48 protein-coding genes and 1 pseudogene (1 of these 49 only partly in view) are annotated in these 57671 nt (G+C 44.5%); 15 read left to right on the top strand and 34 right to left on the bottom strand.

All coding sequences use genetic code 11. The features are described 5' to 3' along the window. Positions 1-598: pseudogene (locus R7E00_RS07495) on the top strand (TonB-dependent siderophore receptor) (it extends 1618 nt beyond the left edge of the window). A 42-nt stretch (positions 599-640) separates the two neighbouring features. On the opposite strand, the gene R7E00_RS07490 reads toward R7E00_RS07495, so the two are convergent. From R7E00_RS07490 to R7E00_RS07465, 6 genes are all read right to left on the bottom strand, one after another. Continuing rightward, positions 641-1189: a hypothetical protein gene (locus tag R7E00_RS07490; RefSeq protein WP_005377712.1), complete on the bottom strand. Its 549-nt coding sequence runs from the start codon at positions 1187-1189 to the stop codon at positions 641-643. Between the two features lie 250 nt (positions 1190-1439). Continuing rightward, a complete protein-coding gene (locus R7E00_RS07485) occupies positions 1440-3215 on the bottom strand; it encodes an ABC transporter transmembrane domain-containing protein (RefSeq protein WP_054729984.1) in 1776 nt (591 codons plus the stop codon). A 3-nt stretch (positions 3216-3218) separates the two neighbouring features. Continuing rightward, positions 3219-4958, bottom strand: coding sequence for an ABC transporter transmembrane domain-containing protein (locus tag R7E00_RS07480; protein WP_025998567.1), 1740 nt, complete (start codon positions 4956-4958; stop codon positions 3219-3221). Positions 4959-5229: 271 nt separating this feature from the next. Further along, positions 5230-5721 (bottom strand): type II secretion system protein, encoded by a 492-nt coding sequence (locus R7E00_RS07475; protein ID WP_005377704.1) that lies wholly within the window; start codon positions 5719-5721, stop codon positions 5230-5232. Between the two features lie 204 nt (positions 5722-5925). Continuing rightward, positions 5926-7269: a sodium/glutamate symporter gene (locus tag R7E00_RS07470; RefSeq protein ID WP_262606089.1), complete on the bottom strand. Its 1344-nt coding sequence runs from the start codon at positions 7267-7269 to the stop codon at positions 5926-5928. 427 nt (positions 7270-7696) lie between these two features. Then, positions 7697-8575: a LysR family transcriptional regulator gene (locus tag R7E00_RS07465; protein WP_262606088.1), complete on the bottom strand. Its 879-nt coding sequence runs from the start codon at positions 8573-8575 to the stop codon at positions 7697-7699. Positions 8576-8678: 103 nt separating this feature from the next. Between R7E00_RS07465 and R7E00_RS07460 the strand changes: the two genes are divergently transcribed. Then, positions 8679-8966, top strand: a complete 288-nt coding sequence (locus tag R7E00_RS07460) for a putative quinol monooxygenase (protein WP_017634033.1) — start codon at positions 8679-8681, stop codon at positions 8964-8966. Positions 8967-8977: 11 nt separating this feature from the next. Beyond that, positions 8978-9955 carry a Gfo/Idh/MocA family protein gene (locus R7E00_RS07455; RefSeq protein WP_258494252.1) on the top strand — a complete coding sequence of 326 codons (978 nt, stop codon included), beginning with the start codon at positions 8978-8980 and terminating at the stop codon, positions 9953-9955. 83 nt (positions 9956-10038) lie between these two features. On the opposite strand, the gene R7E00_RS07450 is transcribed toward R7E00_RS07455, so the two are convergent. Next, on the bottom strand, positions 10039-10725 hold the full coding sequence (locus R7E00_RS07450) for a DNA-3-methyladenine glycosylase I (RefSeq protein ID WP_005377694.1): 687 nt from the start codon (positions 10723-10725) through the stop codon (positions 10039-10041). Positions 10726-10811: 86 nt separating this feature from the next. On the opposite strand from R7E00_RS07450, the gene R7E00_RS07445 reads away from it, so the two are divergent. Beyond that, positions 10812-11006 (top strand): hypothetical protein, encoded by a 195-nt coding sequence (locus R7E00_RS07445; protein WP_170890614.1) that lies wholly within the window; start codon positions 10812-10814, stop codon positions 11004-11006. Between the two features lie 85 nt (positions 11007-11091). Here R7E00_RS07445 and R7E00_RS07440 read toward each other — a convergent pair whose 3' ends face one another. Genes R7E00_RS07440 through R7E00_RS07430 form a run of 3 tightly spaced genes read right to left on the bottom strand, consistent with a single transcriptional unit; the run spans position 11092 to position 16554 of the window. Continuing rightward, on the bottom strand, positions 11092-13902 hold the full coding sequence (locus tag R7E00_RS07440) for an Hsp70 family protein (protein WP_213962566.1): 2811 nt from the start codon (positions 13900-13902) through the stop codon (positions 11092-11094). A gap of 55 nt (positions 13903-13957) precedes the next feature. Beyond that, positions 13958-15922 (bottom strand): Hsp70 family protein, encoded by a 1965-nt coding sequence (locus R7E00_RS07435; protein WP_054576906.1) that lies wholly within the window; start codon positions 15920-15922, stop codon positions 13958-13960. Continuing rightward, positions 15922-16554, bottom strand: a complete 633-nt coding sequence (locus R7E00_RS07430) for a DUF2760 domain-containing protein (RefSeq protein ID WP_005389474.1) — start codon at positions 16552-16554, stop codon at positions 15922-15924. The genes R7E00_RS07435 and R7E00_RS07430 overlap by 1 nt, the downstream gene beginning before the upstream one ends. A gap of 291 nt (positions 16555-16845) precedes the next feature. On the opposite strand from R7E00_RS07430, the gene R7E00_RS07425 reads away from it, so the two are divergent. Beyond that, entirely contained in the window at positions 16846-18387 is a 1542-nt protein-coding gene (locus R7E00_RS07425; protein WP_005377686.1) for a sensor domain-containing diguanylate cyclase, read from the top strand. Between the two features lie 83 nt (positions 18388-18470). Then, a complete protein-coding gene (locus tag R7E00_RS07420; protein WP_005377684.1) occupies positions 18471-19001 on the top strand; it encodes a 3'-5' exonuclease in 531 nt (176 codons plus the stop codon). Positions 19002-19242: 241 nt separating this feature from the next. Here the strand turns inward: R7E00_RS07420 and R7E00_RS07415 are convergent, their stop codons facing one another. The 3 genes from R7E00_RS07415 to R7E00_RS07405 all read right to left on the bottom strand — a co-directional run bounded on the left by R7E00_RS07415 (position 19243) and on the right by R7E00_RS07405 (position 22174). Then, complete coding sequence (locus R7E00_RS07415) at positions 19243-19683, bottom strand: TerB family tellurite resistance protein (protein WP_017820644.1); 441 nt, start codon at positions 19681-19683, stop codon at positions 19243-19245. A 190-nt stretch (positions 19684-19873) separates the two neighbouring features. After that, complete coding sequence (locus tag R7E00_RS07410; protein ID WP_054576905.1) at positions 19874-21814, bottom strand: alkaline phosphatase D family protein; 1941 nt, start codon at positions 21812-21814, stop codon at positions 19874-19876. Positions 21815-21823: 9 nt separating this feature from the next. Continuing rightward, positions 21824-22174 carry a hypothetical protein gene (locus R7E00_RS07405; RefSeq protein WP_005377676.1) on the bottom strand — a complete coding sequence of 117 codons (351 nt, stop codon included), beginning with the start codon at positions 22172-22174 and terminating at the stop codon, positions 21824-21826. Between the two features lie 234 nt (positions 22175-22408). Here R7E00_RS07405 and R7E00_RS07400 point away from each other — a divergent pair, with 234 nt between their 5' ends. Further along, complete coding sequence (locus tag R7E00_RS07400) at positions 22409-23713, top strand: MipA/OmpV family protein (RefSeq protein ID WP_054576927.1); 1305 nt, start codon at positions 22409-22411, stop codon at positions 23711-23713. A 62-nt stretch (positions 23714-23775) separates the two neighbouring features. Next, entirely contained in the window at positions 23776-24165 is a 390-nt protein-coding gene (locus tag R7E00_RS07395) for a hypothetical protein (RefSeq protein ID WP_262606087.1), read from the top strand. A 94-nt stretch (positions 24166-24259) separates the two neighbouring features. On the opposite strand, the gene R7E00_RS07390 is transcribed toward R7E00_RS07395, so the two are convergent. Further along, on the bottom strand, positions 24260-24844 hold the full coding sequence (locus R7E00_RS07390) for an FMN-dependent NADH-azoreductase (protein WP_213973197.1): 585 nt from the start codon (positions 24842-24844) through the stop codon (positions 24260-24262). A gap of 185 nt (positions 24845-25029) precedes the next feature. Here R7E00_RS07390 and hrpA point away from each other — a divergent pair, with 185 nt between their 5' ends. The 5 genes from hrpA to R7E00_RS07365 all read left to right on the top strand — a co-directional run bounded on the left by hrpA (position 25030) and on the right by R7E00_RS07365 (position 32857). Further along, positions 25030-29016 carry an ATP-dependent RNA helicase HrpA gene (hrpA, locus tag R7E00_RS07385; RefSeq protein WP_262606086.1) on the top strand — a complete coding sequence of 1329 codons (3987 nt, stop codon included), beginning with the start codon at positions 25030-25032 and terminating at the stop codon, positions 29014-29016. A 182-nt stretch (positions 29017-29198) separates the two neighbouring features. Then, complete coding sequence (locus tag R7E00_RS07380; protein ID WP_021033871.1) at positions 29199-29678, top strand: outer membrane beta-barrel protein; 480 nt, start codon at positions 29199-29201, stop codon at positions 29676-29678. 199 nt (positions 29679-29877) lie between these two features. Further along, positions 29878-30393, top strand: coding sequence for a porin family protein (locus tag R7E00_RS07375; RefSeq protein WP_262606085.1), 516 nt, complete (start codon positions 29878-29880; stop codon positions 30391-30393). A gap of 372 nt (positions 30394-30765) precedes the next feature. Next, positions 30766-32346: a BCCT family transporter gene (locus tag R7E00_RS07370; protein WP_005394224.1), complete on the top strand. Its 1581-nt coding sequence runs from the start codon at positions 30766-30768 to the stop codon at positions 32344-32346. A 121-nt stretch (positions 32347-32467) separates the two neighbouring features. After that, the gene (locus R7E00_RS07365) at positions 32468-32857 is read left to right on the top strand and encodes an ATP-binding protein (RefSeq protein ID WP_065646747.1); all 390 of its coding nucleotides are present in this window, start codon (positions 32468-32470) and stop codon (positions 32855-32857) included. Positions 32858-32876: 19 nt separating this feature from the next. Here R7E00_RS07365 and R7E00_RS07360 read toward each other — a convergent pair whose 3' ends face one another. The 16 genes from R7E00_RS07360 to R7E00_RS07285 all read right to left on the bottom strand — a co-directional run bounded on the left by R7E00_RS07360 (position 32877) and on the right by R7E00_RS07285 (position 51282). Next, positions 32877-33515, bottom strand: a complete 639-nt coding sequence (locus R7E00_RS07360) for a sugar transferase (protein ID WP_005394228.1) — start codon at positions 33513-33515, stop codon at positions 32877-32879. A 10-nt stretch (positions 33516-33525) separates the two neighbouring features. Continuing rightward, the gene (locus R7E00_RS07355; RefSeq protein WP_006742949.1) at positions 33526-34713 is read right to left on the bottom strand and encodes a glycosyltransferase family 2 protein; all 1188 of its coding nucleotides are present in this window, start codon (positions 34711-34713) and stop codon (positions 33526-33528) included. Then, positions 34706-35824, bottom strand: coding sequence for a glycosyltransferase (locus tag R7E00_RS07350; RefSeq protein ID WP_258681050.1), 1119 nt, complete (start codon positions 35822-35824; stop codon positions 34706-34708). The genes R7E00_RS07355 and R7E00_RS07350 overlap by 8 nt, the downstream gene beginning before the upstream one ends. A gap of 220 nt (positions 35825-36044) precedes the next feature. Further along, a complete protein-coding gene (locus R7E00_RS07345; protein ID WP_006742947.1) occupies positions 36045-37478 on the bottom strand; it encodes a GumC family protein in 1434 nt (477 codons plus the stop codon). Then, positions 37475-38599: a glycosyltransferase gene (locus R7E00_RS07340; RefSeq protein ID WP_262606084.1), complete on the bottom strand. Its 1125-nt coding sequence runs from the start codon at positions 38597-38599 to the stop codon at positions 37475-37477. Before R7E00_RS07340 ends, R7E00_RS07345 begins: the two co-directional genes overlap by 4 nt. Positions 38600-38714: 115 nt before the next feature. Beyond that, positions 38715-40079 carry an O-antigen ligase family protein gene (locus R7E00_RS07335; protein ID WP_262606083.1) on the bottom strand — a complete coding sequence of 455 codons (1365 nt, stop codon included), beginning with the start codon at positions 40077-40079 and terminating at the stop codon, positions 38715-38717. Then, positions 40076-41506: a lipopolysaccharide biosynthesis protein gene (locus tag R7E00_RS07330; protein WP_318124419.1), complete on the bottom strand. Its 1431-nt coding sequence runs from the start codon at positions 41504-41506 to the stop codon at positions 40076-40078. Before R7E00_RS07330 ends, R7E00_RS07335 begins: the two co-directional genes overlap by 4 nt. Then, positions 41499-42671: a glycosyltransferase family 4 protein gene (locus R7E00_RS07325; RefSeq protein WP_262606081.1), complete on the bottom strand. Its 1173-nt coding sequence runs from the start codon at positions 42669-42671 to the stop codon at positions 41499-41501. Before R7E00_RS07325 ends, R7E00_RS07330 begins: the two co-directional genes overlap by 8 nt. An 11-nt stretch (positions 42672-42682) precedes the next feature. Continuing rightward, complete coding sequence (locus R7E00_RS07320; RefSeq protein ID WP_262606080.1) at positions 42683-43867, bottom strand: glycosyltransferase; 1185 nt, start codon at positions 43865-43867, stop codon at positions 42683-42685. A 144-nt stretch (positions 43868-44011) separates the two neighbouring features. Further along, positions 44012-45082, bottom strand: coding sequence for a glycosyltransferase family 4 protein (locus tag R7E00_RS07315; RefSeq protein WP_025766675.1), 1071 nt, complete (start codon positions 45080-45082; stop codon positions 44012-44014). Next, positions 45057-46583, bottom strand: a complete 1527-nt coding sequence (locus tag R7E00_RS07310) for a sigma-54-dependent transcriptional regulator (RefSeq protein WP_262606079.1) — start codon at positions 46581-46583, stop codon at positions 45057-45059. Before R7E00_RS07310 ends, R7E00_RS07315 begins: the two co-directional genes overlap by 26 nt. Positions 46584-46891: 308 nt before the next feature. Next, positions 46892-47272, bottom strand: a complete 381-nt coding sequence (locus tag R7E00_RS07305; protein WP_005377636.1) for an Hpt domain-containing protein — start codon at positions 47270-47272, stop codon at positions 46892-46894. 11 nt (positions 47273-47283) lie between these two features. Further along, a complete protein-coding gene (locus R7E00_RS07300) occupies positions 47284-47970 on the bottom strand; it encodes an AAA family ATPase (RefSeq protein WP_054730238.1) in 687 nt (228 codons plus the stop codon). Further along, complete coding sequence (locus tag R7E00_RS07295) at positions 47970-50072, bottom strand: SLBB domain-containing protein (RefSeq protein ID WP_065274523.1); 2103 nt, start codon at positions 50070-50072, stop codon at positions 47970-47972. Before R7E00_RS07295 ends, R7E00_RS07300 begins: the two co-directional genes overlap by 1 nt. Continuing rightward, entirely contained in the window at positions 50069-50935 is an 867-nt protein-coding gene (locus R7E00_RS07290) for an OmpA family protein (RefSeq protein WP_191116135.1), read from the bottom strand. Before R7E00_RS07290 ends, R7E00_RS07295 begins: the two co-directional genes overlap by 4 nt. 26 nt (positions 50936-50961) lie before the next feature. Then, positions 50962-51282 carry an STAS domain-containing protein gene (locus R7E00_RS07285; protein WP_017634929.1) on the bottom strand — a complete coding sequence of 107 codons (321 nt, stop codon included), beginning with the start codon at positions 51280-51282 and terminating at the stop codon, positions 50962-50964. Positions 51283-51702: 420 nt separating this feature from the next. Here R7E00_RS07285 and R7E00_RS07280 point away from each other — a divergent pair, with 420 nt between their 5' ends. Further along, entirely contained in the window at positions 51703-52548 is an 846-nt protein-coding gene (locus tag R7E00_RS07280) for a DNA ligase (protein WP_191116136.1), read from the top strand. A 15-nt stretch (positions 52549-52563) separates the two neighbouring features. Here R7E00_RS07280 and R7E00_RS07275 read toward each other — a convergent pair whose 3' ends face one another. Beyond that, positions 52564-53562, bottom strand: coding sequence for a DUF3080 domain-containing protein (locus R7E00_RS07275; RefSeq protein WP_042522941.1), 999 nt, complete (start codon positions 53560-53562; stop codon positions 52564-52566). Between the two features lie 134 nt (positions 53563-53696). Next, positions 53697-55067 (bottom strand): MATE family efflux transporter, encoded by a 1371-nt coding sequence (locus R7E00_RS07270; RefSeq protein ID WP_005377626.1) that lies wholly within the window; start codon positions 55065-55067, stop codon positions 53697-53699. Positions 55068-55459: 392 nt separating this feature from the next. Here R7E00_RS07270 and R7E00_RS07265 point away from each other — a divergent pair, with 392 nt between their 5' ends. Continuing rightward, a complete protein-coding gene (locus tag R7E00_RS07265; protein WP_262606078.1) occupies positions 55460-56071 on the top strand; it encodes a riboflavin synthase subunit alpha in 612 nt (203 codons plus the stop codon). A gap of 75 nt (positions 56072-56146) precedes the next feature. Here the strand turns inward: R7E00_RS07265 and R7E00_RS07260 are convergent, their stop codons facing one another. Together R7E00_RS07260 and R7E00_RS07255 are read right to left on the bottom strand one after the other, a co-directional pair. Continuing rightward, positions 56147-56341 carry a CPXCG motif-containing cysteine-rich protein gene (locus R7E00_RS07260; protein WP_262606077.1) on the bottom strand — a complete coding sequence of 65 codons (195 nt, stop codon included), beginning with the start codon at positions 56339-56341 and terminating at the stop codon, positions 56147-56149. Between the two features lie 253 nt (positions 56342-56594). Next, on the bottom strand, positions 56595-57461 hold the full coding sequence (locus tag R7E00_RS07255; protein WP_005377623.1) for a fructosamine kinase family protein: 867 nt from the start codon (positions 57459-57461) through the stop codon (positions 56595-56597). Positions 57462-57671 lie beyond the last annotated feature (210 nt).

Raw genomic sequence — 57671 nt, 5'->3', positions numbered from 1 at the left:
AAGACAGCAATGGTAAGTCAGCGAAGCCTGAAAGCGGTGATCAATTTGAAATCGGTATGAAATACCAACCGGATTCATTTGATGGTTATTTCAATATTGCAACGTATCGGGCAACAAAAGAAAACTTGGCTCGTATCTACTTGAGTGAATTAACGCAAATAGGAAAAATAGAAAATAACGGCGTTGAGTTTGAAGCTGTAGCTAATGTGACACCATCCTTAACATTGATCGGGAACATTGCGTACGTTGATGCAGAGATAAAACAAGACATCAATAAGGCATGGGTTGGCAAAACGCCTTCCCAAGTGGCGAATACCGTATCATCAGCTTGGGCACATTATCGTTTCTTTGATGGACCTCTTGATGGCTTTGCTGTTGGCTTAGGCGCGCGCTATACAGGTGAGTCATACGGAGACAATGAAGAGAGACTACAAGTTATTTCTTAATGGATGCGACGGTCAGTTATCGAATCGGCGATTACAAGTTACAAGTCGCAGCTAAAAACATCGCGGATAAAAAGTACATAGCGACATGTGATGGCTTTTGTTGGTATGGCGACCGACAAAATGTTATTGCAAGTTTAACTTACGACTGGTGAGTTAACGTATAAATAAACACCCCTAACTTTAGGGGTGTTTATTTAGAAATCGGCTTTACGGACAAAGTGCGGGTTTTTGTACTTTTTCTGCGGACCAAACGATGATACGACAAGTTTGTTCCATAATGTTTTGTCAAACTCACCCTTTGGAATCGAAGGGTAGAGGGTTTCCTCTTCTTCTCTTGCAAAGTTCATATATTGTTTCTTTTTAATTTGATTGTACTTTTTGGCGATCTGGTTATGTTTTCTTACCCACTCCAGCTTGTAATTGTGGAGCACTTTTTCACCATCTTCGAGACTCATTCGAGATAGGAACAGTCGCTTGTATGAGACCTTTCTGTCCAGCATTGTGCGCATAACGGTTTGGATATATTTACCGTGATGCGTAATGGTAATGTCGTTTTCATCAATAGGAGTGACACACCAGCCTTTAGGTAAAAAGTCTGGCTTCTTAAATTGCTTATTACGCTCCATTAGCGCCTGATGTAAAACTAAATCAGAGGTGCCGCGGAACGTCTTTTGCCATTTACCGATACGAATTTGAATCGAACCAGGCAAGCGATAGATGTTAGTAAACTTATCTTTGTCCATGGACTTGTGTCATGAGATTAATGTGCATAATTAGAAAGCGGAATTCAGCCCAATGCCACAGGCAGTAGACTTAAGTACCGTACGATTTTACAACGACCTTGCGTGATATAGCGAGGGGTTATGTCAATAATAGGTAAGAAATAGAAAATTAGTTCACATTATGAAGAAATTGGAAGCTTACAAGGCTAAATTTTGAAGTTACACCAATTATGCCCATGCCGACTAAATAAAAGAAGGCACGGGCATAAAATCACACCGCTTCTTCGAGTTGCTTGGTGTCTTCTTCAATCTGTTGTAGGTGTCGGTTTGCTTGCTGTAACTGATACATTTGAGCATAACGACCATTTTGCGTTAAGAGTGCTTTGTGTGTACCTTTCTCGACTAACTCCCCATGATGAAGAACAATGATTTGGTCTGCATCTAGGATAGTTGACAGCCGATGAGCAATAACAACGAGCGTCATGTCTTGTCTGAGTACCGCCAAGCTCTTTTGGATTAAAGCCTCTGTTCCTGAGTCAATATTTGCGGTTGCTTCATCTAATATCAATACCTTAGGTTTTACCACAAGCACACGTGCTAACGCCAAAAGCTGTTTCTGACCTGCAGATAAATTAGTTTCGCCTTGACCTAACTGCGTGTCTAGCCCGTTAGGGTAACGATGAATTTGTTCTGCCAAACCTACCTTGTCTAACGCATCCCATATTTGATTGTCATCAACCGCCCGACTGAGAGAGATGTTTTCTCTGACTGAAGCAGGGAGAATATGTGGATCTTGTTGAACCATTGCCACATCTTTGCGAAGTACGTCTTTCCCTAATGTTTTAAGTGGACGACCATCTATGAGCAGTTCACCACATTGCGTTGGATAAAAGCCCATTAACAGTGACGCTAATGTGCTTTTACCGCTTCCTGTATGCCCGACAAGCGCGATAAAGTCTTGGTGGTTGGCCTTCAACGAAATGTCTTTTAGGACGTCCTGTTTACCATCGTAGCTAAATGTGAGGTCTTTAAGTTCGATAGCACCTGACCTTAATGGTTGATGATCGCCCCCGTAAGTTTGTTCTTTCGCATCAATCAATTCAAAAACACGTTCGCTTGATACTAACGCCTGCTGAAGTAGAGCAAGTTGCTGAGTCATCTCAATTAGTGGTTCAGTAACTCGCGCAAGATAACTGATAAATGCATACAGTACCCCCACACCAATCAACTCAATACCATTAAAACCAAAGATCGCAACCAAGCAAAGCAACGCAAGACCAGCGAGTAAGTCCATTAATGGTCTTAGCAGATAGCCGTTTAGCCGAATCACTCGTTTAGATGCCAACAGATGCTCTGCGGTTAGCTCGTTGAACTGTTTATTAAAACGCTCTTCTTGTTGCATTAATTGAATGACACTCATCCCTTGAATGGATTCACTCAGATTCGCATTTATATCGGTCAATAGGTCACGCATCTTTCGGTAGCTTTCTGTACTTAGCTGCTTAAACAAGTACATAAAGCCGATGACGATCGGCAGCAATACAAGCACAACGAGTGTGAGCTGCCAACTCATGAAAAACATAACGCCAAGCATTACGACAATCATGACCACGTTTTTCACTACGGTCGCGATCAAAAGCTCATAAAATTGCTGTAAAGATTCCGTATCGTTGGTGATTCGCGACACCAATTTTCCTGCAGGAGTGTAATCAAACGCAGATAACGGCTGCTTAATCACGCCAGAAAATACTTGCTTACGAATCGCTTTGATCGTGTTAGCCGCGACAATGCTAAATTGCAATGACTGAAAATACTGGAATGTTGCCGATACGATCTGAAGAGCGATATAACCTACTGTTAGCGAAATCAGAACATTTTGTGAATAGTCACCTTTAGCGATGTGCTCATCAATGAAATATTGAATCAACCAAGGGCCGCCGGCGCTGGCTAACGCAGCAATAAAAAGCAAGGCGAGTCCTTTAATCATTGGCTTTGGTTGAGATAATGGGTAAGACATTAACCGTTTAAACGTGCTGGTCTGGTTCATTCATTATTCCTCCATCGCCTGCTCTAGTTTCTGATACTCGAACATCTCGGCGTACCAGCCTTTATGCGCTAATAAAGCGCTATGTTGCCCACGTTCAGTAATGTGTCCGTGATTCAATACAATGATCTCGTCTGCTGCTTCCAAAGCGGTGAGGCGGTGCGCAATAACGATTAGGGCTTGATTACGGTAGTATGTTTCCAGATTCTTAAGGATTTGATGTTCGGTCCGTCCATCAACAGCGGAAAGTGCATCGTCCAAAACCAACACTTGGGCATTCAGCAGCATAGCGCGTGCTATCGCAATACGTTGTTTTTGCCCGCCGGAGAGTGTAATGCCTTTTTCACCAACTTCTGTTTGGTAGCCTTCAGGAAACTTCTCAATATCGTCATGTATACAGGCTAACTTTGCTGCTCTATAGACTTCTTCTTTCTCTGCATTAGGGTTGCCTAAGGCAATATTGTCGAAGATAGATTTGGAGAATAGAAACGGACTTTGGTTAACTACAGCAAAGCGGTTTCGCCACTGTGGAAGTAGGGCATCCTTGATCTCGACATCACCGAATTTAATTGAGCCGTTTTCTAAATCATGTTGACGCAAAAGTAGTGTTAACAGGGTCGATTTTCCGCTTCCTACAGGCCCTGCAACTCCCAACATTTTTCCGGGTTCAAGTTCGATGTTTACTTCCGTCAAAGCGGGCGGTAAATCACTAGACCAATGGAAATCGTCGATATCAATTTTCAACGGAAGTGGTTTATTTTCTATTGGCTTATTGCCACTGATAATTTCTGGCTTTTCATCAAAGATCTCTTGTAATCGGTTCCATGCAGCAGAGCCTCTTTCTAAAATGTTAAATAGGAATGCGAATGCCAGCATCGGCCATATCATCAACCCTAAATACATCGTAAATGCGGTCAGATCACCAAGCGTGATCTCACCTTTATCAACAAGGTAAGCACCAGCAGCGACACTAAGAAGGAAAGAAAGACCGATGGTTAACTGAATTGCCGGGTCAAATCTAGCATCGACTCTTGCGACAGCGATGTTCTTTTCGCCAGTATCATCCACAACCTCTTCAAAACGTTGCTGCTCTTGGTTTTCTAATCCGAAAGCACGCAGCATTCGCACGCCATTAAGTGACTCTTGTGTCATGTCTGACATGGTAGAAAAGGCTTCCTGAGCGACACGAAAGCGTTGATGTAGGATACGCACAATAAAGAAGATGATGATGGCAAGAAATGGCATTGGAAGAAGCGCCATTACGGTGAGCTTCCAGCTTACTTGCGTTACCATAATGATTAAAACCGCAATACCAGTGATCAAAGAGTCTGCGGCGGTTAAAACCCCTTCGCCGGCTGTCATAACGATATTACGCACATCATTAGTGCCACGAGCCATCAGATCCCCCGTCTTGTAACGTTCAAAAAAACGAGGTGGCTGTGTCGATAAATGCCTATATAGACGGTTACGTAGAATGGTCCCGAGCTCCCAGCTTGCGCCGAAAAGCCAAATTCGCCATAAGATGCGACACCCATAAATAGTAAAGATCAGTACAGTTAACCCTGAGAGCCATAGAATCAGCGTATTTGTATCTAAAGTGTTGTCTACGACGCCATCAACTATGATGCCAACTGCTTTGGGCGGAACAAGCTGTAGTGCTGATATCACAGCGAAAAGCAGAATGGATCCGACATAGTGCCTCCACTTTTGTTGGAAATACCAACGTAGCTGCCAGAATATTCTCATTACGCCTCCCGCTTTAAATTATTGAATTTGTTATAGAACTATTATTGAGCGAAATGATGAGTTTACAAGCACAAGTTATAGGCGGGTTTAAAAACGATAGATTGTTTCAATTATAACCATGTGTCGGCGCAAATTACTGGTTTTATCTCTATGAGCTAACTGTGCGACGACATTATGTGAAATAGTTGTTAATGGTGGTTTTGGAGCCATGACCTTGCAATAACGATGAAGACACCAAAAGTAAAAGTGTTACTGCCACTCTCTATGGGAATTAGCAATCGTCAGTTTGTATTTTGTATTTCACTTGGCCACCAGGAGTTTCTGGGTAGTAAACTTCGACATAACACATATGTTCTGGACCAACAGGCTTGTTTGCAAAACCAATAAGGAAGTAGGGCTCGTCTGGGCTATCTACCCCATACCAAGTGTTGATAGTGAGTTGCGGATCAAAGCCTGCTAGCTCTTTTGCTGGAATAACATTTTTGATAAATCCAAAGTAACCAATTAGGTCGTTATGGCCGTCATTATCTAGATCAATGTTATATTGTATGCCGCCATCTACTGTCTCTTGAGATTGAATCACTGCTTTGGTGTAGACAAAGTTGTTGGCGGTCATGAGTGCTTCTCTGGCTCCATATAGAACCGCCACTCTGGCATCTTTTTGTAAGCCAAGAAATTTAGGAAATGCAACGACGCTTACAATACCAAGAATGATGATGCACACAATGAGTTCAATAAGAGTAAATCCTTGAGAGCGACGCACAGCCTTTCTCCATGTTTTAGAAACGAATAGGCGGCTATTCTGATATAGAAACTTTCAGGTCAAGTATTAAAAAAGAATGATAGTAAGAGATCGGGATTGCAAATCTCAAATATAAAACAAGTTGCTTATTTTCGAGATGAGGAGTGATTTTGATAAAAACCAAGGAATGAACTCGAGAGGATAAAATCCTCCCGAGTAAAGCGACTAAGATTCGTGTGTCAGAGCACTGCTGTTACGTTTAAAAATGAATCGCCAAATAAATAAGACAATTGCGATGTAACCTAATCCTACACCAAGCGCTTGCCAGTGCATGCCGTTATACATCGCGATTGGCATCAAAGAGATGATGAAGATGTCAGTGATTGAGCCAGGGACATAAGCTATGGCGTAATCATCAAGTACTTTGCTACGCATTTTGGGATCAACAATACGAAGTAACGCAATACCCATGGCAACCGTACCGGTTAACCAACCCCAAGAGAAAATGCCTTTCTCGAACCAATCTTCGCCCATGATACGTGGGGCAACCCAGAAGATTAGCCATAGTGTGAAGGCGATACCGCCGATTGCAAGTACTACCATAGGCATTAAGTACTGGGCTAAGACGGTAATCTTGATGGCTGAGATACCAAAGATAATCAAATAATCGGTACTGATGCCCGCAGCGTGTTTGAATGCACCGTCACAAAGATAGCGTGAAGCTTTCGTTTGTTTCGCGATGATTCGCACAAGCATGCCGCCAAGGAAGCCAGTTACAAACGTCGGGATCTGCACCTTATCGTGGAAAGAAGACAAGTAGTTGGCGGCGACATAAGAGAAAGCGGTTACGACAACCACTAGCGCAGCGTGAATCGCGAAAGAATCAACCGACAGGGAAGACATGGTGTCTTTCATTACCGGTTCTTGATCATCAGGCTTAACAAGGCCTTTGCGTTCGTGTTCGTCCATGCTGTCGAATGTCGTAAAGCTGCGAATCCAACCCATCTTCAATGCGAATTGCAGCATGAGCATGCCAACAGAAATTGAGATGAAAATACCTACTGTTGCGAAGGTTAAGCCAAGTGTGAAGCCATCTTCCCAGCCAAGTCCCGTGAAGATTTCACCAACAACAGAGGCTGAACCGTGACCGCCCATAAAGCCCGCAGACATTGTCACACCAAAGCCGGGATTAATCTCTGGCCAGAAGAAGGTAGTGATCGCGAGACCAAACATTGCTGCAAATAACCACTGAGAAACAGAAGCGATTTGGTTGAATGCCCACAATGAGCCAGCGCGCTGTGCGACGGTTTTAGGTGATGGAACATCCGTTGCCAGACCTAACGCAGAAAAAAGTGCAGCAGTTAACAGGCTTGCGTTAGCGGTAAAGGTATCGGTCCAAGGCAGTACGTCTAGCAGGGCTGGTCCAAAAATTAGACCGAATAATCCCGCGAGAACCGCCGATGGAATGTACATACGTTGCAGTAATGGCGTGTGAACGCGAATGACTTTTGCCAAAATCAATAGTAAGCCAGCAATGGCTAAGTCAGTCAGCATTAGACCTTTAGGCATTTTATCCTCCAGTAAATGCAGTCAAGGGGTAGCGTCCTTGTGACCAACCTTGATTGAAAAATCACTCCCAACGAAAAAAGTCACATACGTGACCAAAAGTGTTGAGAAATCAATGTCGTTTTCATAAGCAAAGGAATGTGCTTATGCAGTTTGAAATGAGTGCAAATGTCGTGATTGCGCACGAACTTGAAGAGAAATTAGATTAAATTTCTCGATGTTATTTTGATAGTTCACTCAGGAAAGGCGGCAATCCTAGTCACTTTGTCAGAGCAATGCAATTGATGGGAATCAACAAATGATGTTCACTAAATGAGCGTTCTTTACTAACGGCATGAAAAATAAAGATAATTAGCAAGAAATAATATTTGTTGTATCGACAACAAAAGTTGATTGGGTGGTTAAATTGTCGCCGATTTATGGTGTGGCGTTACGGATTCACATGCGAAAGAACAAAATCAACCAAGGTGCGGTTTTTAAGGGAAAGCTGTTTTGAACGGTAAAGCAGGTGGATCGGTTTTGGCTTGGGAGCATGTTGCTGGAGAATTTCTACCAAGGCACCAGATTGGATTTCCTGCTCAACTAAGATCTTTGGTTGCAGAAGAACACCAGAGCCTTTTAACGCGGGAAACTTAAGTACATCGCCATTATTAGACGTTAATCGGGTGTTGCTGTTTCCAAAGGTATTAGATGGCATGTTCACCACTTGTTGGCTTTCTCCTTGGTGATACTGAAACCCCAAACAATGATGATGTTCAAGGTCATCAAGCGATTGGATAGGGGCATGTTGCTCAAGGTAAGAGGGTGAGGCGCAGTAAGTCATGTGGTATTCACCCAATTTTCTCGCGACTAACGAGGAATCGACCAATTCACCAATTCGAATAATCACGTCAGCTTCGCTTCGATATGGGTCAATCAAATTGTTATCCAACATCAGCTCAACGTTCAAATCGGGAAATTTAGCTAAGAAGTCAGCCACGATAGGAGCAATGACCTTTTTGCCATACGTGACAGGGCAGTTAACTTTTACTGTTCCGGTTGGACGGTTGATCAGCGTCTGGATTAAGTTCTCTGCGTTAGTGATGTCTTCAATAATTCGGTGGCACTCTTGGTAGTAGAGTCTGCCGGCTTCGGTCAGGGACTGTTTACGCGTGGTGCGATGAATCAGCTGTGTACCTAAGCTTTGCTCAAGAAAGCTCACGTGCTTGCCAACCATAGTCGGTGAAATATCAAAGTGGTGTGCAGCATTACGAAAGCTGCCGTGTTCGACCACGTAAGCGAAAACTTTCATGCTTGTTAATTTATCCATTGCACACCCAGAGCTGATAAAGAAATAACTAAAGCAGAGTTTATCAATCAAACGAGGTTAATTACAGTGGGCGTATGATTAAGAATGGAGAAAGAGATCCATCATGAATGAGACGATTTTTGTTACCGCCGAACTGAAAATGAATGCCGATAAGCCAAGACAACAAGTAGTTGAAGCCATTGAACAATTTTGCCTTGATATGCAAAGCGAAGCGGGGTGCTTGCAAGCGAATGCGACCTACGATTCTAAAGATCCACAACGTGTGATTCTTTGGGAGCGATATGAAAACCGCACCGCGATTGAAGCGCATTTTGCTATGCCGCATACACAAGCGTTTATTGCGGCTGAAATGGCAGAGTTAGTTCAAGCATTCGAAACCCAAGCTCAATAGGAGACGTGAACATGAAATGGGGCATTTTAGGCACAAGCTTTATCTCAGGAGTCATGGCTGAGGCAATCCAAGGCGATGACAAGAGTGAACTGTACGCGGTTGCTGGGCGTTCGGAGCAGAACTTACAGGCATTCGCTGAGCAATATGGCATCGAGAATACGTTCAACGATTACGATGCGTTGATTGCTGATGAGCAAGTCGACATTATTTATATCGCATTGCCAAATCACCTTCATCATGACTTTATCGTCAAAGCGGCTGAGCAGGGCAAAGCGATCCTGTGTGAAAAGTCACTTTCGGTAGATATGGAAAAAACCGAGCTGGCACTTCAAGCCGTAGAAGCGCACAAGGTATTCTTTGCTGAAGGCTTAATGTACTTGCATCACTCATTGATCAGTGAGTTGGTTTCGGTGCTTAAATCGGGAGAGATTGGTGAACTTCGCTCCATCCATACGTCTTATATTGCGTCGATTGCGCAGTTTGTTAATCCAGACAGCAAAGGTGCTTTGTATAACTTAGGTTGCTATCCAATGTCATTAGTGCATTTGGTGGTTAAAACCATGTTGGGTGAACAAACCTTTGAGAACCGTTCAATGAAAGCGATTGGCCGACGAGGTAATGATGGGAATATCTGCGAGTCGAGCTTGATGATGCAATTTGGTGAGCAACAAACGGCGAGCGTACACACCGCCGAAGATCATGGATTGAAACACCAATTCACTATTCTGGGTAGTAAAGGCAGTATTACGTTAGACTCAAATCCATGGCTACCAACGCAAGACAACCAGTTTAGTGTGGAAATTTACGAGACGTCGAAGCGCGAGGTGTCTGTATCGGCAGCTGGAGACGCTTTCTTCTATCAAGTGCGCAATATTCGCCAAGCGGTTGAAGCAGGGCGTACATCGTTAGAGAACCCTTGTGCAACATGGGAAGACTCTCACCGTATTATGCAGCTACTGACTGAGTGGGAATCACTGGCTTCAAAGTAAGTCTGTACTTGAACCAATGAACATAAAAACGGCGCACTAAATCCAATATTTGGTGCGCCGTTTTGTTTTGGGTTCAGTGTCTGTTAAATGCGATTATCGCCGGTGCTGAACGCAATGATTTGGCTGATTTCAGACAGGCTTCTGCCACTTTCTTGCTGCCATTGAACAAACGCTTTGTTGGTTGCATCGAGCGATTTTTTCGTATCTTTGCCACCTTCAATGATCTTGCAATTACGTAGGTAAGCTTCAACGTCGCTAGACAAGATGAAGGTATCAACACCCATTTGACGCAGTGTGTAAGGGCCAGTATTTCCGCCTAGGCGATTGCCGCGTTTCTTCAAATACGCCCATAGGTCGGTGATTTTCTCTTGCGGCCAATCGGCAACCATTTTGCCAAACGAGCCGTATTCGATTTTTGCTTCGTGGATCATACGAGCATTAGCAGGAATCGACATGACTTTAGTGAGATGGCGAATGATGCGTTTGTCGGTTGCTTTGGTTTCCCATTGCTCGTCTGACAGCATCAACAGCGGCTCAATCTTAAATCCGAAGAACACTTCTTCGAAGTTCGGCCATTTGTTGCGAACCACGCTCCATGAAATCCCACTTTGGAATACCTTCATCGAAAAAGCGGCTAGCCAACGGTCATCGGGAATCGCAGCCAGTTCCTCTTTGCTTAGTGGATGAGACAAAAGCGCTTCAAGTTGATCTTCACCACCTTTACGCTCTGCAGCACGCTGATAAATCGCGTCAAATTTTTCGATACTCATAAAAGAAGTTAGTCCTAGTTTATGTCGATATTTGCGAAACATACTACGCTTAAGTGGCTGAATCGTAAATTGATGGAGTGTCACAAATGAAGAAGGTCACATTAACGTTTGTCGGAGAAGGTTCGGATCGTATTGCGGAAAAATTCTATGCGTGGATGACGGAGGGTGGGTTGGAAGACAGCATGATTGAGAATTTATCTGACCGTGAAATCTCAGTTGTTGGCATCAGTGATATGGATAATGAAACGCGTGATGTGGTAATCAATACGGAAATGAACTAACGAGTCGTTTTTCGTCAGCTATTAGAATCAGATAAAACAAAGCCCTTCACGAGAAGGGCTTTGTTGCGTTTATGAGCATGGGAGCTTAGTTATTTACCAGCGTCAGGCCGCTTGGGAGTGCATCACCAAAGATACGCTTCGATTCACTCTCCGATAGCTCTTTGACTTCTTCAACCAGCGATACCCAAGATTCAGGTACCTTACTTTGCTTCAACTTAGCCAGCACCTGCTCACGGTAATCGTCTGAGATATCGAATAGGCGGTCGCCTGTCTTACGACAAATCATCACGGCTGCGAAAGCGATCATTGGCTCTTTCTGCCAGTTCTGCTCTAACAGCTTAGGCAACCATTGTTCCGCTTGTTCACGAGGAACGACGTTATGCTGGCTGCCATACAAAGGCGTACGCGATGCCAAACGACCCATTGCCCACCAGTGCGCTTGTTCGAACTGGTTATGGTTGATGGCTTTGCTCAAGAACCACGTTGCCAATAGAACTTTGTCTTCGACTTCTAGGTGCTCAAGCGACGCCGCTAATCGAACCATGGATTCATAACCCATGTCTTGCGCCGCTTTGGCTGATTGTGGGTTTTTCATCGCACCAGGATGTAGGTATTTCGCGATGTCCGCCAAGATGGTCTCTTGTTGCTCTTGGCTCAAACCACCTGCGATACGACGCCAGAACACCCACCAGTCGGTCCAACCTTGATGGTTCTTAAACTGAATGTTTTGTTGGTAGAGACCCCAAACTTGCTCAATGCGCCATGAGTCGGTTGGATCGCCAAAGCCCGGACGCAACGCAAAGCCCGCCAAACGAAGCCAGTTTTTCTCGTGTTGTTCAGAACGACGGCGACGCTTACGACCTTGCGCAAAGGTATCAAAAAGTTGACGTAGGGTAGTGAAATCCCACTCGTCACGTTTGCCCAGTTTCTTCTCAAGATCTTTGGCTAAGGTTTTGATCTCTTTGCTTTCCGCGCTTTTTTTATTACCGCTGTAAAGGCGAGCGATCAGCTCCTTACATTCGTTCAGTTTAGGGTGAAGCTTAACTTGCTCGCTGTCGTCGGTTTGCTTGTTACGAACTTCGAATTCCAGCTCCCAACGTTTGTTATCGTCTTCTGCGCTGACACATTCCATCTTAAGCGTGCCGACTTCGGTCAACTGACACGCCAGTTGTACTTCTACGCGCTCTTTTTGGTTGGCTTGCAGTTTGGCACCTTCACCTTCAAGGGTGGTGATATAAGGCGGCAAAGGAGCAAATAAGTCAGGATCAACGTCCACCATCACACCGTTTTGAATGGCAGTGTTATTGGTTAAGGTGTCGTGGGTAGAAGTCAGCAGATTAAAGCGAACGGGTTCACCTAGGGTAAGCGAGAAACGACGACCACTTAAGCGGATCTCGTGTCCTTCTTCTGTCCCTTTTGCAAGCAAACAGAGCGCTTTGCCCATCTTGTTCTTCTCTTGAAGGTGCAAGAAGTAAGAACGCGCTGCACCACCACCAATTTTTAGCTGTGCACCACGACGTGCTTTACCAAACGCAACAGCACCTAGCGCAACAGACCAATCTGGATGTGGGTTATCTAATACCGTAACCGGAGCGCCTCGCCAATCGGACAGTAGGGTAGTGACTCGCTCAGTCACAAGTTCACTATTGAACACACCACCGTTAAGTAGCAAACCTACCGGAATTGCATTTTGTTTGTCGTCTTCAATGCTAAGAGCGGCACGAGCAACTTGTTGGTGCTGAGTTAAGAACTCGGCTACGTGTTTGCTCACCGCTGGGTCAGCAACGTATGGAAGACCAAACTCGACAACGGCGCTGCGACGTTTGTCTGGTACTTCACTGAAATCAGAAAGCGGGAAGAAGCCATCCAAAGCGATTTGGTGCACTTCTTGTTTGCTCAGCCCAATACTCTTTGTTCCGCCAAGAAGTTTAGAGCCGCTGCCTAGCATGGTGATTTTTACTTCTTCAGGTGCACTCGCTGAAAGTAGGTTTTCTTTCGCCTTTCGAGTTTGCTGAATCAGCTTAGTCAGGCTTGCTGCAGTGAGCTTCTTACTTTGGTTGAAGCGGCTCTCTGCAAGGTGCGCTAATGCTAAGTCGAGGTTATCACCACCAAGCATCAAGTGCTCGCCAACACCAATACGATCAAGGGCTAGTTCATCTTGAGAAGAGAAACTGGCTTCAATCAAGCTCAAGTCGGTAGTACCACCGCCCACATCACAAACCAGAATCAGCGGTAATTCTTTAAGTTCATCAGCTGCGGTTTGCTGGTGGCGTGCGTACCAGTCGTAACATACGGCTTGTGGCTCTTCGAGCAGGACGATTTTCTTTAAACCAGCCAGCTGTGCAGCTTCAAGCGTGAGTTTACGAGCGGTTTCATCGAACGACGCTGGAACGGTCACAACCACATCTTGGTCTTCTAGCTTATTGCTAGGGTGACGGTAGTTCCATGCTTGACGAATGTGGTTGAGGTAGCTTGCGCTGGCAATAACGGGTGAGACTTTGTCCACGTCTTGCGCGCCAGCCCAAGGAAGAATATCAGAACTACGATCCACTGCTTGGTGCGATAGCCAGCTTTTAGCGCTGGATACCTGACGTCCTTCCACCTTTGCGCCTAGTTCACGAGCCCATTCACCCACGATTACATTACTAATGTCGCCAGAGACAGGCTCGTTTTCCCAAGGGAGTGTTAGGTCAGAAGGGGAGATTTGACCAACCGCAGGGTGATAGCGGAAAGAGGGCAGCAATGGCTTACGAACCACTTCACCCGGGCCAATCAATTGGTCGATGTCGAATAGGGATACTTCGGATTGTTCAAGGTTGTCGGTGATTTCACAGTACGCCACAACAGTGTTTGTGGTGCCAAGGTCAATACCAACAAGAAAACGAGGAGATGCCATACAAACCTTCGTGTATTTAAAAACGGCACCCGATTGGATGCCGTTTGATTTCTATTTATTCTTCTTCGTCTGAGTTGCTTTTCGCGTCTTCGCGCACATCGAACTCAACATGCCATTTTTGACCGTTATCAGCGGCAATGGCTTCTAAGTAAAGCGTACCAAGCTCTGTGACGCGAGAGGCTAGGGTTACAGGAACCACTTCACCTTCACGACGACCTTCAGATACAGGCAGCGTTACTTGGATTTCTGGAAGCTCTTCAAGCTCTTCTGGTGCCCAGTAGTCTAGGTGAGTACCTGCTAGGTCATCACGACGAACCGTTGAGCCGAAGAATTGGAAGTTAACTGGCTGGCCGATGATCAAACCAAACTCTTGGCTTGGTACGTCAACGCTTGAGCCTTCTTCCATACCAAATGGTGCAACACAAAGTGCTTCCATTGGCGGCGCCATGCCCGGAATAGCTGGCATCGCACTTTCGATACCCACGTAGTACGCCGAAGCAATACCACCACGGATACGAACGCCCTGACCACGACGCACAGAGCCGTAGTAAGCCGCACCGCTAGCAACTGCAAGGTCTAGATCTACACCTGTTAGGCGTTTTGCCATTTCTGCATCTGCTTCAATTAGCCATTCGTTGATCGTGTCTTCTAGACGAGTTGCTAGAAGTTTCGATTTCAGAACACCACCGTTGAATAGGATTGCGGTTGGCTTGATGAACTCAGCTGATTGGGCTGCATCCGCACCTGGCATACCAGGCATGTTAGCGAATGGATTGAAATCTTGAGCTGCTGCTTCTGCGCCATTTCCTGAAGCAGAAAGGGCATTAGCTTGCTTAGACAAGAACGCTGCAATGTGACGAGTAATGCCTGCATCTTGTGCGTAAGGCAGACCCATTTGCGTTAGTGCACCACGGTTACGTTGAACAGGGTGGTCAGTAATCGCAACTTGAGGGAAGAAGCCGTCAACTAGTGTTTGTTGTACTTCTTCTTGAGTCAGTTCTGTTTTCAGCGTTGCGCCAAGCAGTTTAGAGCCACGGCTTGGTACTACGATTGGCACTGACTGAAGCTCACTGTCGTTCAATAACGCTTCTTTCGCATCACGACATGCGTGTGTCATTGCCTGAACTTGCCATGGCTGTAGCTCTTTACCTTCTTGGGCTAGCTTCATCTTCAAGCGGTACGCAAGTGCAAGATCCATGTTGTCACCGCCAAGTAGGATGTGTTCACCTACCGCGATACGGTTCAGAGTTAGGTTGCCGTCGTCTTCAGTTACTTCAACCAAAGAAAGGTCGGTTGTACCACCACCGATATCGACCACAAGTACGATGTCGCCAACTTCAACTTCGTCGCGCCATTTGTCGTTGCTGTTATCAATCCAGTTGTAAAGCGCAGCTTGTGGCTCTTCGAGAAGCGTTAGTTGCACGAAACCAACGTTGCGTGCTGCTTCTGCAGTTAGATCACGAGCAGCAGGATCAAAAGAAGCAGGAACCGTAATAGTCACGTCTTGATCGGCAAGGTTGTGATTTGGATTCGCGTGATTCCAAGCGTCTTTTAGATGCTCTAGGTAAAGCTCTGTCGCGCGAAGAGGGGATACTTTTTCCACTTCTTCTGGGCTACCTGCTGGCAGGAAAGCATCACGACGGTTTACACCAGCGTGGCAAAGCCAAGATTTCGCACTTGCAACAAGACGAATTGGCGTTTTCGAACCTAGGTTACGTGCAATCGCACCAACCAGAGCTTTTGGCTCGCTCGACCACGGAAGAACGCGTGATTGCGGGTTCATTTCGTGTTCGTGTGGTTGGTAAAGGAAAGAGCCTAATTGGCTACGAGTCTCTACCGTACCCGGCGCAGTCAACTGCGGGATTGGCATTACTTCAACGCGAGCGTCTTCGTCGTGAGTATCAACAAAAGACATGACACAGTGTGTTGTACCTAAGTCGATACCAACACTGAATTTAGGTGTCTGTTGAGTTTCAACAGACGCTTCTTGAGAATGGTTTTCTTGGTTCATGTGTTCCATTACAGCTCAACCTCAGCTGGAGCGATCACAGATGCATCGTAGTTCTCAGCCAGTTTAGGCAACGTCATTGATGTTGCTTTCCAACCTTTGTGAACTAGCGTGCCGTTGAATGGCGCGCTGCCTGTTACGTTGCCAGTTAGGCGGATTTCTTGTGGGTTGAAGCCTTCTTCAACCGTAATGCGAGTTTCTTCGTCTTCGTTACGAACATGCGCTAGCGTCACGTAGTCGTTCAGTACTTTCTGACCGCCAGTGTGGATTACGCGAGCGGCTGCGCCTACTTCTTCATCAGAGAATGACGTTAGGTCTTCTTTTAGGAAGTCAATCAGGCGAGCTTCTTGTTGCATGATAGAAAGCAGCTGCATTGCAGAGTCCGTTGACGCGGTTGCAAGTTTTGATTCAACTTCCACCACTTTTTCAACGACTTTCTCTACTTCCACTACTTTTTCTACTTCAACGATCTTCTCAACTGGTTTCTCAACCTCGACGATTTTCTCGACTGGTTTTTCTACCACTTTCTCGACCACTTTTGATTTGCGCGACACTGCAACTAGAAGAAGCAAAACGCTCGATGCGGTTAGGCCAGCGTGAAGCATATCGAACGTTTGAGGAATTAGGTTCAAATCAATGTTCATGACGTTTTTTCTCTTTCTATTGATTTATTGGTGCTCAGTATTGGCTCATATTTGTTCACTAAAACGATCGTCTTTGCGATCTTGCACCAAGTTTAGACATTAAAATGATGACGGATGGTAGCATATTCAAGGCTTAAGGCTGTAATAATTCGTGACTATACCGTACGAACAGCGTGAAAAATCGACGATCAGACTCCCCAATATAGGTTGTTGCTTGATGTTTGTGCATTGCTAACGCAGTATTTCAATAGATCCCGAAGTTTAACTTACGGAAGTATCAAAAATTACGATATGACACAAAGCACCGCTCATAAGAGCTTTATAAAACGACATTCAGACTCTATTTTAGCTTTTTTGGCGACTTTATGTGTCACTGCTGGTGTAGTTGGTGCTGCTTATACAATGCAGCAACGGTATACACAGACGACGTTTGATACTTTAGCCGACCGACAAGCAGAATCACTTAAAGCAAACGTCGAGAATGATCTAAAGTTCATTGGTGCGGGCGCAAACTTTTTCCATTCGATTGAGCGAAGCTATTGGCCATCGTTTCCGATGTATGCGGAACAAGTGATTAACAGCTCGCGAAGTCTCATTGGACTTCAATGGATGCAAAAGGTCGAATTTGAAGATCTTGATGAACATATTTTAAAGACCCGTCAAAAATTTCCAAACTTCCAACCGTTTACCGTTCCTAAAGATGGTCCCAAAACCTACGGGTACATTTTTGAACACAATGAGCCAATTTTCATCGCGTCGGATATCTACCCAAGAACACCGGAAAACCTTTCTCTATTGGGTTTCTATTTTTCGCGCAAACGCTTCGATTTAATCTTGGATGATATTTCCGAAAATGGGCGAGCGAATGTCTCGGATAAAGTTCGCTTGCTGCAAGATGGTTATGACAAGTCCATACCTAAGACTGGGTTGCTGGTGTTCCATCCAGTGTTCGACTTCGAGAACAAATATTTATTAGGAGTAGTGACCGGTGTTATCCGAAGTACGGTTTACTTTGAGGATTTGATTACGAAAACCGCGACGGAGCTCGATATGTCGGTGCGCGTAGAAGATTTGGGATTCGACGCAGCAGATGACCCTGTTCTCTTTCAAAGTGCGAGCTGGGACAACATTCGAGGAACGGTTATAAGCCGGACCATTCAACTGCCTAACCGTGAATGGCGTATTGACTTTAAGCTTTCTGACGCAGTCTCAGCTTGGGAACGTTCTATTTTAGCGGGCACGACACTAGCCGGATTGGTAATCGCCTTTTTGATCAGTTGGATTGTGAATTTACAGTCTCGAGAAAAAGAGCGCTTAGCGGTCATGTTGGAGCTCAAAACCGTTGAATTAAAAAGAATGGCAGAGCGAGACCCTCTAACTCAACTACTGAATCGCCGAGCATTCAACGATCATTTGCTTAATCAGATAAACAAAGGTGTTAACTTCGCCTTGGTTGGTTTTGATATCGACCACTTCAAAGTGATTAATGACAAACACGGCCATTTAGGTGGAGATGAAGCGTTACAACATGTCACTAAGCTGGTCAGTGCTAATTTAAAACCGGGAGATAAGTTTTACCGAGCTGGTGGTGACGAGTTTTGTATTATTTCTAAAGTCATTGATAGAGCAGTGCTAGAAGCTTACCTAGAAAAATTACGGAGTGTTGTGGCAAGTACGGCTTTTGATTATGGTGATGCGTCAATCATCTGTACGTTGAGTATCGGTGCGGTTATCCATAAAGAAGAAGATCCTGAGAGCTTGTATCACAAAATGGATAGTCAACTCTATTTGAGTAAAAAAAACGGCCGTAATAATGTGTCGATCGGCGATTAAATGGGCGCACAAATTCGAGTTTTACGCCGTGTTACGATAGAATCGCACGCTTTAAATTTTTATGTTAGGAACCAAGGCAAACTATGAACCATAACCGTATTGTATGCTTCGATTTAGAAATGTGTTGCTGGAACGAAAATGGCGTCGGCAGCACGGGTGAAATTATCGAAGTGGGGTTAGCTGAAATAGATTTGTCTAAAGGTGAGATAGTCAAGCGTGCTCAATACTACGTGAAACCAGAACACGATGAAGTCTCTCTATTTTGCGCTGAGTTAACGGGCATCACACCACGTAAGATTGAAAAACAAGGACGCCCACTAGAAGAAGTGCTTAAATCCATGGTTAAGAACTTCGGTGGTCGCAACAAAATCTTTGCATCTTGGGGGCGAGATGACCTCATTCTTCTAGAAGAGTGTAAGCAAAAAGGTATTGAAGCACCGTTCACAGAGTTCATCAACTTAGCGACACTCTACCGTATTCAAAATCGTCTTAAAGATAAACGTATAGGCCATCGAGCCGCTCAAGAAGCAAAAGGAATAGACTGGGAAGGGCGTCAACACTCTGGCTATGTAGATGCATATAACTTAGCTAAGCTTGCTTTGACCATGTTTTAGTTATTCGAACCTAGCTAGCTTGTAATTAAATAATCATCCAACCATTGTTGTTTTGTCATGCAGTCTGTTTAGTGTGGAAAGAGCTAAACACATACCTTGACCAGTATTTTAATAACAATGTCGTTGGCTTATTGAAAAACGCGCAGAGTGCGCGTTTTTTTATGGCTACAGAAGCGATATCTGTTGTCATTCTAGGGGTAGCTTAGAGTTAGCCAGCGACTTATATACTCATCTCGTCACTTTACTGAGACTGTAACTTCGCTCGAATGAACTCGCTGTGATCAACATAGAGTAGCTCTGCTGTTTTACGGATCACCGCGTCTTCTAGCGGGTCAATTTCGCCGTCTGCGTAAGCGACTTCCCACATGCTTTTGATTAAGTTGTAACGAGTTTCTTGAGTCAGTTCTCTTAGTTGAGAGGTAAAGTCGTACAGCGAAGCGGAATCTTTTATTTTCTGTTGCGCTTGCTCTAACAAAGTATTTGATTCCTCTTCATTTAACGAAAGCAGTTTCATCAATAAAGAGCGCTTTGTTTCTTGTTCTCTATCATCGACACTATGGTCTGCGCCAGAAACTTCACAAAGCAAACACGCGATAGCCATGTTAGGGGAAAGTGTGTTGGTTTGGCTTAAATCAGAGCCATCAATGAGTTGTTTAAATAATGATGTGAGAGAATTAAACATAATGAACACCGAGCTATTGTTTATTTGGTTAACATGGTAATAAATACGGAAGATCTCAAGGTGCGATACCAAATTTAGCACGCCGTTGACATTTAAGAACGGCCACTTTCTCCCCAAAAAAACCTAAACTCCTGAGTTAGTTCAAGGTGACTTGCCTCTTACAAAGGGCAAGTCATTTTGGGATTGATACTCAGCTTTCAGCACGTGTCGGTGGAAAATGAACTTCGTCACCATCACTCGTCAGAATACTAATTTGACTTGGTTTGCCTTCATCATCAAGGCGTAGCTCACCAATGGCACTATGGTTAACCAAGCGATAAAAGTTGTGCGTACTTGGTGCGCGTTTGTAAATCTTGAGTCGTTTACGTTTTGTGAACCAGTTTAAAGGTGAGCGAGGGCTGTATAGCAGTCTATCTAGGCCATCACACATATTGAGCAGTTGTGTAGGGAACTGATTTTTAATTCCACTACAGGTGATTTGATAGATATTCGGACTGTTTTTTCGATAGCGGAGCTTAATATCGTATGCAAAAGAGTAGTGCACGTCGCCAGAGAGAATAACAAAGTTAGTTGGTGTCTTTGTGTGTGTGAAAATACTAATAAGAGTATTCGCACTTCCGGGGTGAGCCATCCAGTTTTCAGCATCAACCATCAATGGTTTACCAAGCATGGTCACCACACGTTGTAGTGCTTCGATAAATTTCACACCAAACATTGGCGCGGCAGAAACAATAACAACCTTGTCTTGATGCACGAGCTCCTGATGGAACTCAATCATCGCTTCCCAGTCCATTAAGCCAGAAGGTTTGTTCATTTTAGACTCAGAACGCCAGCGTCTGGTTCGTGTATCTAGCACGACAACTTTTGGTGTCGTAGGAATAGTGTAGTGCCAATTCTCAAAGCGATACAAATATTGAATAAATGCATCTTGGGTTTGCGAGGTTCGCTCATCGATAAAGCGTTGAGCGAGGCTCATAAATTCATCATTGAATTTTTCTGGCGCATTTCCCCAACCTTGGCAAAGCCAGTAAGCAATCAAGCTATTACCGATAATGCGTTTTGCAAACGTGTTGCTGTATGCGGCTTGTTCCCAGCCTATGGTGAGATTCCAATCGTCGGTGACATCGTGATCATCAAAAATCATATAGGTTGGAATGTGAGCGAGTAAGCGTTGAACCTTGTCCAGACCTGCGACGAATTTATCAATTTGTTTTTTTTCTTCGCGCCATTGCTGCTGCCATTTGGGTTCAAGAACTTCTCCGCCGACAGTAAATTCGTTTTCTAATAAACGATCCGTTCGAACAAGCTTCCACAAGGTCGGAGACCAAACCAATAAGTACATTGCAAAGCACTCTGCAAAGCTTATTAGGTGATTCTCACACTCTTTGGCGCTGAATATTGGTGTCCCTCGGTGTGGAAAAAACTTACTTAGTAAACTGTCATCACTCACATAATGAGGCAACAATTTATCTCGACCATAATAGCAAGCAGGGTGTTGGTAGAGGTCATTGGTATTTTTTATCGGAGCTTGATCGAATTCTTCGCCTGGCAAACCCAATAAAGCTATGACTTGCTCAATGGCATCGAGAGTGGGGCCTGCAACATGGTCTGCATAGATTTGATCACCACTCATGATGAGCATATCTGGTCTTTCTTCAATGGATTGAGACGCGATTTTATGATCCGCAGCGACCAATGTATCATCACTGAAGTGATGGGGATTACGGCAAGAGCCATGTAAGAGATAATCCGCTTTTTCACTAACGAGGAACTCAATACCCAAGTTTGGCGTATTATCTCGCTCATAAGTCAGGTGAGGGAGCAGTTCCGTCACTAAGCCATATTGCGTTTTTATTTGATAGCGTAACGCTTGATGGGTTGGAAACTCGCCTTCTAATTTAAGTAAGCAACACCACGCATTGAGGCCGATTTGAAGCTGTTCTTTTTGTTCACTTAAAGGGGCTTGATAAAGGATGGAGGCATTTTCATCCGTAATTTGCACCATACCCTCCAAGCGTTGGGTGGTGACTAGCCAAATATTGATTTCAGTTGCGGTCACTTTACGTAGGATCGGACCTGCAACGACAAGAGGAAGTGAAGAAATTTCAGTCGTGTTCATCAATGCTGGCAAAACGGCTCCTTATGTGTCAGCTTCTTCTTCTAATATTTCGATAACTTGCGAGCTACTAAGTTCATGTCCCATAAGGAACAAACCAAGCATCGCATCGGCTTTTGACGCGTTATCACTGTCTTCATCCAAAATTTGCTGAAGCCGAGTTCTAATCAGGTCGATTTCGTGTTCGACGAAGCCACGCCCTTCTTCGTCACCTTGACCATCTTCTGGAGCATTATCAAAGTGCAAAAACAACATGTCACCATCGAGTTGAGTCCCTATCAACCTCTCTGGCAGCCATGCTTCTCCCATCACAATGTCTGGGTCTGTATCTGCGGGTAAATGATTCAAGGTAGAGATGAGTTCTGATGCTTTCACTTTTTACTTCATTATGTTTGATTTAGAACTAAGCTAGAGTTTAAGCGCTTGTTGTGATGGTAAAATATTCGCAAACAAGCTCACCTAGTCGTCAATATTAATATGATCTTGGGACTCAAACTGTCACGAGGATGACAACATTTGCCATTGTAACGGCTATCATCAGCAGAACATAAGCTTTTAATGGCAAATCATTGATGTTTGCCTGCTTCTCAACCAACATTTTTCGAACTCATGAAGAGATTAATTCTAACAACACTCGCTTTACCTTTAGCTGCGGCAGTTTCTTCTGCGCATGGTTCAGAAGAACAAACGTGGGGGATTGCTGCGATGTATCGCACAGCATCGATTCCGTTTTATACCGCCGATAATGACTCTACGGTGAGTACATTTGTACCAATGATGTTCTTTGAAAACGAACATGTGTATATCAATGGCATTGAAGGTGGCGCTTTTTTGTATAACGAGAGTGATTCTGACTGGCGTGCGAGCGCACTCATGCGATTGAGATTTGTCGATATTCCCATGTCACTACAAAATGCTAATGAAGGGGACAGAGTCGATTTCGGTGGGCAAGTGCGTTATAGCATTAACGACAATTGGCGCGCAGAAGTAGAGTTGATGGCGGACGACGAACTCCAGTTTCACTCTAATTACCGCCTTGCTGCCAATTATGTATTTGGGGATTGGGAATTAGAGCCATCGATTACGATTCGATACAAAGACGCTGATTTCAATAGTGAATATTATTCCTTTAAGGATATTACTGGCGAGAGAATTGGAGCTGGGCTTGACACCAATCTTGGTATTAAAGCGCGTTACCATGTAACTTCAAATTTGTATTTATTGGGTGAGACGAGTGTTACTCGCTTAGATGATAACGCCTACAACAGTCAGCTTGTAGAAGATCGATATCAGGGAGAAGTGTTTGTCGGTTTTGGCTTTTTCAACGATAAAAGCAAAGCTCCGAAACCGACACTGAGCAATAAAGCATATCTACGTATTGCGCATGGTTGGGCGACGCCTTCGAACATCGGTGAAATATTTAGCTTTGAGAGAGAAAAAGACCCATACGACAATCAACTTACTTCATTGTTTTATGGGCATCCATTAACGGATGAGCTGTTTGGTTTTCCTCTTGATATTTATTTAACGCCAGGGTTGGTTCATCACTGGTCGTCCAGTGTTCAGTCTGCGAGCACAGAATACGTCATGGCGATTAAGGCTTATTATACGGTTAATTGGCCTACGACTTGGCGATTTGGTGTAGCGGAAGGTGTGTCATACATTGATAGCATTACCTATATTGAAGGCACAGAAATGGAAGACAAGGGTTATACACCAAGCAAGTTGCTCAACTACCTAGATTTCTCGTTTGATGTCAATGTAGGCGATCTCTTCAACCAAAAGAGCTGGAACAATATGTGGGTGGGCTATTCATTGCATCACCGCTCGGCGATTTTTGAAAGCGCTTCCCAGTTTGGGCGAATTAAAGGTGGGAGCAACTACAATACTATTTATTTCCAGTTCGAGTTTTAGCGCATCGCGAGATGCATATAGGTCGGATTTGCAACTGACTTATTTATCGCCCATTATGAGTAATGATGAATAATACTATGCTGCTTTCAACGAGAAATTTCGTATATCGTGCCAGAGTTAAGGCTGTTTGTGATGCATCTGATGAATCGGATGGCATGAGCACCATGAGTATCGACTCCTCATTCAATCTTCAAATTGAAGCGATAAATTGTACCAACGCTGAATTTGCTAAACGCTTCTTTGCCATTCACGGAGAAGGGCATTTGGAGGGCGATGAATGGTTGGTGTTGTACGTCAACTCTCTTGACGTTAAGGCGGGAGACAATATAGAAGTGCGTAGCGATGTCGCGTTTAATGCGATGATCGAGAATATGATAAGCGAAGCTGAGCGGTCTTTAGAAAAAGTCTACCTCGATGCAATACGCAACTTGGAGAAAGTGAATCGTTTTTGACGATGTAAGAGACCCTATAAATACGATCAAGGCATCATGATCCAAAAAGGGATTGGCGCGAACCAATCCCTTTTGTATTCTGGTTTATTCTAACTTACGCCATTGTTGCAAGTTGGCTTTGCGCTTCTGAAATGCCTTTTGCAGCCGCATCTTCACCCATGTTTAGCGCTTCTGCGTAAACAAATTCCACATCAGTGATTCCTACAAAACCCAGCACAGTGCGTAGGTACGGCGTAACGTTGTCAGTTGGTGAATCTTTATGAATACCACCACGAGTCGTTACTACAATCGCCTTTTTACCTTCAATCAAACCTTGAACGCCGTTTTCTGTGTATTTGAATGTCACGCCTGCACGAGCAATCAAATCAATCCAGTTTTTAAGCTGAGTCGGGATGGTGAAGTTGTACATTGGAGCGGCAATAACCAAAGTGTCTGCGGCCTTTACTTCTTCAATAAGGGTGTCAGACAAGTCGACCACCGCTTGCTGTTCTTGTGAAAGATCTTCCGTAGCGCGCAGTGCAGTCGCAACGGCGAAGTCCAAAACAGGTAGCGGGTTTGCAGCCAAATCACGAACAGTAAGCTTGTCTTGGTCTACATTTTCGATGAAGTCTTCAACCAATTTGTTTGATTGAGAGTAATCGCCAAGGATGCTTGATTTTAGAGCTAGTACACGAGACATAATGGTTATTCCTTAAATAAGTGCTTTCGACTATGGGAGCCATTATAAGCAACGTAAGTGAGTTCAAAAGCCTAGCGATTCGCTGAACATGTTCGAAAAAATTGAATGAGCTTTCGGTTATCTTGTTACAGATCTTGTGTGATACAATCCGCGCAGTTTTTGTAATGAAAAGAATAGGAAACGCTTTGACTTCGTCACAGCCCCCAAAAAAGAATCTAGCTGAAGAGCAAGCGACACCGTCAAATGGTGCGCAAAAAGCGACAGCGAAACAAGCTCAAACACCTCAGGCTCAAGTGAATAGCGCGGCATCTCTGCGTAAAGCGCTGAATCAGTGCATGATGCGCGACCGTTTCCGCTTGAGTAAACGTATTTCTGGTGCAAGCAAAATTAAGAAGGACGCAGCGCGTAATGCTGTGTTCGACGAAATCGCATTAGACATCGCAAAATCCATGATGGTTGCAGAGCAGCGCAGCAACTACAAACCAACGATTGAATACCCAGAAATCCTGCCTGTAAGCCAAAAACGCGACGATATTGCGAAAGCGATCGAAGAAAACCAAGTGGTTATCGTCGCGGGTGAAACCGGTTCTGGTAAAACCACTCAGCTACCAAAAATCTGTGCTGAGCTTGGTCGCGGTAAATTTGGTCTGATTGGTCATACTCAGCCTCGTCGTCTTGCAGCGCGTTCGGTTGCTAACCGTATTGCCGAAGAGATGGAAACCAAGCTTGGTGAGTTTATTGGTTACAAGGTTCGATTCAACGATCAGATCTCTGAAAATACCCAAATCAAATTGATGACGGACGGTATCTTGTTGGCTGAAATTCAGCATGACCGTTTCTTGAATCAATACGACACCATCATTATCGATGAAGCGCACGAGCGCAGCCTGAACATCGATTTCATCTTGGGTTACTTGAAAGAGTTGCTACCACGTCGTCCTGACTTGAAAGTGATCATCACGTCGGCAACCATCGACCCTGAGCGTTTTTCAAAACACTTCAACAATGCACCAATCATTGAAGTATCGGGTCGTACTTACCCAGTAGAAACACGTTACCGCCCACTAAGCGGTGATGACGACAATGATCGTGACCAGCTTGAAGGCATCTTCGAAGCGGTAGATGAACTGTGCGATGAAGGTTTAGGTGACATCCTGATTTTCATGAACGGTGAACGTGAAATCCGTGATACCGCAGATGCATTGTCCAAACGTAATCTGAAGAGCACGGAAATTGTGCCGCTTTACGCGCGCTTGTCGGCAGGTGAGCAGAATAAGATTTTCCAACCTCACACTGGTCGCCGAATTGTACTGGCAACCAACGTGGCAGAAACCTCGCTAACTGTTCCGGGCATTAAGTACGTTATCGACCCGGGTACGGCGCGTATCAGTCGATACAGTTACCGTACTAAGGTTCAGCGTCTTCCAATCGAGCCAGTTTCTCAGGCGAGTGCGAACCAGCGAAAAGGTCGTTGTGGTCGTGTGGAAGAGGGTATTTGTATTCGTCTGTACTCAGAGGAAGATTTTGAGTCACGCCCAGAGTTTACTGATCCTGAAATCCTGCGTACCAACCTAGCGTCGGTTATCTTGCAAATGACGGCACTTGGTTTGGGTGATATTCAAGCGTTTCCGTTTGTGGAAGCACCGGATAAACGTAACATCCAAGACGGCGTGCGTTTGCTGGAAGAGCTTGGTGCGATTAACTCTGAGGTAAAAGACCCGAAAAAGCGCCTGACTTCCATTGGTCGCCAATTAGCGCGTTTGCCAATCGATCCGCGCTTGGCGCGTATGGTATTGGAAGCGCCAAAATATGGTGCGCTTAAAGAAGTGATGATCATCGCAGCTGCCTTGTCGATTCAAGATCCACGCGAGCGTCCTTCCGACAAACAACAATCTTCAGACGATAAACATCGTCGCTTCTTCCATGAAGAGTCGGACTTCCTGACATTTGTGAATTTGTGGGAATACATCCAAAAGCAGCAAAAAGCCTTGTCTAGCAATCAGTTCCGCAAACAGTGTAAGCAAGACTATTTGAACTACTTGCGCGTTCGCGAGTGGCAAGACGTGTACTTCCAAATTCATCAGTCGATGCGTGAGATGGAGTTCAAGCTTAACGACGAGCCCGCTTCTTACCATGGCGTACACAGTGCCATTTTGGTTGGTTTGCTGTCGCACATCGGCATGAAAGACCAAGAAAAGAATGAATATCAAGGCGCGCGTAATGCTCGTTTCCATATCTTCCCTGCATCAGGTCTATTCAAGAAACAGCCTAAGTGGATCATGTCTGCTGAGTTGGTGGAAACCTCAAAACTTTGGGGTCGTATCATCGCAAAGATTCAGCCAGAATGGATTGAGCCGTTAGCTAAACACCTTATTAAACGCAGTTACAGCGAACCACATTGGTCGAAGAAACGCGCTGCGGTGATGGCGCACGAAAAAGTCATGCTTTACGGCGTACCAATCGTACCGAAACGCTTGGTCAACTACGGCAGTATCGATTCGACCATAAGTCGCGAAATCTTCATTCGTAGTGCATTGGTTGAGGGTGAATGGGAAACCAAACACGCGTTCTTTAAGCAAAACCGTAAGCTTCTGCAAGAAGTGGAAGAGCTTGAGCATAAATCTCGTCGTCGAGACATCTTAGTGGATGATGATGAGCTGTTTGATTTCTATGACCAACGCATTGGCACCGAAGTGGTGTCTGGTAAACATTTCGATACGTGGTGGAAAAAAGCATCGAAAGAATATCCTGAACTGCTGAACTTTGAAAAAGAGATGCTGTTCAAGGGCGATGCTAGTCATGTCACCGACTTGGATTACCCGAACTTCTGGCATCAAAATGGTTTGAAGCTCAAGTTGAGTTACCAATTTGAACCAGGCGATGATAGTGACGGTGTCACAGTGCATTTGCCGTTGCCGATTTTAAACCAAGTTGAACCAGCGGGCTTTGATTGGCAGATCCCAGGTTTACGCCATGAGCTTGTGGTTAGCTTGATTAAATCGTTGCCAAAGACAATTCGTAAGAACTTTGTGCCTGCGCCGAACTATGCCGATGCATTCTTAGCACGCGTTACGCCAATGGAAGCGCCGCTGCTAGATTCATTAGAGAAAGAGTTGCGACGCATGACGGGCGTAGAGGTACTGCGTGAAGACTGGAACTTGGAACAGGTGCCTGAACACTTGAAAGTCACGTTCCGAGCGGTTGATCATCGAAATCGTAAACTGAAGGAACATAAAGACCTTCACGAATTGAAAGAGAGCTTGAAAGACAAAGTTCAAGAAACGCTTTCTAAAGTTGCGGATGACGATATTGAACAGCAAGGTCTGCATACGTGGAGCTTCGGTGAATTGCCGAAAGTGTATCAACAAAAACGTGGTGGCTACGATGTAAAAGCGTATCCAGCACTTGTTGATAGCAAAGACAGCGTTGAAATCAAACTCTACGAAACGGAGTACGAGCAGATAACGGCAATGCGTGCTGGTCAGCGTCGCCTAATTTTATTGAACGTACCGTCGCCAATTAAATATTTGCACGCTAACTTACCGAACAAATCGAAGTTGGGGTTGTATTTTAACCCTTACGGCAAAGTGCTTGATCTGATCGATGACTGCATTGCCTGTGGTGTCGATAAGCTTATTGAAGAGCAGGGTGGCTTAGTTTGGGAGCCAGAGAAGTTCGAAGCATTGAAAGAACACGTTCGTGCTGAATTGGGTGACACCGTTGTAGAGATCGCTCAACAGGTTGAGACTATTCTGACCACGGCGTTTAGCATCAATAAGAAGCTAAAAGGCAAGATCGACTTCACAATGGCGTTTGCTCTGTCCGATATCAAAGCACAAATTGAAGGCTTGATCTTCAAAGGCTTTGCAACGGAATGTGGCTGGAAACGCTTGCCGGATATTCTTCGCTACATGCGCGCGATAGAGCGTCGTATGGAGAAGTTGCCAATCGATCCAAACAAAGATCGTTTACATATGCTGAAGATTGAATCTGTGACTCAAGACTATAAAGAGTTGTTGAACAAGATCCCGAAAGGTGTGGCCATTCCTGAAAATGTAAAAGAAGTGCGTTGGATGATTGAAGAACTTCGCGTGAGTTACTTTGCTCAACAATTAGGCACTCCTTATCCTGTTTCTGATAAACGAGTCAAAAACGCGATTGATGCTTGCTAATCAACCAGTAAAATAGTGTCAGATTTGTAATTATCGCTTAAGAAGTTGCTGGTACACTAATTGCTAGTAACTCAATAAGCATTATTTTTTAGTTCTGGGAGGCAATAGTTCGCCTCCCTTTATTTGTAGTACCAACGACTGAGTTATGCAGACGTGGGAATAATAAAGAGTAAAGGTAGATGATGAAAAAAACTCTATTAGCAGTGGCGCTACTTGGCGCATCTTCTGCGGCAATGGCGGATTCTTGGATTTACGGTGGTGCAACAGTAGGTCAGTCTGACTACAAAGGTGAGACGGACACATCATACTCTGTTCACGTTGGTACAGGCATTCTACCTATCATTGGTGTTGAAGCTGGTGTAACACAACACGGTGAGTTCAACGTAAATGGTCAAGACACTAAGCTAACTTCTTACTACGCAGCACTTAAGCCAAGTATCGACTTCGGTCCGCTACACGTGTACGCAAAAGGTGGTTTCCATCAGTGGGACAAAAAAGTGAAAGGCGGCAAAGACGATGACGATTTGGACCTAATGTACGGTGTGGGTGCTGAGTACTTCATTTTTGGCCCGATGTCTGTTGGTGCTAGCTACATGAACTACACTGCTGGTAAAGACGATATCAGCACGTTCTCTGTTAACGCAACACTACATTTCCTATAAGCGTCAAGCTTTCTAACACCATATGAAACACACCGGCTTTATGCCGGTGTTTTTTTGTCTGGAAGTCACAAAACAAAAGTTGAACATAAATTATTCACTTTTAGAGTCTTAAAATGCCTATGCTTTCCAATATATAGTGGCGATTAAATGCGCATATTTGCGTAATGTTTCGCTTAGGAATCGATCAGGAAGGGATAGTATGAAAAAAACACTCTCGTTATTAGCTCTAACGTTGTGCTCAACATCAGCAATGGCTGACTCATGGATTTACGCTGGCGGTCAAATTGGTCAATCTGATATTGATAGCGAAAACGATACAACCTACGGTATTCATGTAGGTACTGGTATTTTGCCATTCATTGGCATTGAAGCAGGCTACTTTAATCACGGCAAAGTGGATTTATCTTTGAGTGGCAGCAGGGGTAGTGCTGATTTTGATTCATTCTATTTAGCGGCGAAACCTAGTATCGACTTCGGCCCGTTACACGTTTACGCAAAAGGCGGCATCAATGCATTCAACGTTGATTATGACGGCGGACTGAGAAACTTAGACAAAGATGATGGCGTCTCTTACATGTATGGTGTTGGTGCCGAATACTTCTTGCTTGACAATGTGTCTGTGGGCGCGAGTTATCAAGCGTTTGGCGTGGATATTGACAGCGATAGTGACACCGTGAGCAGTGTGACGGGGAATATTACCTTCCATTTCCTATAATAATCAGTCTCTATGAAAACGTTACTGACTTGGTTTCATCGCTATCTTTGAAACCAAGTCAGTGTTACTTATCTCAATTTACGCGCCCATCAATGATAAAGCCACAGAGCGCAAGTATTTCCAGTGCTTTTCGAACGATCAAATTACGATAAAACCAATCATTAGACCTCATAATTTTTGTGTTGATATTATTTTGTTCTTATCTGCTTTTAACTGAGTCAAAAATGCAATAAATGGCGATTTTTTGCAAAAATATGTGATTGCTGCTAAACTTCGCCCCGCTTTAAAACTTTAGAGTTCAAATTAATGGAGGGCGGTATTGGAGTTCTTCTCACCTGAGGGGCGTTTCAAATTCACGTTAAATTTGTATTTATGGATAATGCATTTAAAAAATATAGTATCGACACAACAGACTATCAGGTTGGACAGGACAACGTTCAAAAGTGGGGATTCGACATACATAACCCCGTTTTTGGCATCAGTGCGGGTCTCGTTGTTTTCTGTCTAATTTCACTTCTTCTTGTTGAGCCAACCACTGCTCGTGATGTATTAAACGGTCTGAAAAACGGAATTATCGAACAGTTTGATGCGTTCTTTATGTGGTCGACAAACTTCTTCTTATTATTCGCTGTTGCTCTTCTTTTTTCTCCGCTGGGTAAAATCCGCTTAGGTGGCAAAGAAGCAACGCCGGATCACTCAACCGTTTCTTGGTTGTCGATGCTCTTTGCTGCTGGTATGGGTATTGGCCTTCTGTTCTGGAGTGTGGCGGAGCCGACCGCGTACTTCACTGATTGGTGGGGAATGCCACTGAACGCAGTGCCATACACAGAAGAAGCGAAATCTCTCGCGATGGGTGCCACCATGTTCCACTGGGGTGTGCATGGTTGGAGTATTTACGCACTCGTTGCACTAGCACTTGCGTTTTTTGCTTTTAACAAGGGTTTACCGCTTTCATTGCGCGCGGCGTTTTATCCAATTTTTGGTGACCGAGCATGGGGTTGGTTAGGGCATGTTATCGACATTCTTGCCGTTTTATCCACGCTGTTTGGTCTTGCAACGTCGCTGGGTCTCGGTGCTCAGCAGGCGACCAGTGGTATTAACCATGTCTTTGGTCTAGAAGGCGGCATTGGTACACAAATGATTGTGATCACCTTTGTTACCTTTATCGCGGTGCTATCAGTAATTCGTGGTATTGATGGTGGTGTTAAGCTACTGAGTAACGTCAATATGGTGGTTGCGTTTGCCCTGCTTATTTTCATTACCTTTATCACGTTTGATACGGCGTGGGGTTCGCTACGCGACACAACAATGGCTTACATTGAAAATATTATTCCGTTGAGCAACCCCCACGGTCGTGAAGATGAAACTTGGATGCACGGCTGGACGGTATTCTACTGGGCTTGGTGGGTATCTTGGTCACCGTTTGTTGGTATGTTTATCGCGCGTGTGTCTAAAGGTCGTACGGTTCGAGAATTCCTGTTCGCAGTGATCGTTATTCCTACTGTCGTTACCTTGATTTGGATGTCTGTATTCGGTGGTATCGCGCTTGACCAAGTGGTGAATAAAGTGGGGGAGCTAGGTGCAAATGGTCTAACTGATATTTCACTGACTCTGTTCCATGTTTACGATGCGCTACCGTATAGCTCAGTGATTTCAATGCTTTCTATCGTGCTGATTCTGGTGTTCTTTATTACATCATCAGACTCTGGCTCACTGGTTATCGATAGTATCACTGCGGGCGGTAAGATTGATGCACCAATTCCACAGCGTATTTTCTGGGCTTGTATTGAAGGTGCAATTGCAGCCGTTATGCTTTGGGTTGGTGGTAAAGAAGCCTTGCAAGCATTGCAGTCAGGCGTGGTTGCAACGGGATTACCGTTTACCTTTGTTCTGTTGTTGATGTGTGTAAGCTTGGTTAAAGGGTTAAGAACCGAACTGTCAGCTTACAAATAAACACTATCCACTATTGAATTTAAATGCCGAGCCTAATGCGCTCGGCATTTTTTATTTCTACTTTTCTTTTTCAATAATTCCGTTACAGTTTGGGCTTATTCCCACCTCATTTAACAGCATTATGTCACTGGCTAAACTCATTCTTATTCGTGGACTTCCAGGTTCAGGCAAAACAACGTTAGCAAAGCAACTCGCGATAGAGCTTGGTGCTAAGCATTTTGAAGCTGACATGTATTTTGAAAATGATGAAGGTGATTATCACTTTAACCCGACTCAATTGCCCCAAGCGCACGAATGGTGTTTTCAGCAAACTCGAAAGTGGTTGAACAAAGGGAAAGTCGTGATTGTGAGTAATACGTTTGTTCGGCACTGGGAGATGAAGCGTTACTTGGACTACTGCGTGAAGAAGCGCATTGAGGTGGAAGTTAAAGTGTGTCGCGGAGCGTATCAAAGCATTCATGATGTACCACCAGCGACCATCGAAAAGATGCGACGCCAGTGGCAAGAGTGACCGTTACCAGAACCAGGGGTTACTGACCTCGTCCGTCAATCATCACAACGAATGTTTTGCTCATGATTGAAAGGTCCATTGAAATCCAAGAGTAGAACGAACCTAAGCTTAGTGCGTAACTGTGGTCAAAACCAACTTTACGTCGTACATCTTCAATGCAAGCATCATAGCCTTGGTTAACTTGCGCTAGGCCTGTAATTCCTGGTAATACGCCATATGTGCGTTCTACAAAATAAGGGATTTCATCTTCCAACTTTTGGTAGAAAGCAGGGCGCTCTGGACGTGGCCCGATCATCGACATTTCACCTCTCAACACATTAAACAGCTGTGGTAACTCATCTAAACGGGTCTTACGTAAAAAACGTCCTACTGGTGTGATTCGAGGATCATTCTCGGTTGCCCAAACTGCACCGGAGCGTTGCTCCGCATCAATATACATGGTGCGAAACTTCATGATTTGAAAAAGATCCATTTTTTCTGGTGTACAGCGCCCAACACGCAGTTGACGATAGATCACTGGGCCTTTTGATGTGATTTTTATAGCTAGCGCGATAAATGGGAATAGTGGTGCAGTGACGAGCAAAATAAACATTGCAACCAGTACATCAAACGTTCTTTTCGCGTGGCATACATTTGAATCGTAGCGTGAGTTTTTCATGATGCTTTCCTTATTGGTTGACGCGTTTCCAACGTCCATTTTCCATTCCTAGCAAATACTTCATACCGCCGATGAAATTGGCGAGATGACCAATGACGATATAGCTAATCAGTTTAAAAGGCTTGACTGTGTTAAGTGCAGGCACCAAGTAAGTGACAAGTGCGATACCATAAACACAGGCTTGAGCGAGCAGCATTATTTGAAACAGCGGGTTGTGTGCCAGTAGCAGTGAACAAACCAAGCAAACAATCATCAAATAGGGTGTTGCCAAGCGCAGAACCTTTCCCGATAGAAATGCAAAGGCAGTGCCACGATAGCGAGGTAGCAGTAATTTCTTTAATTGCATGAGCTGCTGCATGTTACCCGCTGAAATTCTTAGGCGTCGCTTGAAGTCTGCGTCGTCTGAGCTTTGTTCGAGTTCAAGAGCTAGCATGTTAGGTTCGTAGATAGCGTTATAGCCTCGCAAAACGATTCTCATAGGGAGAATAAAATCGTCATTAATGGTGCTGACTTCAAGTGGTTCAAATAGGTGGGTTCTGAATGTATAAAACGCACCGTGAGAGCCAATCGTTGAACCTAGCAAGGATTCTTGGTGCTTCACTCGAGACTGGTATTGCCAGTACGCTGCTTCACCTTGGTTATCGGTACTCATTATTTGATATGTCGCGTTAACCACTCCAACCTTCTCATTTTGATAATGCTGACTAGCTAGCAACAGAGAATCGCAAGAAATCAATGCCGATGTATCACTCAGTGCGGTAATGTCCGAGCTAACATGACGCATTTCTTCGTTGAGTAGGGCAACTTTACCGCGATTGACTTGGTGGTCATTAATGATGAACAGTGTATCGGAGCAGATTGCTTCTTGAATCGTCGCTTGAGCAATCTCGGCTGTGTTATCTGTGCAGCCATCACATGCGATCACCACTTTCAATTTATCTCTTGGGTAATCTAAGCTCGCAAGGTTGCGGATCTTTTCTGCTATCCATTGTTCTTCATTGTAGGCGGGCACGATGACAGTAATAGATGGTAACTGACTGTCTGTTTGAGAGGCTTTGTAAGCTCGCTCTACAAATGGTGCTGTGGTTTTTTGCTGTTTTAAAGGAAGCCATTTAAGTAGCAATGGATAACCAACATGATGATAGACAATCAAAAATGCGGATAAACCAAAACCTGTAATCCAAAGTAAATCATTCATAGCTAGCCTCCTTGGCCAAACGTGAGTAGCGACTCACCATGTCTCTGATATCAAAATGTTTGAGAATAAAAGTTCGAGGAGAACCATGGGTTGATTTCAATTGCAGCGACAAAGCTTCCGCCAAAGAGAACACACGGTTGGCTTCAACCAATGTGCTGTTAATCGGGCAGAGCGTCTCTTTCACGCCACCAACATCGGTTGCGACACAAGGAACGTCACATGCTTGAGCTTCTAGTGTTGAGAGGGGGAAACCCTCTTGAAGCGACGGTAAACAAAATAAATCGAGGCTTTGGTAAAAGCTGGGCATATCGTCGACCAAGCCTAAAAAGGTAACGCGATCCTCAAGTTTTAACGTTCTAACTTGTGCTTCCAATTGAGCTCTCTGAGAACCATCTCCAGCAATGGCTAGGTGTGTGTTTGGCGTAAGATGAGAGAAGGCTTCGATAAGCACTTTATGGCCTTTAACTGCTTCTAAACGTCCAGCGACTCCAATCACGGTTTTGTTGGCTGGAAGCCCAAACAAGTTTCTCTTGGTTGCTTGATTACCGCTTTGAAATTTCTGGCAATCGATTCCATTATGTATGGTGCAAACTTTGCGGTAATTCAGTTTTTTCTGGATTTGTTCGGCGACAAAGTTCGCATCGGCAACCACATGTGGACGAATCATTTTTAGCAGTAGGGACTGCAGTCGAGCTGACTTTCTGCTATTCAGATGCCAGGCGTCGTGCTCAGTATGGATAATTACTGGCACCTGCGCTAAGCGTGCCGCAATCCCACCATATAAGAGTGGTCCGATATGGTGAGTGTGAACCACATCAGGCTTAAGTCCTTTGAGCATGGAAGTCAGCGTACTGATGGTTGTCCCGCTGAATCCAGGTTTCTTATTGAGAAAGTGCAGTTGGCCTTGGTAGGCCGAAAGTTTTGACCAGCATTGCAGTGCTTGTGCTTTGCTTCCCTCTAAACTTACGACAAACACGGAATGATTTGTTTGCGCAAAACGAAGCATCTCTAATACGAGCGTTTCCAAACCGCCAGGAGCTAAGTGCTGCACGACGTGTAATATCACTTTTTTATTGCGTTGAGTGCTATTTTGTTTTTGTCTGAATTCCATTCTCAAACCCTCGTTGAGTTCTTTGTTTATTTAGGAACTGCAGACTGCGTGCCAATAAATTAAGTTTTTAAAAACATGAGGTTAATGGCAATGCATATGAAGGGCGATGTTTATTCTCAATTTGAGATTCATATTAGTGGAAACCTTATGCGGAGTTAGCATAAGCACAAAAAGAAAAGCACTCGCTGACCGAGTGCTTGTAATGGAGTGTTAACGGCTGTTAGCTTCCGTATACCACTTTAGGTAGAGTGGTGATCACAGGAACGCCAAGGTGCTTTTCTAATGCTCTTTTAGAGCGGATAGAGTTATCGGCTAACTCAAGTATCGTCGCTAATCCAATGCCCAAACCCGCGCCACCGATAAACCCTAAAATGACAAACACAAAACTAGGTAAGTTAGACGGAATGGTTGGTGTGAAAGGCTCATCAATGATTTTCACGCGTTTATTCTCTTCAAATACGCCAAGTGAACCAGTTAATTGAGCCATTTCATAACGCTCCACAAGGTCATCATACATTTCTCTTTTTACCGCGACATCACGAGCTAGGCGGTTGATTTCTGTTGCTGTGCTACCAAATCGATGCGCATTACTTTCTAACTCTTGAATCATTGTTCGTAAGCTATTGGTTTCTTCTGTGAGGGCTTCAAAGCGTCCGCGCATAATTTGCAGTTGGTGAAGCTGAGAGACCAGAAGAGGCTGAGCTTCTCCAAGACTGTTTACGGTGGTATTGCTTGCGATATCCCAAAGTTGGGCGCTGTTTAATTCCGGTTGTTTAGAGTTCAATAGTACTGAGCGCTCTTGCTCCAAGCGGTTTAACTCTCGTAGCTTGCCTTGAACCATGCTATGCGCCTCAGTGTACTTGGCGCGAAGCAAAGTGAGCTCACTACGAATGTCTATGATTTGTTCTTCAAGCTTACCGATAACCGGGTTGGTTTTAGAAAGTTGTTGGTCCAAACTACCTAGGCTTCGGGTAACACCAGCAAGCTCCGCCTCTTTTTCTGCCAAGGTTTGTTTAAGGCTTGCCAGACGAGTCAGGCTTTGTGCTTGCATTTCAGGCGTCGCGTGAGAGTAAGTATTCTTGTATTCCGCGAACGCTTGCTCTGCTTTATCCAGCTCTTCTCTGCGTTTATTAATATGGATGGTTAAAAAGTGACTTGAATCTTTAATTGAAGATCGTTCAGGAGCTAAAAGCTGTTCGACAAAATGTTCGCTGACGGAGAGTAACATCGACTCCATGCCATTCGGTTTGCCACTTCGTAGTTGGATTTGAATGAAGTCCTTACCAAGCTGCTGAACAGACAAACGCGACGCGAGATCTTTAATGATGAACTCTTGCTCTTTGGCACTCATTTCGTCACTAATCAGCGCTTGTTCTTTGGCAACTGAGTACAAAACATGTCGGCTTTTTAGCAAGGTACTGAGTGCGCTCAATCGATCTTTCAGCATGGTTGAGACGGCAAGATCTTGAAGGAATGGGTTCATTTTCGCTGTCTCTTGGATAAGCATACTGGTATGAGCGACATAAGTCGTCGGAACCAGTTTACTTACGATGAAACCCAGCACAGGCAATACAAGCATAGGAATAACGATCATGTAGCGACGTCTCCAAGCACCATGTAACAGTACGCTGAGGTTTTCTCTTAAATCGTTCATAGCGCCCTCACTAATTTATCAACTTGGTTGGCTCTTGCTTCCCAGCTTTGCTGTTGAACAAATGACTTTGAATCTGTCGGTGGCGGTAGGAGGTGATCGAGACTGGCACGCACGTCTTCGACATTTTGAACCACATGAAGCATATGTTTGTAGGGCATTAATGCAGGAAACGGTGTGCTGATAACAGGGGTTCCTGTTGCCAAGTACTCAAGAAGTTTAAGCGGATTACATGCCTTGATTTGAGCGTTATCAACAAAGGGCAACCAACTGGCATCCCAGTGTTGGGAGTAACGTGGCAGAGTGTGATGCGCTCTCGGGCCCAGGTAGTATATGTTGCTTCTTTGTGGAAGCGGATTATCACTGAACTCGTTAGGGCCGATGAACACGAGATCCCAGTCAGGCTCTTGGTCTGCGACTTGGGCAATTAAGTCGTAGTCTAACCATTCAGACAAACTGCCATAAAAGCCCAGCACTTTGCGACCATTATTAGGAAAATCTTCAGCCTTAGGTGCTGGCTCAGAAAACAGACTAAAGTCGACACCGTGAGGCAAAGTGACGGTTTTACCAGATGGAAATTGAGTGGTGAGTTTGTCACTTGCTGTAAAAATCACATCAGCCGCGTTAACCAGTGTACGTTCATGCTTGGCAACCGTGTCGTGGTCAACACCAGCTAAAGCGCTAAAGTCATCGCCACAATAGTAAATTAGCCCACGTGAATTCATTTCCGCACAAACATCTGCGGCCGTCGGGAGCGATGTCCAAAATATAGGCTTATCAAAACCAAGAGCGTGTAACTGTTTATTGAGCTGGTATTTCATCATCTTAGCCGCTACTTTTCTTACCAGCGCAGAACTTGGAGCAGGAATAGTGAGTAGGTTAATGGTGTGAATATTTGGGTTTATTTCAGACTCTAACGTTGGCTTATGCGATCCGGTGTTATTAAACACACGAGTGAGCTTGTTTAACGCACGTTGCATGTCTTTAGCGGTCAGCCTAGGTTGACGCAGACCGATTGAGTTAACCCAAAGGATGCGGTGGCTCGTTGCTAGTCGTTTGACAATGTGTTGAGTGGAGGAGGGTAGCCCGCCAAAATCTTCTCCAAATACTACGATGTCTGTCATGTAGCTCTCCTTGAGTCTTCGTTATTTGATTACTAATCAAGAGAGTAATCACAATACGTGCCAAGGATTTATTTTTTATAAAACAGGCAATTAGACTTTCTATTGGTATTTGAAATTAGGGTTTCTCATTTTGACAATCACTTTGAACGATTCGGCTAACGACAACCGTTAATGCTGCCAGAATGTAAATTGGCCAAGTGAAACCTTGAGTGAGGAAAGTGCCTGATACGATGGTCCCGATCAGCCCACTTAAGACTGCGTTTGCTCCAACAGAGAGGGTGTAATCTGATTTTGGTGTCAACAATGAGATGGAATGCAAAGAGGTGCGAATCAATGACACAATCAACGTAATGAACACGGCGAGTCCAACAAACCCCGTTTCTGCTAATACGCCAAACCAAGTACTGTGTACGGCGTGATTGATACCGTCCCAGTGAGGGCTATAGAAATAGTAATTGAAGTAGAAATTATCAAGCCCAACCCCAGTTAACGGATGGTGGAGAGCCATTTTAAATGCGGCTTCCCACGCGTAAAGTCGCCCCATCGCAGAGGCATCTATACCATCCTCGGCTGCGCCACCCGATTCTCTCCCTGAGATACCAGCAAATGCGTAGAGTACGATGGCTGCGACGGCGCCTAGTACTAAGACTAACGTTTTGCTTTTGATATGCTTAAAGGCAAAGTACGCAAATACCGATAGAGAGCCTAACAAGCCCCCGCGGCTTTGTGTCTCAATAATCGCAAAAAACAATACCAAACAGGTAACAAGTGCAAAGAGCCGGAGATGCTTAGGTGAACGTTTTTCCATTAACTGACTAACGGTAAAGGCGAGAGGAAACATTAACACCAGCGCCAAGTCGTTCGGATCGCCGAGTACTGAACCTATGGAGCGTCCAATCGATACGCGCGTCCCTTCCACTAAATCAATGCCATTCGCTGCGTTTTGTAATGCGACTAAACCAATCAACAATCCGGCGAAAATTATCGCTTTCGACATTTGTGCTAACTGAGCAGGCTTGGTAATAAGCCAGGTGATCGCCAATGTCATAATGATGATTTTCCAATAGGTATTTTTGAAAACTGTAATGGCAATGTCACGACTGGAGGCGAAGACGATGCCGATGATCACCAGCCCCCAAAATATGCACAACCATTTTAATGAAGGGTGCCAAAAAGCCGTAAGCTGGCGACTTATCAAAAGGTGGAAAGCAAGTGCGGCCAGTGCCCCCAATGATAGTAGCAATGGGATCTTAAAGTTATAGATAACGGGAAACGCTTCATGAATACGGAAGAATGAAAAAATAACGAACAGCGTGACAAGCCAAAACGTTTGGTTGAGAACGAACAGTAAAGCCAGCGGGGCGAAACATAGTGCGACGATCAAAATAGGGTGAGGCATAACAATCCAAAGCAGGCCGATACAGACGGTAATCGTCAGCGCTGCGATGGACTGTTTTCTTCTCACCTTGGTTTCAGTCATAACGAGTATCTCTTCACCTGTCCACGCCATTTCACCATGTATCGAGTGAGCGCATTTAGCGTCTCTTTACTCATATAGCGAGTGGCTATCCCTGCCAGCAAAGTGCATGTCAAAATGCAAATTGCGATGGCGATGCCTATTGATTGTGAAGAGTGAAGCAGGAACAGTGCCACACCGGAGATAATCTGCAATAAAACCATCAGACTTAGGTGAAAAGGCAACGGCATGCATTGTTGGCCTACCACATAAGTCAGGCCAAGCTTACACAGTTGAGCGTAATAAAGCGCAATGAAAACTCCATAGATACCCAGGGACGATAGGCCAAACAGCAAAGCAATTGCAACGCATGCTGAGACGACATTAATACCCAGTAACCAGCGAGTACGACGCTTGTACAAAATGGAAATATTAATAAGTTCGCTCCACTCTTTTAGCATGGCGATAGGCAGTAAGAACAAGCTGAACAGTACCGCCTCATGATAGGTTTCTGGTAACAGGTAAGTGATCATCACCATTGCTAATGTGCCGACTGCAACACTTAAACCTGTAATGTAAATCATGCCTAGATGAGTGATGCGCACAGCTTCTGTACTCCTACGCGCTTCTAGGTAATTAAATCGACGTGGCATCCACCACATGCCAAATGGCTGAACTAAAATACACATGCCAACCGCAAATTTTACGGCTATCGCGTAAATCCCTAATGTCGCAAGTGAGGCGTTCGCGCCGATGAACCAGCGTTCAGCGCCATTGAGACAAAACGCAACCAACCCAGCCATCATCATTGGAAGACAGTAATTTAGGTATTGTTTCGCCACTGTCAGATTTGGCAGAGTCATGCTGTAGCGGTTAATGATGTGCAGCCAGACAAACTGAGTAATAGCAGCCAACAAGCCACCCCATAAAACAGAAATAACATGTGGGTGAACAGACAGCGCCGTGATGATGAAAATGACCTGAAAAACAGTGGTAGTCACCATGAGGTTAAGTAGGGTTCTTGCTTTGTCGTCCTGTGTTCTCAACCAAGCTGTGCCGATTGCGATACTGCCTTCTAGAACGATAGCAAACATAACAATAGCAAACTCGACTCGCGTAAAAGGTGCAGGAATAGGCGCGAGCATAATGATAGCGAGTAGGCATAAAGCCACGATGCCAGCGATGAATAAAGCAAGTGAGTACAGCTGGTTTAGAAGGCTTGTGCGCGTATTTTGATTCTTTTCAACCCCGACGAATCGATACAGCGCTTCATGTAAAGCGAAACTGACGAATAAGGTTGTGACAACGCCAAAGGTGGTAAGCAGTTCAAGCTTGCCCATTTGTTCTGGTGAGAGAAAGTGGGGCAATACAGGCAGCATGATTAAGCTGATGCTTTTGTTTATCACTAACGCGATAGCGAACAGCGACATATTGGTCATTGCTTTAGACATGGTCATATCCTTTGATGTATCGCGGTGTTTTGAGTTTACAATCGCCATTCGGTGCGGATTCTGCTGCAAGGTGCTGAGCGATTGGCAGATAACAACGTTCGGCCGTATAAAGTTGAGAAACGTTGAGTGCTTCGATACCCATTGTCACTTTCATCCATGGAGACTCATTCAAAAGGCGAATTGCGTTATGTAACGACGCCACATTGTTTGGTGTGTACTTGATGCAATTGCGGCCGTGCGTTAATACGCGATCCCAGTAGCTATCATCATGTGGGATGACGATGCACATGCCTGCTGCGAGAGCTTCTAAAATGGATAACCCAAAAGGTTCGTTAACACTGGTGGAAACAAACACACCACACTGAGAGCGTAGGTCATCGAGGTTATCTGGGCATTCATGCCATTCAACACCTTTTGTGGTGAAGTCTGGTGTTGAATATTCCACACCTGCCACATTTGGTTTGATGTAACACACGGTAGATTTGATCTCTTTTGTCTTATCAAGTGTTAAAGCATCAAGAAAAAGATCGATGTTCTTCCATTTTAGTAAGCTGGCCGCCCAGAAGATGCGGTTTGAAATCGGATTTGCTTGCTTTGGCCAGCGGTCTCTCGATAGTCCGTTAACAAACGTAGACGCATTCAAACCACACCAATAGCGTTCAGTGGCTGGCTTCTCTGTTTTGAGGTAGACCTGTAAGGCCTCTAGCATCGATTCTCGGGTGTTTGCCAAGTAATAAATTGCGGATGCTTTTACCAAGCAGTAGCCGGAAGATTTTGAACGACCAATTGGACCATGAACCATTTGTACCACAGGCTTTTTGCTGATTAATCTTAGTAAGTACAAAGGCATATCATTACTTGGGCAAGATAGACCTAAAAAGCTATCTATCTTTGGTAGTTTCATGCACGCAAAAATCAGTTGGATAAAGTAATACGCGTTCATTAACCAGTAAGTGAGGCCATGAGTGGAGCTCAATGGTGATGGTTTGATTTTGATAATCTGCACACGAGGCGTATCGCTAAGTAGTGACTCCCAATGCTCTGGATTCGTGGTCAGCAGATAACCAATTACGTTCAGTTTATCGCACTGTTTGAGGAGCTCTGCATTCGCAATTTTAGAACCACCTTGCATTGGGATGGCGTCGAACATTAATACACGTTTCATGACTGTCCTCCTCAATTGATGCTCAACCAGCGTGAAAGAGGCTTCATGCAGTGAGTCATTGGCATTGGTGTAATACTGTTGTTCTCAAGCTCACCTTCATAAATACGTTCAATGGCGCTTATGGATGCTGCAGTCGTGAGGTTTTGGCTAGCATGAAGATAGGCGTTTTCAGCTAGCCTGTTTCTTAGTGCTGAATCCTGCATGACTTGTTGGATCGCGTTTAATAAGCCTGCCATTCCGCGATTCTGGTACAGTAGCGCAGAGTGATTATGCTCGAACAACTCAGGGATGCCTCCTGTTTTAGGAGCCACGATAGGCAGTTGAGCTAAAGCCGCTTCCCCGAGCACGAGACCAAAGGCCTCTTCATAGGCGCCGCTAATAAAAGCGTCTGCATTACCACACATCCACGCTCCAGCATTGTGTTGCTCTCCGACAAAGTGCACTCGTTCTTGGATACCAAGATCTGCGGCAAGCTGTTGCAATGCTTCTCTTTCTTCGCCGTCACCAACAATAACAAGGTGAGGGTTGTGGTGGTGGTAGTTGTGCATGCGCATTGCCCGAATAAGGCGGTCAAACCCTTTGCGCTTAATCAGCGAACCCACCGACAGAAAGGTAAAGGCCTGTGATGGGATTCCGAGGCGATCTTTAATGTCGATGGGTGTATCCACGCCTTGAAGTGACACGCCGTTGTGTACGACATGAAGTTGGTTTTGCGGGTAGCCGTCCTGAAGAATTTCGCGTCCAACATCTTTGCTAACGCAAATCAATTTTGGAGAGAGGTGAAGTCCGAGAGAGAAGCGATCGCGCAATGTATAATGGCAATGAAGTTGCGTGACAAGTGGTATATGATTCATGCGAGCAGCCAAACACATCCATTGACAAGGGCCGCCGCTATTGACGTGTACCAAGTCGATGTTGTGCTTTTCGATCAATGCTGAGCCTTGTTTGATAAGGCTATTCCACCCGCTAATATCCCAGCGCGGAGCGCTCCAACCACCCACCAAATTGAAGGTTGAATGTTCCGCTTCAATTCCGAGCGATTGGCACTTATCGATTAATGGTTGGCAGTTGGACCATACGAATGGCTCAAACTTATCGCGGTCGATTCCTGAAAAGAGATCCAGAAGCACCACTTCACTGCCGCGAATCCAATTATCACCATAATGAACATATAGAATGCGTTTTGGCGTAGTCATAAGTCACCTCTGTCTCATCATTAATCTGCGTTAACTGCTGAGCTGCAATAGAGATGCCAAAATATGCCATTAGTTTATGTGATTGAATCTTATATGATATTTATGTTTGGAACTCATCATTCTCATATTGAGAACCAATATGGATTAGTGATCCGTTTCAATTTGATATTTTTGTAGCAATACGGGAATCACACTTTGCGCTGAGAAATCATCAATGATGGTTTGTCGAGCATTCTGGCGAATGAGTGATTGTTGCGCTTCACCAATCGACATCCAGTCATGAAGACATTTAGCAAGAGAGGGAATGTCTTCGACGATAAAACCATTTTTACCCGTTTGGATAATATCTGGAAGACGACCTACACGTAAGCTCATCACGGCAATGCCTCTCGACATGGCTTCAAGCGCCGCCATTGGAAGACCCTCATAACGAGAAGAGATGATAAGTACGCTGATATTTTCCCAAACACCTTCCATATCGGTTTGATGGCCGAAGAAAGTCACATTTGGAGGGGCAGTTTGATTAAGCGATTCTTTTTCTGGGCCATCACCGTACACACTAAACTGTAATGTTGGACAGAGCCTCGCTACCTCAATAAATTGATCGGCGCCTTTTTCCTGACTCAATCGGCCGACAAAAGCGATCTCCTGATAGTTGAGTTGACTGTTGGGAATCGAAACAAAGTTATTCAGCAGTTCTGAAGAACAAAAAACTTTGCGCTGAATACTTGGACTGACAGCAAAGCAATGGTCAGATAGGCAGCCTGAGCTTCTATCAAGCCAATCGTATAGCCATAGCTTCCCTGAGGACGATTCACCAGCATGATAAGTTGAAATCAAACGAGGAAACGTACGGGTGAGCAGTTTGGCGCAGCGCGACAAAATCGACGCTTTATAACCATGGGAGTGAACCACTGAGGGTTGGTGATTGGCGACGGCGCTTGTTAGGTGTTTAATTTTTAAAGCTTTATTGGGCTCGCCAGACAAATAGTTTAAGTAACTCACAGGGATCGCGGCTTCTTTTGCCTTCTGTACAATCTGAGCAGCTGGTGAATACTCAGTGGTTAGCACAACTCGAGCTTTGTGTCCAAAGGCTATTAATCCCCGAGCTAGCTCGATAACGTGACTTTCAATGCCGCCGAATAGACGGCTATCAAGCAAGATCCAAATTTCACCAATGGCAGGTTTATCAAGATTGTTCGAGATTAATTTCATCCGCTTCCCACGCTTGTTTTTTTCGGTAAACCGTAGATGGGCTTAACTCCAGCATGACAGCGGCGTTGAGGACGTTGCCATCACAGTACGCAATTGCGTTTTGAATTGCTTCACGCTCTACTTGCCACATAGGGCGAATGGTTCCATCAGAGTTAAAGTACGGTGAGGTAGCAGCAGAGGACGGTGTACCAAGCTGCTCCGCTGCGGTAATCGACGGTTCGACCGCAGAAGGTGAGGGTTCCTCAGTATAAACAGGTGGTGGTGTGATTGGTGCAATGTTTGCTGACTCTTGAGCAACATGCGCAGGCGTCGTTGTTTTCGTCACTTTAGACTTTTTAGTAAGTTGAGCGGGTAGGTGGCTCACCGTGACTTTTTCGTCGTTATTAAGCACCACAATGTTACGTATGATGTTTTGTAGTTGCCTTACATTACCCGGCCATTCGTAATGCTTGATGATATGTTGAGCTTCACTGTCGATTGTTGAGAATTTCTTTTTGTCCTGTTTGGCGTAAGTGGTCAAGAAGTGCTTGGCAAGGGTGACGATGTCACTTCCTCGTTCACGTAATGGGGGCATATCGATAGGTATAACGTGCACACGGTAGTATAAGTCTTCACGAAAACGACCTTCTTCTACTTCTGTTAATGGATCTCGGTTAGTGGCACAAATGATTCTCACATCTACTTTCATTTCTCGAGTGCCACCAAGAGGGGTGTAAGTGCCCGTTTGTAGAAAACGGAGCAACTTCTTTTGCATCTCAAGTTCCATTTCACACAGCTCATCAAGAAAAAGCGTACCACCATGTGCCAGCGTCGCCGCACCTTTTCGATCTGTTGTTGCTCCAGTAAAGGCCCCTTTAACGTGACCAAAAATCTCACTTTCCATCAAATCTCGTGGAATAGCCCCACAGTTAATTGCAATAAAAGGCTTGTCTTTACGGTCGCTCTGGCGGTGGACGGCTTCAGCACAAACTTCTTTACCTGTGCCGCTTTCTCCCACAATAAACACACTAGCAGAAGTTGGCGCAACAGCATCAATGGTCTTGTATACCGCCTGCATCGGGAGGCTTGAACCGATGAATCCGTGATAGTTGTGGCGATCAAACTTGGACTGAATATTTTCCACCAAATCTTCCAATTTGGCGCGTTTGAGGTGCAATGCGACTGATGTTTTTAGGCGATCAGCGTTTATGGGCTTTTCTAAGAAATCTTCCGCACCTTTTTGAATTAGATTAACGGCTAAGTCGACGCTGCCGTGTGCCGTAGCAATAATAACGGACGTAGGAATGTCATTCTGGTTGATCCAATCCAACACGTCTTCGCCAGACATGTCGGGCAGTTTCAAATCGAGAATGATGAGCTGAGGTTTGCTTCTTTCAATAAATTGAATCGCTTCGCGACCTGTCTCGACATGAAAAATGTCATAAGGTTCGTCTTTCACATACTGCTTATAAAGTATGGCTAGTGAAGTAGAGTCCTCTACCAGTAACACCCTTGGTCTCATAGTCCCATCCCAACGTAGTTTGTTTCATTTTTTATGATTTTTGTCAGCACTACTATTTGGCATTATGAGTGGTTTATAGCTCTCTAGTGCTGAAAATTCTCAATTTGAGAAAAGCGTTATTTAAGTATTAGCACAAGGTAGGAAATTTGCGAAAAATCCATACTTTTTAATTGATTAAGTTATGCCCAAATAATTTAAAGGTGTGTGGCTTGGCGAGGGTGATTGAATTTGGAGCCTAAATTTCTGAGATGATGTCGGCATCGCGCTTTATCAAACGCGATGCTTCGCTAGGGAGTAAGACACTGATACTACTCAAACCCTTGAGCTTTTCGCTTTTCTAACGCATCAAACGATTCATTGGCGAGTTGCGGAAGTGTTTCACAAAGCTCCAATGCTTTTGGTATTTTTCCTTCGACACAGTACTTCTCAATCATTCTTGCTTGTCTTGAAAGCGTTCGATTGCCTAAAGCGAGAGCAGAACTGCCCAGTGTGTGAACCTCGAACTCTAATGTTTGAAGGTCTTTTGTGCTTAATGCTTGCTCTATTTTCTCCATGCGATCGCGTGACTCTTCGACATAGTGATCAATCAAGGTAGGGATGATTTCGGCGCACGTATCTTTGATCATTTGCTGAAGAATATGCTCATCCACTAATTCTTGCTCGATAGTCAATGTATTATTTATCGTCATAATAGCGCTCCCTATAACATAAACAGTTCGCTTTTTTTAATTTGCTGAGACAGTTTTTCTTTCCACTTTTTTGGTAAGAAACGCAGCTTGGAAACTTGGCGGATTAACTCATCTTTCAGGCTTGGAGTGTGCTTCATGTTCAGTACAGAACCAATCAAGTTCGCATCGCTAGCATCGAGTATCTTTTTGGCTTGCTCGAGCTGGGTTGCAGTCGTAGAACCATAATGCGCTACTAACAAAGTAGCATCACATACGCCAGCAATCACTTGAGGCGCAATATTGCTTCGGTTGACACTGAGAAGTGGTGATGTATCTATCACGACGCGCTCGTACTGCGTTAACCATTGTGCAATGTTTCGTTTCAGCATTGTTGGGTCTCGGTACGCTAACTGAGTGCTGGCGAGAGATGGAGCAGGGAGGCCGACTAAAGTTTGATGTGTATTCTCTCGTGTGATCAAATGGCCAACCTTCTCGTCATCATCAAATTCGTGAACAGTGTGATAAGCGGGTTTGAACAAGTTAAGGTCTACATACAAAGTATTGTGGCCTGCTAAAACCAAGCGCTCTGCAAGAGATGACGCCACGGAAGTGACACCATCTTCAGATTTACAACCCACAACACAAATCGTTTTGTGGCCTTTCTGTTCACTCTGAAGATAAATTTGCTCAATCTCAGCGTGAGTTGCAGGAATAGTCATTACAACGCTCCTATTAACACGATGGTTGTGGTGATTTGTAAAATATCTCTTAATCCGGCCCTCGCTTTTTCAACAAAGCTTTCGTCTTTATGGGGAATGTAAATTGTGTCGCCTGCGCGAATGACTGGCAGCTCATAAATGTTGGCTGTTTTACTAAAGTTCACCAAATCAAATGTTCGGGCTTGGCCTTGGCAGCAAGACATATTGACCACACTGATCTTTTCAAGGTAGGCATTATCAGTTGGTCCTCCTGCTTCCGCTAACAGATCAAGCACAGTCATGTTGTCATTGAAAACGTACCGCCCTGGGTCTCTTACTTCACCTAATACGCGTACCGTGGACTCTTTTGAACGATCTAACCAGTTTTTGTTTTTTTCTGGAATGTAAATGGTATCACCGGGACGAACGTGGGGCAGAATTGACTCATCGCCTGTTTCAAAGTACATCGATAAATTCAATTTACTCACTTTGGCATAACCTAGGCCTCGGTGTGTGACACGGATGTTGTGAATATCTGCATCCATTGTCGGTCCATCGGCGGCAGACAAAATATCCAGAAAATGCATATCTTCGGTGAAACGATAGCGCCCAGGTGCATTGATTTGCCCGAAAACGTATATCGATGCGTCAGAGCTTTGGCTTACCCATTGCGACTTATTATCGGATGGGTCGTCAGGCAATGCATGTACCCTTACGACTGTACCAGCGGAAACTTGAGGTAGGCTTGATGTTGGTGAGCCATCCAAAATGTATTGGTCTAAGTCAAATTGTGTCATTTGACCGTTATTGGCGACTTCAATTTTGGTGGTATCAGCTCGTCGAGTTGGGCCACCAACGTGTGCAAGCAGATCAATCAAATCCATTTCGTCTGACCACTCGATACGTCCAGGGCGAACAACTTCTCCCATCACTGCGACCGCTCGACTAGGTGCTACTTTTAACCAAGACTTCTCATTGAAATCGGTTTTCTCCGGCACGAAAATCGCGTCTCCCGGTCCAACATTTGGTGGTCTGGTTGAAGATAGTCCTTCTGTATGCGCGGTAAGATCGAATTTGATGACTTTGCCATCGGCTTTTATAACGCGAATTTGGCGAGATTCTGCGTAGCGAGTGGGCCCGCCAGCGTTGGCGAGGATATCCATGAAGCTAGCGCCTTGCTTGCCTTCGTATGCCCCAGGATGGGCGACTTCACCCATCACGTAAACCACATTTGCACCTGCTTTGATTTCTTCTTCCTGTTTTGGGACAAAGATGGTGGCACCTGGCAGGATCTCTGGCAGTAGGCTTTGGTCTCCAGTATCAAGGTACTTTTTCAGGTTAAACATGGTTGGGTTATTGTTTGTTATCACGCGAATTTGCTCAACACTGGCATATCGTGTCACGCCGCCAGCTCGCATTACGACATCAACTAGCGTGGTGTTTGGCTTGTATGAGAACGAGCCAGGTGCGTTGACTTCACCAAAGACTTTGATTGCACGAGCGGAATCTGCGCTGTCACCTGAATTCGCGAGTTTTGCTGCATCAAACTCTTGCTCAATATTCCCTACGAGTGGGGAAGCGGGGACAAATAAGACATCCAGTGATTCTAGTTTTGGCAGCTGGCTATTGTCACCCGTATCAAGGAAGCGTTTGTAGTCAAATTCAATGTTTTTATTTCCACGTTTCACGATCATTTTATCAAGCTGAGCCCCAGCGCGCAGGCCGCCAGCTTCGTACACAAACATTTGAATGTTGGACCCAGAAGGTAAGGTATATTCACCGGGTTTGACCACGTAGCCTTGAACGGACACTAACAACTGTTGCTGTTTAATAAAAACTCGAGCGTTGTTAACGTCACGATACACGGTCTTTAGCCTGTCGATAATCACGTCTTGGAGTTGTTTTTCATTGTAGCCGGCCACTAATACAGGGCCGACTTCTGGTAAATTAATTCGTCCACGACGATCAACCTGAAACCCTTGGTTTAACGACGCCTCTCCAGGTAAGTTAATCTGTATTAAATCACCGACCTTAACAGTATTGCTCTCATCCGCTATGGAAGAAGGTACCCACGCGACCAGACACAACAACATTAAGAGGATAAATGGTTTCATCGTGTTCATAGCGCGCCTCCTGCCGTTGGGTTGCGGTTTATTGAGCTATCGCTATCTGAATTAGGGCTAATAACCTCGATGCTTACTCGACGATTAGTTAAACGCACGGCGGATGTTTCACCTTCATAGAGTGGCAGGTTATCTCCGACAGATTTGGTAGTGACTCTCTCTGAAGTGATACCAAATACGGTTAGGTAACGCTTTACTTGTTCCGCACGCGCTTGAGCAAGTTTCTGGTTGTAATCGGGTGTTCCAGTTGCATCCGCATGCCCCGTTACTACAAGAGATAGGTTGGGGTGGTCACGTAAAATGTAGGCTGCTTCTGCCAAATGTCCCATGTACTTCGGGTTGATTTCTGCTGAATCGACAGCAAACTGGTTGTCGATATTAAGTAGTGCATAGATATCCGAGACTATGTTTAGGTCGCTACGTAGAGCTTCAATATCATCGGGCGGTGTGCAAGTGGTTTGGCTCAGTACGTAGTCGAGTTGTTGTTCGAGCTGGTTTAAGCGTCGACGCTGAATCACAAGGTCGTTGACAGCGTCGAGTAAAAGCCCACCTTCTAACTCGCGCGCAATTCTATTTTGTTTTTCAAGGGCCTGAACAACTGCCGCAGGAAAACACCAGCGCGCGCCCTCTTGGATTAGTGCGTCTAGATGTAACTTGGTCAGTTGCCAATCAAACCTTAACCCATGTTCTGGACCTAAAGGCTCGTCAGGCATCACTGGGGAAAACTGATAATTCTCGATCGAGATATCTTGATAGCTTTCCGCCAAGCCACCTTTCCCGTGTTCTGGGTAGTCAAACGACGAACAACCAAACATGCCGACAACAAGACCGCTTACTGCATATCGTCGTATAAGATTTACCATGCCAACCTCCGTTTAAACCGGTATTTTTAGTGTCCTTTTGAGTTAACGGGAATGGCATGGTTGATACGAAGCAAGCTCATGATTTCTAAAGGTTGGCCTGATACGTTTTCAATACTCATGCTTCTTTCACGTTCAACTAGACGCTTATATAAGTAAACAATGGCACCAATCCCTGAAGAATCAAGAAATTGGACGTGCTGTAGGTTAATTTCGACTTCTTTGTGATGATTGTTGTGAATTACTTCATCAATGTGATGTTGTGCTTGTCGACAGCCACTTGCGTCTAAGTCACCAAAAAACTCAATGGCTAACTTGTCTTGATTGATTTCTAGTTTGCGTAATTCCATGACTCTGTCTCCGTTTGTTTTTCTAATTGGATATAGAGCAGGTAACGTGCCAATTTGAAATTAATTAAAAATCAAATAGTTAAATATTGTTAATGATATTGTTCAATTTGAGAAAGGACTGATTCTCAAATTGAGAATCAAAAACGCACACAGAAATGGTTTGCTTATAAGAGGTGTTGAGCCGAAAGAAGTCGTTAGAGCGGGGGGCATCATAATTAGATTCCACCTCGATTGACGAACCATCCGCCTTACGTGAATAACGTGTAACGACTAAATGCAAAACCTGTCATAAAGTTTATGATTATCTTTGCAAATTATTACTAATGTTGATTGTTATGAGTCGAAGAATAACTAGTAATAAATAGGTCATCGAGAGGACTTACGTTTCAATAAAGGCGATTTTTTGTACAAGGTCTTCTTATGCCATTAAAAATGACATTAATTGCGTTGGCTGTTATGGCTGCGTCTTCACAGCCTCAAGCGGATACTTCTCTCGCACCACCAGTTTCTCTTGCACAAAGCTATCAGGATGGCATTGATGTGTCTGAATATTGGTATAGCGAAAAACTTGATGGTGTTCGCGCTTATTGGACTGGGCAACATCTCGTGACGAGAAATGGTAATCGAATCTACGCCCCAGATTGGTTTACAGGACCTTTGCCTGATTATCCGTTGGACGGTGAACTTTGGGCTGGGAGAGGTAACTTCCATCTTGTTCAGCAAACGGTATTAGATAAAACTCCTGTAGAGTCTGCTTGGCGACATATCGACTTTATGATCTTTGATATGCCATATTCCGCTGGTGATTATCGGAAGCGTTATTACAACATCAAAGCCTTAGTGCTTGAAGTCGACCAGCCTCATATCAAATATGTCGAGCACCGAGCCATTCAAAATGAAGCTCATCTGTTTACACAGTTGGATAAAATTTCAATATCCGACGGTGAAGGGGTGATGTTGCGGAAGGTATCAAGCCGCTATCAGGCTGGACGCGGTAGTGATTTGCTTAAACTAAAACGATACGCAGATGATGAAGCGTTAGTTGTGGGTTATAAGCCAGGAACAGGGCGCTTATTAGGTATGATGGGAGCAATGTTAGTTCGCTTACCAAATGGCATTGAGTTTTACATCGGTAGCGGATTTACCGATGAAGTGCGTCGCCAGCCTCCGAAAATTGGTTCAACCATTACATTTAGATATAACGGTTTTACACATACTGGTAAACCACGTTTTGCTCGATTCTTGCGTGAAAGGTTGAAGGAATAGAACGCTCTGCACTTACTAGTTGCCAACGGTTACGCCACATCGTTTGAAGAGACCCTGCCAAAACTGAACGTGGTTTAGGGTTTCTTGCCTAAATGTCCTATGTGCCTCAATGATGCCGTACTGGTGACCATGGAGTTGCATACGGTTCTCCACCAAAGTGGCACCATCATTAAGTTGTTGATAGGTACTGTCTAAATAAGCCAAATAAGGTTGCACTTCTTCAACGTAAATGGATTGAAAGACATTTCTTAAGTAGCGGAACTGGGTGGTGTCTCTGTTCGGCCCGCACAATACGTTGCTCTGGTTCTGCTCAAGTAGCTGAGTTGTTGCTTTTAACCAAAGGGATGTGTTTACCATCGAGTAGTAAAGTCGTCCGAGTAAACGAGATTTCTCTAACTCTTCTTGATATTGAGTAACTTCCACATCGGGTAGACGTGAGACCGCGCGGTGGGGTAAATCATACATTTCGCTGAAAATACGATAGACATCGTTAATGCGTGCAATATCATTCGTCGTATTTTGAGATAGCCAATCAGAGGCTGTTAGTTGCTTTTGCATGGCATCACTTACGAGTAGTAAGTTGTCGAGATGAATGTCTAGATGTTGCCACTTGGTTGAGTAAAGCTCTGTCAATGTCGCGCGTTCTTCATCGCTAAGTGGAAATTCGGATAAACATCGATTTATGACTCTTAAAAGGGCAGTTTGATAATCAAAATCATGAAAGGCATCCTGCACCTTTCCAAGTTGTGAGTTTTTCTCGGCAAGTAAATTAAAGAGTCCGCATTGTCGTAATTGATAGCTCTCTAGCAGGCCAATAGATAGCCTTGGCAATGGCTCGAACAAAACGCGTTTCGCAGGAATCGTTACCGTAGACTGTAATTCTATTGGAATAGCAGGAACGTCCAATACATTGGCTACACGTTGATGATACTTATCAAACATGGCGTTCTCTGGATTGAACCAGTTATCACAACCATTAAGAATCAAGATTAAGAACAATAAAATAGACCGCACAAATATCCTTTTTTATAACTTCGTATCCGTTGTCTAGAGAGCAAAATCAACCACTTCGCAATCTTGTTATAAGTATACTCAACCGTGTGATTATTCGATCAAAAAAGCCAGCGGATGCTGGCTTTTTTTACTTTTTATTGAACTGAAAAGTTCAATTGCACTTCTGGCTCTTGGCGATGCATCCAACGCATTCTGACGCCTAACATAAAGGCCGCAGAAGATAGGCCGATGATAAAACCAAGCCAGAAGCCTTGTGCTCCCATTGGCTCGACAATCCAGTCTGTACGGCCAAGGACGTAACCAATTGGCAGCCCAAGAATCCAATAAGCAATAAAAGTACGGTTGAAGATGGCTCGCATGTCTTTATAGCCGCGTAATGCACCAGCTGCGATCACTTGAACCGCATCCGTACATTGATAAACAGCGGCAAACACGAGCAGGTGCATCGCTAGAGTGATTACCTCTGGGTTGCTAGTATAAAGCTCGGCGATCCACTCACGAGACAAGACGGTTAAAATCGCTGTGAGAACGGACAATGCTAGACCAACCATAATGCCGACTCGTGACGCTACGCGCGCGCCATCTACGTTTTCTTCACCAAGTCGATGGCCGACACGAATGCTTACTGCTGCACCAATACTCATTGGTAGCATAAATACCAACGAGGAGAAGTTAATCGCGACTTGATGCGCTGCCACAATGATAGGACCCAGTGGTGAAACGAGCAGTGCAACAACAGCAAACAATGTCACTTCAAAAAACAGCGCTGCTGCAACAGGAAAGCCGAGCTTGAATAGACGAACTTGTGCTTTCCATTGTGGGCGATGCCATTCTCCAAATAGGTTGATGCTTTTCAATCGCTCTGATGTCATCACATACAGCAATAGCATGGCAAACATGACCCAGTAAACAATCGTGGTTGCTACACCACAGCCAACACCGCCTAATTCAGGTGCACCAAACTTGCCGTACACGAAAATCCAGTTTAGAGGAATGTTGAGCAGCAAACCGATAAAGCCAATCACCATTGCCGGCTTCGTCAATGACATACCATCCGTAAAGCTTCTAAGCGTTTGGAAAAGTAAAAAAGCGGGTACTGCTAATATAACGGCGTGAATGTATCCCACCGTTTTTTCAGCCATCAGTGCTTCAACATCCATCAGCCCGAGAATAAACTGGGTTTGAAGCAGGACTGCAATTATCGGCACACTGATCAGCAATGCCAAGACGACGCCTTGCTGAATTTCAAACGGGATCTTCACTCTACGACCAGAGCCATTTAACTGTGCGACAACAGGGACCAATGCCATTAATAAACCCACCCCAAACAAAATGGATGGTAGCCAAATACTTGAAGCGACAGAAACCGCAGCCATGTCGGTGGCGCTAACGCCGCCAGCCATTACGGTATCAACAAACCCCATACCAGTTTGAGCGACAGATGCGATCAATACCGGGGTCGCCAATTTGATAAGACTTGATGCTTCTTCTTTATAGCGATGCACGAAAAATACTCCAGAGCGGAACAATAAGTTGAAAGAATGAGAGTACTCGAGGGCAAAAGATGTGGTGAACGGATCTGATGGTTGATTTTAGTCACGATAAGGTGAAAAAATGCCTCGGAGAAACTCCGCGCAAATGATAAACAATTGTATGTTTATATTCCATAGCTAGGTAGCGAATAGTCGATAACACTGACTGGACGCTCTCTACGCTAAGGATACGCTTTTACTGAGAACAGCAGCAAATCATGGTAATGTTGAAACATGCATGAGAACAAACCAGTGTTCATTAAGCCATGGCTTTATCGTCTGCGGTCTTTATTTCCGACCTGTAGCGCAGTGTTTAGGGCTTAGTCTTCGACTACAGTTGGTATTAAATCAATAGGTAAAAAGAAATGTTTACAGGAATAGTTCAGGGTACGGCGAAGGTCGTTAAAATTGATAAAAAAGAACGCTTTCAAACGCACGTTGTCGAGTTAAGCGATGAACTTTGTAAAGGGTTAGAAATTGGTGCATCCGTTGCACACAACGGATGTTGTCTAACTGTGACTAAGATCGAAGGCAACCTTATCAGTTTTGATTTAATGCAAGCGACATTGGCTCTTACTAATTTAGGTCGGCTGGTGGAAGGGGATAGCGTAAACATTGAGCGCGCGGCTAAGTTTGGTGACGAAATAGGCGGGCATAGCATGTCTGGTCATATTAGTTTAACGGCAGATATTGTCGATATCATCGATACGCCCAATAACCGCACGATTTGGTTCCAACTGCCGCAAGAATCAATGAAATATGTATTAGCGAAAGGTTACATTGGTTTAGATGGCTGCTCGCTAACTATTGGTGAAGTTGAAGCGTGTCGTTTTTCGGTACACCTAATTCCAGAAACCTTGCAGCGAACGCTTTTCGGAGTGAGACAAGTAGGGGAGCGTGTTAATATTGAGTTTGATCCTCAGACTCAAGCAATTGTTGATACTGTTGAGCGCGTTCTTGTAGCAAAACAGCTTTAGAATGAGAAAAAGGAGCCTAGTGCTCCTTTTTCATTTAAGCGTTTTTATATTTCTGATGTTCACATGCTCGAGCTGTTATTCGTAATTGTCATCGATAAATAGTTCGACCTTATCTTGTAACTCATCCACTTGCATATTTAGGTGGATAGCGTGGCAACAAGCTGGGCAATCATCATAAAACTCTTGGTCACCATTACTTGCATCCAATGTAATGCCGATAGAGTGTCCGCAATGCGGGCACTTTACATACCTTTCGGTATAATTTTTCATACAACAACTCCTAATCTCGCAGGGCTTTTAAACACACTATTCATCAAGGAAGCACAGCCCTTTACTTACTTTGCCTACAAGGAAAATAGGCACAATCCAAAGTTAAGTCTCCTTTGATATTAGGTCGAGTTGTTGCTAATTGAGTCGAAATAAGTACAAAACTTGACCCCAAACTCAACCTTGAGCTTAGGGTGATTTTCTGTAGTGATGTGCCTCGAGATTTTACATCTTGAAATATGCAGTGGCTTCCAAATTAATAAGAAATGATTTTATTAATAACCAGTTGAGCCTGTTCCAAGTAATGGCCGCCAAACAAATTACAATGGTTGAGAACATGGTAAAGGTTATAGATATCTTTACGTTCCTCATAGCTTGAAGAAAGTGGCATAACCGATTCGTAGCCTTGATAAAATTCTGGTTGAAATCCACCAAAAAGCTCTGTCATCGCAATATCACACTCCCTGTCCCCCCAATAGCACGCAGGATCGTAACAGATAGGACCGAATGCAGTGAGTGCCGCATTTCCATTCCATAAATCGCCATGCAACAAAGAAGGTTCCGGAGCATGGTTTGCTAGCCGCTGTTTTACGACATCGATAAAGTCATCGATATCAACCAAGGTGACGCCTTTTTCTTTAAGGAGCTGTAATTGCCAACCTATGCGTTGCTCAGCAAAGAATACACACCATTTCTTGTGCCATTTGTTGGGCTGTAGAGTCGAACCGAGATAGTTGTCGGTATCAAAACCAAACTCTTTTTGCTCGCCCCACTGGTGTAGGTGAGCTAATTGCTGCCCAAATTTAAAGCTGTTGGGACCATCTTCTAATGGTTTCGTTGGAAGGTAGTTAAGAATTAGGAATGAGGCATTTTTGGTTTTACCAACCAATACCACCTCAGGTACAAATAGGGTGGATGTTTCACGCAAAAGATGCAGGCTTTCAGCTTCTACCTCAAATTTAGACAAAAACTCGCGATCGTTAATTTTCACAAAATAACGTTGCTCGCCATCATTGATCATGTAGCTTTCACTGATATCCCCACCAGACAGCCTTACTTTTTCCGTGATCTGGTAATCGAACAATAAAGTATCAGAAAGCTGTTGCGATATTGCTTGCCACATACAAAACCTCGCGAATCTATTTGACCACCAATAGTTTAGGATAAATAGCAGGGAGTTGGCGCTATGTTGAGCATACTTAGTAAAGAAACCTTCCTCTTAGTGTAGTCAATTTGTATAAATGTGAATCAAATCGCTTATAAGCCTCTGATTTGTTGGCTTAGCATATGGAGATGAACGTTTACAACAGGTATTATGATTTTTTTGACGTTA

This window comes from Vibrio sp. Vb1755, from assembly GCF_033338635.1.
Taxonomy (GTDB): domain Bacteria; phylum Pseudomonadota; class Gammaproteobacteria; order Enterobacterales; family Vibrionaceae; genus Vibrio; species Vibrio alginolyticus.
Note: the sequence above shows the minus strand (reverse complement) of the source record. Positions and strands in the feature narration are given on the sequence as shown.

Bases quoted from the DNA above. Each gene is read 5' to 3' on its own strand.
- R7E00_RS07490 (WP_005377712.1), bottom strand. From the start codon at position 1,189: ATGGACAAAGATAAGTTTACTAACATCTATCGCTTGCCTGGTTCGATT.
- R7E00_RS07485 (WP_054729984.1), bottom strand. From the start codon at position 3,215: ATGAACCAGACCAGCACGTTTAAACGGTTAATGTCTTACCCATTATCT.
- R7E00_RS07480 (WP_025998567.1), bottom strand. From the start codon at position 4,958: ATGAGAATATTCTGGCAGCTACGTTGGTATTTCCAACAAAAGTGGAGG.
- R7E00_RS07470 (WP_262606089.1), bottom strand. From the start codon at position 7,269: ATGCCTAAAGGTCTAATGCTGACTGACTTAGCCATTGCTGGCTTACTA.
- R7E00_RS07465 (WP_262606088.1), bottom strand. From the start codon at position 8,575: ATGGATAAATTAACAAGCATGAAAGTTTTCGCTTACGTGGTCGAACAC.
- R7E00_RS07460 (WP_017634033.1), top strand. From the start codon at position 8,679: ATGAATGAGACGATTTTTGTTACCGCCGAACTGAAAATGAATGCCGAT.
- R7E00_RS07455 (WP_258494252.1), top strand. From the start codon at position 8,978: ATGAAATGGGGCATTTTAGGCACAAGCTTTATCTCAGGAGTCATGGCT.
- R7E00_RS07450 (WP_005377694.1), bottom strand. From the start codon at position 10,725: ATGAGTATCGAAAAATTTGACGCGATTTATCAGCGTGCTGCAGAGCGT.
- R7E00_RS07445 (WP_170890614.1), top strand. From the start codon at position 10,812: ATGAAGAAGGTCACATTAACGTTTGTCGGAGAAGGTTCGGATCGTATT.
- R7E00_RS07440 (WP_213962566.1), bottom strand. From the start codon at position 13,902: ATGGCATCTCCTCGTTTTCTTGTTGGTATTGACCTTGGCACCACAAAC.
- R7E00_RS07435 (WP_054576906.1), bottom strand. From the start codon at position 15,922: ATGGAACACATGAACCAAGAAAACCATTCTCAAGAAGCGTCTGTTGAA.
- R7E00_RS07430 (WP_005389474.1), bottom strand. From the start codon at position 16,554: ATGAACATTGATTTGAACCTAATTCCTCAAACGTTCGATATGCTTCAC.
- R7E00_RS07425 (WP_005377686.1), top strand. From the start codon at position 16,846: ATGACACAAAGCACCGCTCATAAGAGCTTTATAAAACGACATTCAGAC.
- R7E00_RS07420 (WP_005377684.1), top strand. From the start codon at position 18,471: ATGAACCATAACCGTATTGTATGCTTCGATTTAGAAATGTGTTGCTGG.
- R7E00_RS07415 (WP_017820644.1), bottom strand. From the start codon at position 19,683: ATGTTTAATTCTCTCACATCATTATTTAAACAACTCATTGATGGCTCT.
- R7E00_RS07400 (WP_054576927.1), top strand. From the start codon at position 22,409: ATGAAGAGATTAATTCTAACAACACTCGCTTTACCTTTAGCTGCGGCA.
- R7E00_RS07395 (WP_262606087.1), top strand. From the start codon at position 23,776: ATGATGAATAATACTATGCTGCTTTCAACGAGAAATTTCGTATATCGT.
- R7E00_RS07390 (WP_213973197.1), bottom strand. From the start codon at position 24,844: ATGTCTCGTGTACTAGCTCTAAAATCAAGCATCCTTGGCGATTACTCT.
- R7E00_RS07380 (WP_021033871.1), top strand. From the start codon at position 29,199: ATGAAAAAAACTCTATTAGCAGTGGCGCTACTTGGCGCATCTTCTGCG.
- R7E00_RS07375 (WP_262606085.1), top strand. From the start codon at position 29,878: ATGAAAAAAACACTCTCGTTATTAGCTCTAACGTTGTGCTCAACATCA.
- R7E00_RS07370 (WP_005394224.1), top strand. From the start codon at position 30,766: ATGGATAATGCATTTAAAAAATATAGTATCGACACAACAGACTATCAG.
- R7E00_RS07365 (WP_065646747.1), top strand. From the start codon at position 32,468: ATGTCACTGGCTAAACTCATTCTTATTCGTGGACTTCCAGGTTCAGGC.
- R7E00_RS07360 (WP_005394228.1), bottom strand. From the start codon at position 33,515: ATGAAAAACTCACGCTACGATTCAAATGTATGCCACGCGAAAAGAACG.
- R7E00_RS07355 (WP_006742949.1), bottom strand. From the start codon at position 34,713: ATGAATGATTTACTTTGGATTACAGGTTTTGGTTTATCCGCATTTTTG.
- R7E00_RS07350 (WP_258681050.1), bottom strand. From the start codon at position 35,824: ATGGAATTCAGACAAAAACAAAATAGCACTCAACGCAATAAAAAAGTG.
- R7E00_RS07345 (WP_006742947.1), bottom strand. From the start codon at position 37,478: ATGAACGATTTAAGAGAAAACCTCAGCGTACTGTTACATGGTGCTTGG.
- R7E00_RS07340 (WP_262606084.1), bottom strand. From the start codon at position 38,599: ATGACAGACATCGTAGTATTTGGAGAAGATTTTGGCGGGCTACCCTCC.
- R7E00_RS07335 (WP_262606083.1), bottom strand. From the start codon at position 40,079: ATGACTGAAACCAAGGTGAGAAGAAAACAGTCCATCGCAGCGCTGACG.
- R7E00_RS07330 (WP_318124419.1), bottom strand. From the start codon at position 41,506: ATGTCTAAAGCAATGACCAATATGTCGCTGTTCGCTATCGCGTTAGTG.
- R7E00_RS07325 (WP_262606081.1), bottom strand. From the start codon at position 42,671: ATGAAACGTGTATTAATGTTCGACGCCATCCCAATGCAAGGTGGTTCT.
- R7E00_RS07320 (WP_262606080.1), bottom strand. From the start codon at position 43,867: ATGACTACGCCAAAACGCATTCTATATGTTCATTATGGTGATAATTGG.
- R7E00_RS07315 (WP_025766675.1), bottom strand. From the start codon at position 45,082: ATGAAATTAATCTCGAACAATCTTGATAAACCTGCCATTGGTGAAATT.
- R7E00_RS07310 (WP_262606079.1), bottom strand. From the start codon at position 46,583: ATGAGACCAAGGGTGTTACTGGTAGAGGACTCTACTTCACTAGCCATA.
- R7E00_RS07305 (WP_005377636.1), bottom strand. From the start codon at position 47,272: ATGACGATAAATAATACATTGACTATCGAGCAAGAATTAGTGGATGAG.
- R7E00_RS07300 (WP_054730238.1), bottom strand. From the start codon at position 47,970: ATGACTATTCCTGCAACTCACGCTGAGATTGAGCAAATTTATCTTCAG.
- R7E00_RS07295 (WP_065274523.1), bottom strand. From the start codon at position 50,072: ATGAACACGATGAAACCATTTATCCTCTTAATGTTGTTGTGTCTGGTC.
- R7E00_RS07290 (WP_191116135.1), bottom strand. From the start codon at position 50,935: ATGGTAAATCTTATACGACGATATGCAGTAAGCGGTCTTGTTGTCGGC.
- R7E00_RS07285 (WP_017634929.1), bottom strand. From the start codon at position 51,282: ATGGAATTACGCAAACTAGAAATCAATCAAGACAAGTTAGCCATTGAG.
- R7E00_RS07280 (WP_191116136.1), top strand. From the start codon at position 51,703: ATGCCATTAAAAATGACATTAATTGCGTTGGCTGTTATGGCTGCGTCT.
- R7E00_RS07265 (WP_262606078.1), top strand. From the start codon at position 55,460: ATGTTTACAGGAATAGTTCAGGGTACGGCGAAGGTCGTTAAAATTGAT.
- R7E00_RS07260 (WP_262606077.1), bottom strand. From the start codon at position 56,341: ATGAAAAATTATACCGAAAGGTATGTAAAGTGCCCGCATTGCGGACAC.
- R7E00_RS07255 (WP_005377623.1), bottom strand. From the start codon at position 57,461: ATGTGGCAAGCAATATCGCAACAGCTTTCTGATACTTTATTGTTCGAT.